The 54,541-nt window shown below is 71.3% G+C and carries 57 protein-coding genes (1 of these 57 running past the window's edge); 29 read left to right on the plus strand and 28 right to left on the minus strand.

Annotated features, from left to right (window positions below):
- Positions 1–26 precede the first annotated feature (26 nt).
- Positions 27–212, plus strand: coding sequence for a DUF6104 family protein (locus tag A6A29_RS00225; protein ID WP_010061466.1), 186 nt, complete (start codon positions 27–29; stop codon positions 210–212).
- 191 nt (positions 213–403) lie between these two features.
- Here A6A29_RS00225 and A6A29_RS00230 read toward each other — a convergent pair whose 3' ends face one another.
- Positions 404–1,264: a hypothetical protein gene (locus tag A6A29_RS00230; RefSeq protein ID WP_073717861.1), complete on the minus strand. Its 861-nt coding sequence runs from the start codon at positions 1,262–1,264 to the stop codon at positions 404–406.
- A gap of 155 nt (positions 1,265–1,419) precedes the next feature.
- On the opposite strand from A6A29_RS00230, the gene A6A29_RS00235 reads away from it, so the two are divergent.
- Together A6A29_RS00235 and A6A29_RS00240 are read left to right on the plus strand one after the other, a co-directional pair.
- Positions 1,420–2,277 carry a DUF4097 family beta strand repeat-containing protein gene (locus tag A6A29_RS00235; RefSeq protein WP_073717862.1) on the plus strand — a complete coding sequence of 286 codons (858 nt, stop codon included), beginning with the start codon at positions 1,420–1,422 and terminating at the stop codon, positions 2,275–2,277.
- 1 nt (position 2,278) lies between these two features.
- On the plus strand, positions 2,279–3,322 hold the full coding sequence (locus A6A29_RS00240) for a PadR family transcriptional regulator (RefSeq protein WP_073717863.1): 1,044 nt from the start codon (positions 2,279–2,281) through the stop codon (positions 3,320–3,322).
- 39 nt (positions 3,323–3,361) lie between these two features.
- On the opposite strand, the gene A6A29_RS00245 is transcribed toward A6A29_RS00240, so the two are convergent.
- From A6A29_RS00245 to A6A29_RS00265, 5 genes are all read right to left on the minus strand, one after another.
- Positions 3,362–3,943: a Clp protease N-terminal domain-containing protein gene (locus A6A29_RS00245; protein ID WP_073717864.1), complete on the minus strand. Its 582-nt coding sequence runs from the start codon at positions 3,941–3,943 to the stop codon at positions 3,362–3,364.
- Positions 3,943–4,152 (minus strand): sigma factor-like helix-turn-helix DNA-binding protein, encoded by a 210-nt coding sequence (locus tag A6A29_RS00250; protein WP_014154112.1) that lies wholly within the window; start codon positions 4,150–4,152, stop codon positions 3,943–3,945. The genes A6A29_RS00245 and A6A29_RS00250 overlap by 1 nt, the downstream gene beginning before the upstream one ends.
- A 116-nt stretch (positions 4,153–4,268) precedes the next feature.
- Positions 4,269–5,675 (minus strand): cellulase family glycosylhydrolase, encoded by a 1,407-nt coding sequence (locus A6A29_RS00255; RefSeq protein ID WP_073717865.1) that lies wholly within the window; start codon positions 5,673–5,675, stop codon positions 4,269–4,271.
- 104 nt (positions 5,676–5,779) lie between these two features.
- Complete coding sequence (locus tag A6A29_RS00260; RefSeq protein WP_073717866.1) at positions 5,780–6,745, minus strand: zinc-binding dehydrogenase; 966 nt, start codon at positions 6,743–6,745, stop codon at positions 5,780–5,782.
- A 282-nt stretch (positions 6,746–7,027) separates the two neighbouring features.
- Positions 7,028–8,260 (minus strand): NAD(P)-dependent malic enzyme, encoded by a 1,233-nt coding sequence (locus A6A29_RS00265; RefSeq protein WP_073717867.1) that lies wholly within the window; start codon positions 8,258–8,260, stop codon positions 7,028–7,030.
- Positions 8,261–8,785: 525 nt separating this feature from the next.
- On the opposite strand from A6A29_RS00265, the gene A6A29_RS00270 reads away from it, so the two are divergent.
- Genes A6A29_RS00270 through A6A29_RS00280 form a run of 3 tightly spaced genes read left to right on the plus strand, consistent with a single transcriptional unit; the run spans position 8,786 to position 11,470 of the window.
- On the plus strand, positions 8,786–9,742 hold the full coding sequence (locus tag A6A29_RS00270; RefSeq protein ID WP_073717868.1) for an ABC transporter substrate-binding protein: 957 nt from the start codon (positions 8,786–8,788) through the stop codon (positions 9,740–9,742).
- A 28-nt stretch (positions 9,743–9,770) separates the two neighbouring features.
- The gene (locus A6A29_RS00275; protein WP_073717869.1) at positions 9,771–10,712 is read left to right on the plus strand and encodes an amino acid ABC transporter permease; all 942 of its coding nucleotides are present in this window, start codon (positions 9,771–9,773) and stop codon (positions 10,710–10,712) included.
- Between the two features lie 5 nt (positions 10,713–10,717).
- Positions 10,718–11,470: an amino acid ABC transporter ATP-binding protein gene (locus A6A29_RS00280; RefSeq protein WP_073718907.1), complete on the plus strand. Its 753-nt coding sequence runs from the start codon at positions 10,718–10,720 to the stop codon at positions 11,468–11,470.
- 164 nt (positions 11,471–11,634) lie between these two features.
- Here the strand turns inward: A6A29_RS00280 and A6A29_RS00285 are convergent, their stop codons facing one another.
- On the minus strand, positions 11,635–12,396 hold the full coding sequence (locus A6A29_RS00285) for a class I SAM-dependent methyltransferase (protein ID WP_073717870.1): 762 nt from the start codon (positions 12,394–12,396) through the stop codon (positions 11,635–11,637).
- Positions 12,397–12,484: 88 nt separating this feature from the next.
- Between A6A29_RS00285 and A6A29_RS00290 the strand changes: the two genes are divergently transcribed.
- A complete protein-coding gene (locus tag A6A29_RS00290; RefSeq protein ID WP_073717871.1) occupies positions 12,485–13,114 on the plus strand; it encodes a CGNR zinc finger domain-containing protein in 630 nt (209 codons plus the stop codon).
- Here A6A29_RS00290 and sodX read toward each other — a convergent pair.
- Positions 13,018–13,455 carry a nickel-type superoxide dismutase maturation protease gene (gene sodX, locus A6A29_RS00295; RefSeq protein WP_073718908.1) on the minus strand — a complete coding sequence of 146 codons (438 nt, stop codon included), beginning with the start codon at positions 13,453–13,455 and terminating at the stop codon, positions 13,018–13,020. The two genes, A6A29_RS00290 and sodX, sit on opposite strands and share 97 nt — an antisense overlap.
- 181 nt (positions 13,456–13,636) lie before the next feature.
- On the opposite strand from sodX, the gene sodN reads away from it, so the two are divergent.
- The gene (gene sodN, locus A6A29_RS00300; RefSeq protein ID WP_014154121.1) at positions 13,637–14,032 is read left to right on the plus strand and encodes a superoxide dismutase, Ni; all 396 of its coding nucleotides are present in this window, start codon (positions 13,637–13,639) and stop codon (positions 14,030–14,032) included.
- A 525-nt stretch (positions 14,033–14,557) separates the two neighbouring features.
- Here sodN and A6A29_RS00305 read toward each other — a convergent pair.
- Positions 14,558–15,886 (minus strand): hypothetical protein, encoded by a 1,329-nt coding sequence (locus A6A29_RS00305; RefSeq protein ID WP_198952961.1) that lies wholly within the window; start codon positions 15,884–15,886, stop codon positions 14,558–14,560.
- Between the two features lie 36 nt (positions 15,887–15,922).
- Positions 15,923–16,396, minus strand: coding sequence for a DNA-processing protein DprA (locus tag A6A29_RS00310; protein WP_079182515.1), 474 nt, complete (start codon positions 16,394–16,396; stop codon positions 15,923–15,925).
- 36 nt (positions 16,397–16,432) lie between these two features.
- Between A6A29_RS00310 and A6A29_RS00315 the strand changes: the two genes are divergently transcribed.
- The 5 genes from A6A29_RS00315 to A6A29_RS00325 are packed head-to-tail and all read left to right on the plus strand — an operon-like array spanning position 16,433 to position 17,562.
- Positions 16,433–16,714 carry a hypothetical protein gene (locus A6A29_RS00315; protein ID WP_073717872.1) on the plus strand — a complete coding sequence of 94 codons (282 nt, stop codon included), beginning with the start codon at positions 16,433–16,435 and terminating at the stop codon, positions 16,712–16,714.
- Positions 16,711–16,929: a hypothetical protein gene (locus A6A29_RS00320; RefSeq protein ID WP_073717873.1), complete on the plus strand. Its 219-nt coding sequence runs from the start codon at positions 16,711–16,713 to the stop codon at positions 16,927–16,929. Before A6A29_RS00315 ends, A6A29_RS00320 begins: the two co-directional genes overlap by 4 nt.
- Complete coding sequence (locus tag A6A29_RS45110; protein WP_158074358.1) at positions 16,929–17,084, plus strand: hypothetical protein; 156 nt, start codon at positions 16,929–16,931, stop codon at positions 17,082–17,084. Before A6A29_RS00320 ends, A6A29_RS45110 begins: the two co-directional genes overlap by 1 nt.
- Positions 17,081–17,260, plus strand: coding sequence for a hypothetical protein (locus A6A29_RS44650; protein ID WP_143196941.1), 180 nt, complete (start codon positions 17,081–17,083; stop codon positions 17,258–17,260). Before A6A29_RS45110 ends, A6A29_RS44650 begins: the two co-directional genes overlap by 4 nt.
- On the plus strand, positions 17,257–17,562 hold the full coding sequence (locus A6A29_RS00325; RefSeq protein ID WP_073717874.1) for a hypothetical protein: 306 nt from the start codon (positions 17,257–17,259) through the stop codon (positions 17,560–17,562). The genes A6A29_RS44650 and A6A29_RS00325 overlap by 4 nt, the downstream gene beginning before the upstream one ends.
- A gap of 277 nt (positions 17,563–17,839) precedes the next feature.
- Here A6A29_RS00325 and A6A29_RS00330 read toward each other — a convergent pair whose 3' ends face one another.
- The 4 genes from A6A29_RS00330 to A6A29_RS00345 form a co-directional block, all read right to left on the minus strand.
- Positions 17,840–18,073, minus strand: a complete 234-nt coding sequence (locus A6A29_RS00330) for a hypothetical protein (protein ID WP_241838273.1) — start codon at positions 18,071–18,073, stop codon at positions 17,840–17,842.
- 237 nt (positions 18,074–18,310) lie between these two features.
- Complete coding sequence (locus tag A6A29_RS00335) at positions 18,311–19,864, minus strand: DUF6056 family protein (RefSeq protein ID WP_073717875.1); 1,554 nt, start codon at positions 19,862–19,864, stop codon at positions 18,311–18,313.
- Between the two features lie 175 nt (positions 19,865–20,039).
- Entirely contained in the window at positions 20,040–21,479 is a 1,440-nt protein-coding gene (locus A6A29_RS00340; protein WP_107468114.1) for a glycosyltransferase, read from the minus strand.
- Between the two features lie 152 nt (positions 21,480–21,631).
- The gene (locus A6A29_RS00345; RefSeq protein ID WP_073717876.1) at positions 21,632–21,853 is read right to left on the minus strand and encodes a hypothetical protein; all 222 of its coding nucleotides are present in this window, start codon (positions 21,851–21,853) and stop codon (positions 21,632–21,634) included.
- A gap of 149 nt (positions 21,854–22,002) precedes the next feature.
- On the opposite strand from A6A29_RS00345, the gene A6A29_RS00350 reads away from it, so the two are divergent.
- Positions 22,003–22,401 carry a DUF4440 domain-containing protein gene (locus A6A29_RS00350; protein WP_073717877.1) on the plus strand — a complete coding sequence of 133 codons (399 nt, stop codon included), beginning with the start codon at positions 22,003–22,005 and terminating at the stop codon, positions 22,399–22,401.
- 151 nt (positions 22,402–22,552) lie between these two features.
- Here A6A29_RS00350 and A6A29_RS00355 read toward each other — a convergent pair whose 3' ends face one another.
- Positions 22,553–22,975 carry a DUF7144 family membrane protein gene (locus A6A29_RS00355; protein WP_073717878.1) on the minus strand — a complete coding sequence of 141 codons (423 nt, stop codon included), beginning with the start codon at positions 22,973–22,975 and terminating at the stop codon, positions 22,553–22,555.
- A gap of 510 nt (positions 22,976–23,485) precedes the next feature.
- Between A6A29_RS00355 and A6A29_RS00360 the strand changes: the two genes are divergently transcribed.
- The 4 genes from A6A29_RS00360 (at position 23,486) to A6A29_RS00375 (ending at position 27,538) form a co-directional block, all read left to right on the plus strand.
- Entirely contained in the window at positions 23,486–23,692 is a 207-nt protein-coding gene (locus A6A29_RS00360) for a hypothetical protein (protein WP_073717879.1), read from the plus strand.
- A 190-nt stretch (positions 23,693–23,882) separates the two neighbouring features.
- Positions 23,883–25,457 (plus strand): AfsR/SARP family transcriptional regulator, encoded by a 1,575-nt coding sequence (locus A6A29_RS00365; protein ID WP_073717880.1) that lies wholly within the window; start codon positions 23,883–23,885, stop codon positions 25,455–25,457.
- A gap of 111 nt (positions 25,458–25,568) precedes the next feature.
- Positions 25,569–26,393 carry an SDR family NAD(P)-dependent oxidoreductase gene (locus A6A29_RS00370; RefSeq protein ID WP_107468115.1) on the plus strand — a complete coding sequence of 275 codons (825 nt, stop codon included), beginning with the start codon at positions 25,569–25,571 and terminating at the stop codon, positions 26,391–26,393.
- 68 nt (positions 26,394–26,461) lie between these two features.
- A complete protein-coding gene (locus A6A29_RS00375; protein WP_338012847.1) occupies positions 26,462–27,538 on the plus strand; it encodes an alpha/beta hydrolase in 1,077 nt (358 codons plus the stop codon).
- Between the two features lie 41 nt (positions 27,539–27,579).
- On the opposite strand, the gene A6A29_RS00380 is transcribed toward A6A29_RS00375, so the two are convergent.
- The gene (locus A6A29_RS00380) at positions 27,580–28,188 is read right to left on the minus strand and encodes a winged helix-turn-helix domain-containing protein (RefSeq protein WP_079182516.1); all 609 of its coding nucleotides are present in this window, start codon (positions 28,186–28,188) and stop codon (positions 27,580–27,582) included.
- 374 nt (positions 28,189–28,562) lie between these two features.
- Here A6A29_RS00380 and A6A29_RS00390 point away from each other — a divergent pair, with 374 nt between their 5' ends.
- The 3 genes from A6A29_RS00390 (at position 28,563) to A6A29_RS00400 (ending at position 31,301) form a co-directional block, all read left to right on the plus strand.
- On the plus strand, positions 28,563–28,811 hold the full coding sequence (locus A6A29_RS00390) for a hypothetical protein (RefSeq protein WP_143196942.1): 249 nt from the start codon (positions 28,563–28,565) through the stop codon (positions 28,809–28,811).
- Positions 28,812–28,902: 91 nt separating this feature from the next.
- Positions 28,903–30,135 (plus strand): DUF1266 domain-containing protein, encoded by a 1,233-nt coding sequence (locus A6A29_RS00395; protein WP_079182517.1) that lies wholly within the window; start codon positions 28,903–28,905, stop codon positions 30,133–30,135.
- Positions 30,132–31,301, plus strand: coding sequence for a DUF1266 domain-containing protein (locus A6A29_RS00400; protein WP_073717885.1), 1,170 nt, complete (start codon positions 30,132–30,134; stop codon positions 31,299–31,301). The genes A6A29_RS00395 and A6A29_RS00400 overlap by 4 nt, the downstream gene beginning before the upstream one ends.
- Before the next feature lie 132 nt (positions 31,302–31,433).
- Here A6A29_RS00400 and A6A29_RS00405 read toward each other — a convergent pair whose 3' ends face one another.
- From A6A29_RS00405 to A6A29_RS00420, 4 genes are all read right to left on the minus strand, one after another.
- The gene (locus tag A6A29_RS00405; RefSeq protein WP_073717886.1) at positions 31,434–32,315 is read right to left on the minus strand and encodes an SDR family oxidoreductase; all 882 of its coding nucleotides are present in this window, start codon (positions 32,313–32,315) and stop codon (positions 31,434–31,436) included.
- Positions 32,312–32,653: a DUF952 domain-containing protein gene (locus tag A6A29_RS00410; protein WP_073717887.1), complete on the minus strand. Its 342-nt coding sequence runs from the start codon at positions 32,651–32,653 to the stop codon at positions 32,312–32,314. Before A6A29_RS00410 ends, A6A29_RS00405 begins: the two co-directional genes overlap by 4 nt.
- Before the next feature lie 233 nt (positions 32,654–32,886).
- On the minus strand, positions 32,887–33,879 hold the full coding sequence (locus A6A29_RS00415; protein WP_241838274.1) for an NAD-dependent epimerase/dehydratase family protein: 993 nt from the start codon (positions 33,877–33,879) through the stop codon (positions 32,887–32,889).
- Positions 33,880–33,976: 97 nt separating this feature from the next.
- Positions 33,977–34,930, minus strand: a complete 954-nt coding sequence (locus A6A29_RS00420; protein WP_073717889.1) for a LysR family transcriptional regulator — start codon at positions 34,928–34,930, stop codon at positions 33,977–33,979.
- 376 nt (positions 34,931–35,306) lie between these two features.
- Here A6A29_RS00420 and snpA point away from each other — a divergent pair, with 376 nt between their 5' ends.
- Positions 35,307–35,981 (plus strand): snapalysin, encoded by a 675-nt coding sequence (gene snpA / locus A6A29_RS00425; RefSeq protein WP_073717890.1) that lies wholly within the window; start codon positions 35,307–35,309, stop codon positions 35,979–35,981.
- Between the two features lie 267 nt (positions 35,982–36,248).
- Here the strand turns inward: snpA and A6A29_RS00430 are convergent, their stop codons facing one another.
- Positions 36,249–36,617: a GntR family transcriptional regulator gene (locus A6A29_RS00430; protein ID WP_073717891.1), complete on the minus strand. Its 369-nt coding sequence runs from the start codon at positions 36,615–36,617 to the stop codon at positions 36,249–36,251.
- Between the two features lie 2 nt (positions 36,618–36,619).
- Positions 36,620–37,591 (minus strand): DUF1648 domain-containing protein, encoded by a 972-nt coding sequence (locus A6A29_RS00435; RefSeq protein WP_073717892.1) that lies wholly within the window; start codon positions 37,589–37,591, stop codon positions 36,620–36,622.
- A 138-nt stretch (positions 37,592–37,729) separates the two neighbouring features.
- On the opposite strand from A6A29_RS00435, the gene A6A29_RS00440 reads away from it, so the two are divergent.
- Complete coding sequence (locus A6A29_RS00440) at positions 37,730–39,043, plus strand: hypothetical protein (RefSeq protein WP_241838275.1); 1,314 nt, start codon at positions 37,730–37,732, stop codon at positions 39,041–39,043.
- On the plus strand, positions 39,040–39,507 hold the full coding sequence (locus A6A29_RS00445) for a hypothetical protein (RefSeq protein WP_073717893.1): 468 nt from the start codon (positions 39,040–39,042) through the stop codon (positions 39,505–39,507). Before A6A29_RS00440 ends, A6A29_RS00445 begins: the two co-directional genes overlap by 4 nt.
- On the opposite strand, the gene A6A29_RS00450 is transcribed toward A6A29_RS00445, so the two are convergent.
- Positions 39,452–41,635 (minus strand): ATP-binding protein, encoded by a 2,184-nt coding sequence (locus tag A6A29_RS00450; RefSeq protein WP_079182518.1) that lies wholly within the window; start codon positions 41,633–41,635, stop codon positions 39,452–39,454. The genes A6A29_RS00445 and A6A29_RS00450 overlap by 56 nt on opposite strands.
- Before the next feature lie 217 nt (positions 41,636–41,852).
- On the opposite strand from A6A29_RS00450, the gene A6A29_RS00455 reads away from it, so the two are divergent.
- Positions 41,853–44,984 (plus strand): AfsR/SARP family transcriptional regulator, encoded by a 3,132-nt coding sequence (locus A6A29_RS00455; RefSeq protein ID WP_241838276.1) that lies wholly within the window; start codon positions 41,853–41,855, stop codon positions 44,982–44,984.
- A 409-nt stretch (positions 44,985–45,393) separates the two neighbouring features.
- Here A6A29_RS00455 and A6A29_RS00460 read toward each other — a convergent pair whose 3' ends face one another.
- From A6A29_RS00460 to A6A29_RS00475, 4 genes are all read right to left on the minus strand, one after another.
- The gene (locus A6A29_RS00460; protein ID WP_073717894.1) at positions 45,394–46,062 is read right to left on the minus strand and encodes a DUF6304 family protein; all 669 of its coding nucleotides are present in this window, start codon (positions 46,060–46,062) and stop codon (positions 45,394–45,396) included.
- Positions 46,063–46,119: 57 nt separating this feature from the next.
- Positions 46,120–46,716 (minus strand): GNAT family N-acetyltransferase, encoded by a 597-nt coding sequence (locus A6A29_RS00465; protein WP_073717895.1) that lies wholly within the window; start codon positions 46,714–46,716, stop codon positions 46,120–46,122.
- A gap of 87 nt (positions 46,717–46,803) precedes the next feature.
- Entirely contained in the window at positions 46,804–47,847 is a 1,044-nt protein-coding gene (locus A6A29_RS00470) for a family 2 encapsulin nanocompartment cargo protein polyprenyl transferase (protein ID WP_073718916.1), read from the minus strand.
- 94 nt (positions 47,848–47,941) lie between these two features.
- Complete coding sequence (locus tag A6A29_RS00475) at positions 47,942–49,348, minus strand: family 2B encapsulin nanocompartment shell protein (protein WP_073717896.1); 1,407 nt, start codon at positions 49,346–49,348, stop codon at positions 47,942–47,944.
- Between the two features lie 177 nt (positions 49,349–49,525).
- Here A6A29_RS00475 and A6A29_RS00480 point away from each other — a divergent pair, with 177 nt between their 5' ends.
- The 4 genes from A6A29_RS00480 to A6A29_RS00495 all read left to right on the plus strand — a co-directional run bounded on the left by A6A29_RS00480 (position 49,526) and on the right by A6A29_RS00495 (position 53,089).
- Positions 49,526–49,972 carry an RrF2 family transcriptional regulator gene (locus tag A6A29_RS00480; protein WP_073717897.1) on the plus strand — a complete coding sequence of 149 codons (447 nt, stop codon included), beginning with the start codon at positions 49,526–49,528 and terminating at the stop codon, positions 49,970–49,972.
- Positions 49,973–50,152: 180 nt separating this feature from the next.
- Complete coding sequence (locus A6A29_RS00485) at positions 50,153–51,349, plus strand: globin domain-containing protein (protein WP_073717898.1); 1,197 nt, start codon at positions 50,153–50,155, stop codon at positions 51,347–51,349.
- A 134-nt stretch (positions 51,350–51,483) separates the two neighbouring features.
- Positions 51,484–52,074, plus strand: a complete 591-nt coding sequence (locus tag A6A29_RS00490) for a peptidoglycan recognition protein family protein (RefSeq protein WP_198952962.1) — start codon at positions 51,484–51,486, stop codon at positions 52,072–52,074.
- Positions 52,075–52,174: 100 nt separating this feature from the next.
- Positions 52,175–53,089: a 1-aminocyclopropane-1-carboxylate deaminase/D-cysteine desulfhydrase gene (locus A6A29_RS00495; protein ID WP_073717900.1), complete on the plus strand. Its 915-nt coding sequence runs from the start codon at positions 52,175–52,177 to the stop codon at positions 53,087–53,089.
- Here the strand turns inward: A6A29_RS00495 and A6A29_RS00500 are convergent.
- Positions 53,065–54,541, minus strand: the 3' portion of a protein-coding gene (locus A6A29_RS00500; protein ID WP_073717901.1) for a Na+/H+ antiporter. Its footprint extends 125 nt past the window's final position; the window shows 1,477 of its 1,602 coding nt (coding positions 126–1,602); the start codon falls outside the window, past its right edge; it ends in the stop codon at positions 53,065–53,067. The genes A6A29_RS00495 and A6A29_RS00500 overlap by 25 nt on opposite strands.

Genomic DNA, 54,541 nt, shown 5'->3' on the forward strand with positions numbered 1-54,541 from the left:
ACACCCGTACGCAACAGGAGCACACCTTGTATTTCACGGACCGTGGCATCGAGGAACTGGAGAAGCGGCGCGGCGAGGAGGAGGTCACCTTCGAGTGGCTGGCCGAGCAGCTGCGTACGTTCGTCGATCTCAACCCCGACTTCGAGGTGCCCGTCGAGCGCCTCGCGACCTGGCTGGCCCGGCTGGACGACGAGGACGACGAGGACGAGTAGCCGACGGCCCGTCCCGTCCCGGCGGCGGCCTCGCACCGGGGACCGGGCCTCGCGCCGGGGGCCTCGCTCCCGGTCCTCGCGCCGGGACCTGGTTCCGCGGGCGTTCCGTGGGCCTCGCGCCCGGACCCGGTCCCGCGGCCCCGCGCCGGTACTTCCGTGGCGGGGCCCCGCGCCGGAGCCGCCCGTCCGGATCAGGTGTTTTCGGCGCCCGCGTCCCGGATGCGGTGGTACGCGATCCCCAGTGCGCCCTGCACCAGCAGCACCGCCCCGGCCGTGGCCCAGCCTCCGCTGCGGCGGCGGGCGCCCCACAGCAGGAGCGGGAGCCCGGCCGCGATCTGTGCCACGGCCACCGCGCGGGCCCTGGGGCCGCGCACCCACGGGCCGAAGCTGCTGTTCTCGACCGCGTCCAGCTCCACCCGTACGGCGTCGCGCCAGCCCGCCCACTCGACGCGTTCCGTTCCGGGCAGCACGGCGGCCACCGAGCGCAGCCGGTCGGCGGGCTCTCCGGGCCCCAGTCCGGGCGGCAGGGTCAGACCGGTGCGGGTGAGCACGGCGAGCAGCCCGCGCAGCCGGGCACCGGCGTCCGCGTCGGGGTCCGGGCGGGTCAGCTCCTCCAGCGCCTGGAGATCCAGGACGGGGTCGAGTCCGAGCCGGGCTGCGAAGGTGCGCATGGCCTCGTCCTCGCCGGCCGGGGTTCCGTCGGCGAGCCAGACGTAGCCGACGGGGCGGCGGAAACCGGCCGCCAGCGTGTATCCGGCCCGGTCGCCGTCCCACCACAGGGCGAGCACCGGCCAGGCCGAGCCGACCGCGAGCGCGGTGGCCCAGCCGCCGAGCACCCGGTCGACGGGTTCGGTGCCCCCGGTCGCGGCGGTACGCACGCCCGCCACCTCGGCCCCCGCGCCCAGCCAGGGCTTTCCGTCCGGGACGAGCGCGCTCCAGCCGTCGCCCGCCGGGGTGAGCAGCATCGGCTCACGCAGGAGGTGGGCCGGCGGCGCTACGGTCTCGGGGGCGGCCCGGCACAGCAGGAGCGCTCCCACGGGTGTCGCGTTCATGCCTCACACGCTAGGGCAATTTGCCCATGTCTGACGCCATTTGAGAGGCCGGATCGACTCCCGATCGCGCTTGACTTCATCCATCCGCGATATATCGTGTTGAACAAGAGACGCGATATGTTGCGTCATGCCACGCTCTCCGGGAGGTCATATCCATGCCTGTGTCGACGTGGGCCATCGCCGAGTCGCAGAAGCTCACCTTCGACGACCCGGTGACGGCGCTCCAGGTACGCATCGTCAACGGCACCGTCAACGTGGTCGGCACCGAGGAGCAGTCCGCACGGCTGGAGATATCCGGGGTCCAGGGCCCGCCGCTGGTGGTGACCCAGCAGGACGGCACACTCACCGTCACCTATGAGGACCTGCACTGGAGGGGCCTGCACAAGTGGTTCGACCGCAAGGGCTGGCACCGCAACGCCGTCGTCTCCGTCGTCGTACCGGCCGACTGCGCGGTGGAGGTCGGCGTGGTCGGTGCCGAGGCCTTCGTCTCCGGCATCCGGGGACGTACCGAGATACGCGGCGTCAGCGGCGACACCAGCGTGGTCGGGCTCACCGGCAGCGTCCGGGGCGAGACCGTCTCCGGCAACCTGGAGGCCCAGGACGTCACCGGCGACCTGCGCTTCCACTCCCTCTCCGGCGATCTCACCGTGGTCGACGGCGCCGGGACCTCCGTACACGCCGAATCCGTCAGCGGCGGCATGATCCTGGACCTGGACCCGTCCGGAAAGCCCACGGACATCCGGCTGACCACGATCTCCGGCGAGATCGCCATCCGGCTGCCGCACCCGGCGGACGCGAAGGTCGAGGCGAACACCGCGAGCGGCAGCCTCTCCAACGCCTTCGAGGACCTGCGGGTCAGCGGCCAGTGGGGGGCGAAGAAGATCACCGGAACCCTCGGCGCGGGCACGGGAACGCTGAAGGCGATGACCGCGTCCGGCTCGATCGCCCTGCTGCGCCGCCCGCCCGCCGAGGACGAACCGCACGAAGCCGAGCCGACCGGAAAGGTTCTCTGACATGCCCCCCGTATTCGCCCACGGCCGTCTGCGCCTCTACCTGCTGAAGCTGCTGGACGAGGCCCCGCGCCACGGCTACGAGGTGATCCGGCTCCTGGAGGAGCGCTTCCACGGTCTGTACGCCCCCTCGGCGGGCACCGTCTATCCCCGCCTGGCCAAGCTGGAGGCCGAGGGCCTGGTCACCCACGCCACCGAGGGCGGCCGCAAGGTCTACTCCATCACCGACGCGGGGCGCGCCGAGTTGGCGGGCCGCAGCGGCGAACTGGCCGATCTGGAGCTGGAGATCCGCGACTCCGTCTCCGAACTGGCCGCCGAGATCCGCGACGATGTCCGTGGCGCGGCGGGCAAGCTGCGCAACGAGATGCGGGCGGCGGCCTCCGAGTCCCGGCACACACCGGGCGGCAAGGAGTCCCGCCGGTCCCCCTTCGGTGACTTCGGCGACTTCTCCGACCTCGGCGACCTCGGTGACAGCGAGGCGTGGCGCACGGCCAAGGAAGAGCTGCGCAAGGCCAAGCAGGAGTGGATGGAGCAGGCCCGCCGGGCGAAGGACGAGTCCAGGCGGGCCCGTGACGACGCCCAGCAGGCCCGCCGCCAGGCCAAGGAGGCGCACGAGAAGGCGCGCGAGCAGATGCAGAGCGCCGCACGCCAGGTCCAGGAGCACTTCGCCCGGGGCGACTGGCCCTCCGGCGTACGGGAGGGGCTGGCCGAGATCACCGGCCAGCTCAGCGGGTTCGCCAGGACGGCCGGATGGACCCCGTCCGCCAAGCCCGAGGCCGCCGGAACCGACCCCGAGTGGGGCCGGGACACGGTGGGCACGGGCGACCCGGCCCGCGACCTGGACCGCCTCCTGGACCGCTTCCGCGACGACATCCGCGACGCGGCCAGGGACCACGGCGTCACCCAGGAACAGGTGACCGAGGCCCGCCGCCACCTGGGAGCGGCGGCGGCGCGCGTCGAGTCGCTGCTGCGGAAGAAGGACGCCAACGGCACCGCCACCGCCACCGACGAGAACGCCGACGGCAGCGGCGGCGGCGGGAAGAGCTGAGGCGGACGGCCGGCCCGCCCCTCCGCACGGAGGGGCGGGTCAGCCCGCCTCGGCCCGCAGTTCCCCGCCTTCCGCCCCGTCCCCGTACAGGGCACGCTCCACGGTCGCGTATGTCGCCCCGTGCTCGGCGAGGACGTCCGCGACCACTCCGGGCGTGGCGGTGAGCGCCAGCAGCAGGTGTTCCTCACCGATGACGCGGTCGCCGCGCCCGAGTGCGATCCGGAGCGACTTCTCCAGGACCGCCTTCGCGCCGGGCGTGAACGCGCGATGCCCGGACCACCACCGGCGGCTCCCGCGATCCCCGGCGAGCGCCCCCTCGCCGTGCGCGCCCTCGATCCGGGACACGATCTCGGCCACGTCGATCCCGATACCGGCGAGTGCGTCCGTATCGGCCCTGGTCAGTCCGCCGCGCCGACGGGCGTCGGCCAGGGAGGCCGCCACCGAGGCGCGGCGGTCGGTGAGGCCGAGCGCCGCGACGGCGAAGGAGGCCCGGCTGCCCTTCCGCTCCAGCAGGGAGAGCAGCAGATGCTCCTCGGTCACCGAGTCGGCGCCGGCCCGCTCGGCTTGGGTGACGGCACCGGTCACGGTGGCGCGGGCACCCTTGGCGAATCGCTCGAACATCAATGCCTCCCGTACTTCTTGTGCACGGCCTGTCGGCTGACGCCCAGTTCGGCCGCGATCTCCTGCCACGACCAGCCCTGGACGCGGGCGCTTCTCACTTGTACGGCTTCCAGCTGTTCCAGCAGCCGCCGCAGCGCGGCGACGGCCCGCAACCCGACACGCGGGTCACGGTCACCGGCGCGTGCGGCCAGATCCGTTGCTTCGGTCATGCTGTCAACTTACGTTGACAAGCGCTCCATGTCAACCAACATTGACACAATCGATGGCGGTGCGGGCCTTCGCGGAGGCGGCCTACCGCGACAACAGCCCCTCAGCCGACCTGAGTTCAGCCGTGGGAGCCCCCCTCCCGCACCGTCACCGCCACCCGTGCCCCGCCCCTCGCGTCGACCCGCAGTACGCCCCCGTGCGGCGGGTTCCCCCGGACCACGGCGCGCCCCTCCACCGAGACCCGCCAGCCCCGCGCCGACGGTGGCAGCGAGATCTCCGTCGCGCCGCGCCGGGCCGCGGTGTAGGTGAGGCGGTAGACGCGGGCGGTCGCGTCGTACGTGTCGGAGTGGACCGTGCCCGCGACCGCCGGGGCGTACGGGGTGGCGGTCAGCTCCTTGTTCGTACGGAAGCCGCCCCGCTCGTCGAGGGCGCAGTAGCCGCCTCCGTAGCACCACACATAGCCCGCCCAGCCGGAGCTGTAGCGGTTCAAGGAGGCCACCGCCTCGCGGTAGAAACGGTTCATCAGCGGCAGCCCGTTGTTCAGCGGACCCCATTCGCCGACGACGACCGGGATGCGCTGCTCCTTCGGGTACGCGGTGACGGCGGCCTCGTACGACTCGATCCAGCCCGCGGCGGGGTCGTAGTCGGCGCCCGCCTCCATCGCCGTGTTGTAGAAGTGCGGCGCGTACACGGCCTTGTGGTCCTTGATCCGCCCCAGCCCTGTGGGGACACCCTCGCCCACGATCGGGGTGGGCTCGACGAAGATCCAGGTGCCGGGGTCGACGGAACGGACCGCGCGGGCCAGCCGGTTGTACATCGGGGTGAGCTGCTCGGCCTCGATCCGGCGGGCGGCCGTCGGCAGGTCCTCGCCCTCCCGCAGCTCCCCCATCGGTTCGTTGATCAGGTCGTAGCCGATGACCGCCGGGTGGTGCTCGAAGCGGTCGGCGAGGACCCGCCACATGTCGGCCTGGGCGCGTCGCAGGTCCGCGTCCTCGTAGAGGTGGGTGAAGGCCCGCTGGACGGCCGGTTCGAAGTACTCGGCGAACCAGTCGTCGGGATGCGGGGTGAACGGCAGCCCATCGGTACGGGTGGCCCAGGCGGGAATGCCCCGGTGGCCGAAGGCCGGGCCGAAGACGTCCTGGTGAGCGTCGAGCAGGACCTGGATGCCGTACGTCCGCGCCCAGTCCAGGATCCGGTCGATCCGGCGCAGATACCGTTCGCTGTACCGGCCCCGCACCGGCTCCAGGTCGTCCCAGAAGATCAGCAGCCGGGCGAAGTCGAAGCCCTTGGCCCGCAGATCGCGGAAGTGCTTCTCGGTCACGGCTGTCAGGGCCGCGTCGCCGCGGTTCGCCTTGTCCTCGACGTTCCAGCCGCGCAGGGTGAGGGCCCTGCCGCGGTCATCGGTCAGCGGCGGGATGCCGGTGGGCCGGTCCCGCCCGGGATGCGCACTGGCGGCAGGGGCGAGGACCCCTGCCGCCAGTGCGGACGAGATGACAACTGCCGCGAGTGCTCTGCCGATGCGCATGGGGCGCATCCCACCAGCCGAACTGACGCTCCATCAAGAGCGCCTACGGCGACGGGAGGCGCCGGCGGTACGGAGAGGGTCTAGGCGGAGGTGACGGAGAAGGTCTAGGCGGAGGTGAGGACGATCTTCCCGAACTGCTCGCCCGACTCCATCCGCTCGAACCCCTCGCGGGCCCGGTCCAGCGGCAGCACCTCGTCGATGACGGGACGCACCCCGGTCGCCGCGCAGAACGAGAGCAGGTCCTCCAGCTCGTCCTTGGATCCCATCGTGGAGCCGACGATCTTCAGTTCCAGGAAGAAGATCCGGGTGAGTTCGGCATGCGAGGGGCGGTCTCCGCTGGTGGCACCGGAGATGACGATCGTGCCGCCGGGGCGCAGCGACTTCACCGAGTGGGACCAGGTGGCGGCACCGACCGTCTCGATGACCGCGTCGACCCGATGTGGCAGCCGCGCGCCGGACTCGTACGCCTCGACGGCACCCAGTTCGACGGCCCGCCTGCGCCGGGCCTCGTCCCTGCTGGTGGCGAACATCCGCAGCCCGGCCGCCTTGCCGAGCACGATCGCGGCGGTGGCGACACCGCCGCCCGCACCCTGCACGAGCACGGAGTCGCCGGGCCGTACCCCGGCGTTGGTGAAGAGCATCCGGTACGCGGTGAGCCAGGCGGTCGGCAGACAGGCGGCCTGTTCGAAGGTCAGCTCCTTCGGCTTGGGCAGCACGTTCCAGGTGGGCACGGTGACCTGCTCGGCGAACGTGCCCTGGTAGCGCTCGGTGAGGATGGACCGGGTCTCGCCGGGGCCGACCCCGTGCCCGGTCTGGCCGATCACCGAGTGCAGGACGACCTCGTTGCCGTCCTGGTCGACGCCCGCGGCGTCGCAGCCGAGGATCATCGGCAGCTTGTCCTCGGCGAGGCCCACCCCGCGCAGGGACCAGAGGTCGTGGTGGTTCAGGGAGGCGGCCCTGACGGTGACGGTGGTCCAGCCGGGCCGCGCCTCGGGGGCCGGGCGTTCGCCCAGCTCAAGGCCGTTGAGGGGCTGATCGGGGTCGATGCGGGCTGCGTAGGCGGCGAACATGGCTCGACGATAGGCCGGGGAGCCCGGCGACGTAACCGGCCGGCGGTGTGACACACGCCAACCCGCCGCGGACCGGCCGGTGGACCCCTGCGGCCTGCCGCATCCCCGGTGCCGGGCCCTTCCGTCCGCCACATCCGCGGTGCCGGGCCCTTCCGTCCGCCGCCTCCCCGGTGCCGGGCCCTTCCGTCCGCCACCTCCCGGCCGGGAAGCGGGAAAGGGGTGGGGCGGTAACAGCCCCGACCGGCGGACCGCCCCACCCCACCCCTCACGCGCGCCGGCGCGTCAGCGCCGCGCCACACCCTCCGCACGGGCGGCCGCGGCCACGGCAGCCGTCACCGCCGGAGCGACCCGCTCGTCGAACGGCGACGGAATCACGTAGTCCGCCGCCAGCTCGTCGCCGACCACGTCGGCCAGCGCGTTGGCCGCCGCGATCTTCATGCCCTCGGTGATCCGGGAGGCCCGGACCTGGAGCGCGCCCGCGAAGATGCCCGGGAAGGCCAGCACGTTGTTGATCTGGTTCGGGAAGTCCGAACGGCCGGTCGCCACCACCGCCGCGTACTTGTGCGCGATGTCGGGGTGGACCTCCGGGTTCGGGTTGGCCATGGCGAAGACGTACGCGCCCGGCGCCATCGAGGCGATCGCCGGCTCCGGGACCGTACCGCCGGAGACACCGATGAACACGTCGGCACCGGCCAGCGCCGAATCCAGCGGACCGGAGATGCCCGCCCGGTTGGTGATCTCAGCGAGCTCGCGCTTGACGTCGGTCAGATCGTCGCGGTCCCGGCTGACGATGCCCTTGCGGTCGGCCACCGCGACATCGCCGATCCCGGCCTCCAGCAGGAACTTGGCGATGGCCACGCCCGCCGCGCCCGCTCCGGAGATGACACCGCGCAGATCGCCCAGCGTCCGCCCGGACAGCTTCGCGGCGTTGCGCAGAGCCGCGAGCGTCACGACGGCGGTGCCGTGCTGGTCGTCGTGGAAGACGGGGATGTCCAGGCGCTCCTGGAGCTTGCGCTCGATCTCGAAGCACCGGGGTGCCGAGATGTCCTCCAGGTTCACGCCGCCGAAGGACGGTGCGAGCCGGACGACGGTTTCGACGATCTCGTCCGCGTCGGTGGTGGCGAGCGCGATGGGCACCGCGTCGACCCCGCCGAACTGCTTGAACAGGATCGCCTTGCCCTCCATCACCGGGAGGGACGCCTCGGGGCCGATGTCACCGAGGCCGAGGACGGCGGTGCCGTCCGTCACGACGGCCACGACCTGCGACTTCCAGGTGTAGTCGTGCACGAGCTCGGGATTCTCGGCGATGGCGCTGCACACTTTGGCGACGCCGGGTGTGTACGCGAGGGACAGGTCGTCCTTGTCCCGGATGGGGACGGTGGACCGCACGGCCATCTTCCCGCCGCGGTGAAGGGCGAACGCCGGATCGAACGGCTCGTCGGCCGTACTGTCCATGTGCTGGATGCCACTGTCAGTAGTGCTGTCGCTGCGAGGATTGACGATCTCCGCTGCCATGGTGTTGACCCCTTAAGTCTTCATCGTTTGAGGGTGGCCACTCCTGGTTGAGGAGGGGTGGGCGGGCACCGCGTATGTGCCCTGCGCCGAACGGTTGGCCCGCTCCGGCAGGGGGAAGTACATACGCGCGGGCGCGCCGCACACGCGCCCTGAGCCCCGGATGAGGGGTGTAAACGTCTTTTTTACCTGACGAACAGTGCCTCGGACGAGTCCGCATCGACGCGGTGACGTGACTCATAGTCGAATATCTGGACAAGTCCGCTCAGTGGCGTAAAAGTCGTCCACCGGTCGAGACGCGCCGAAGATCCTCCGGTCGAAGCACGGAATTCCCACAGATGATCCGGCCTTGATGTACCAGGTTGTTGAGACTCGGGGGTCACCCGTTACCCGATTTTGACATGACTATCGCCCTGAATGGGCTAGTCCGAATGGCAAGATGCCGTAATCACACAAGGTGGCGACACCCAAAGGTGCGTGCGCATTCACCTGCCAGTTCCCCACCCTCACCCGCCGGAGGACTCCGACATGACCGCAAGCACCACCTGTCGCACGACCGCGAAGTACCGGATTGCAGCGGTCGGCGCCATCGCGGTCGCCGGCACGATGCTGCTGACCGCCTGCGGCGACCAGACCGACAGCGCCAAGAAGAGCAGTGACACGAACGTCACCGAGAACGCCCCGCTCGCCGGCCTCCTGCCGAAGGCGATCAAGGACAAGGGCGAAATCAAGGTCGGTTCGGACATTGCGTACCCGCCGGTCGAATTCAAGGACAAGTCCGGCAAGGTCGTCGGCATCGACCCCGATATCGCCGCCGCGCTCGGCAAGCAGCTCGGAGTGAAGTTCACCTTCGAGAACGGCACGTTCGACACGCTGATCACGGGCCTGCGATCGAAGCGCTACGACCTGGCGATGTCGTCGATGACCGACACCAAGGACCGCCAGGAAGGCATCGACTCCGAGACCGGGAAGAAGGTCGGCGAGGGCGTCGACTTCGTCGACTACTTCACCGCGGGTGTCTCGATCTACACCAAGAAGGGCGACGACCGGTCCATCGCAGCCTGGTCGGACCTCTGCGGCAAGAAGATCGTGGTCCAGCGCGGCACCGTCTCGCACGATCTCGCCAAGGCCGAGAGCACCAAGTGCGGCAGCAAGGGCAAGATCGCCATCGAGTCGTTCGACAACGACCTGGAGGCCCAGACCCGCCTGCGCGGCGGTGGCGCCGACGCCGGTTCCTCCGACTTCCCGGTCGCCGCGTACGCGGTGAAGACCTCGGGCGGCGGCAAGGACTTCCAGCTGGTCGGCGAGCAGGTCGAGGCCGCCCCGTACGGCATCGCCGTCGCCAAGGGCAACGACCAGCTCACCAAGGCCGTCCAGGCCGCGCTCGACGCGATCATCAAGAGCGGCGAGTACGAGAAGATCATCGCCAAGTGGGGTGTGGAGGCCGGAGCTGTCACCGAGGCCAAGGTCAACGGCGGTTCGTGACGGCGAGCGACGCTGAGAGGCAACGCCTGTGACTGACATCAAGAAGACGGGACCGGCCGACACACCGCCCGCTCCCGCGGCCCCGCCCATGGCGATCGTGGCCGTCCCGGTCCGGCACTACGGACGCTATGTGTCCGCGGTCGTGGCCATCGGACTGCTCACGGCCCTCGTCTACGCCTTCTCGCAGGGCAAGATCAACTGGGGCGCCATCCCGGACTACTTCTTCGACGACCGCATCCTCCGGGGTGTCGGCCAGACCCTGCTGCTGACCGTCCTCTCGATGATCATCGGCATCGTCGGCGGCGTCCTGCTCGCGGTGATGCGGCTGTCGAAGAACCCGGTGACCGCGTCCATCGCGTGGTCGTACATCTGGTTCTTCCGCGGCACCCCGGTCCTGGTCCAGCTGTTCGTCTGGTTCAACCTGGGCCTGGTCTTCGAGTACATCAACCTCGGGCCGATCTACAAGGACGAGTGGTCGTCCTTCATGACGCCGCTGCTGACCGCGCTGCTCGGTCTGGGGCTCAACGAGGCCGCCTACATGGCGGAGATCTGCCGCGCCGGTCTGCTCTCGGTCGACGAGGGGCAGACGGAGGCGTCGCACGCGCTGGGCATGAGCCACAGCAAGACGCTGCGCCGCGTCGTGATCCCGCAGGCGATGCGGGTGATCGTGCCGCCCACGGGCAACGAAGTCATCAACATGCTCAAGACGACCTCGCTGGTGGCGGCCGTGCAGTTCACGGAGCTGTTCCGGTACGCGCAGGACATCGGGCAGACCTCGGGCGCACCCGTGGAGATGTACTTCCTCGCGGCGGCCTGGTATCTGATCATGACCTCGGTACTGAGCGTCGGCCAGTACTACCTGGAGCGCTACTACGCCCGCGGCTCCAGCCGCACCCAGACCCGTACCCCGCTCCAGAGGATCCGGGCCAACACGCTGTCCCTGGGCCGCCCGAAGGGAGGCATGGCATGACCGCCATGGTGAAGGCCGAGGGCGTCCACAAGTCCTTCGGCTCCGCGCACATCCTCAAGGGCATCGATCTGGAGGTCGCCCCGCGCGAGGTCTTCTGTCTGATCGGCCCGTCCGGTTCCGGCAAGTCGACCTTCCTGCGGTGCATCAACCACCTGGAGAAGATCAGCGCAGGCCGGCTCGCGGTCGACGGCGAACTCGTCGGCTACCGCCAGAAGGGCGGCAAGCTCTACGAGCTCAAGGACAGCGAGGTCGCACTGAAGCGCCGGGACATCGGCATGGTCTTCCAGCGCTTCAACCTGTTCCCGCACATGACGGCCATCGAGAACGTCATGGAGGCTCCGGTACAGGTCAGGGGCGAGACACGGGCCGTGGCCCGCGCGCGTGCCGAACGCCTGCTGGACCGGGTCGGCCTGTCCGACAAGGCGACGAACTACCCGTCCCAGCTCTCCGGCGGACAGCAGCAGCGGGTGGCCATCGCCCGTGCGCTGGCCATGGAGCCGAAGCTGATGCTCTTCGACGAGCCGACCTCGGCGCTCGACCCGGAGCTGGTCGGGGACGTCCTGGACGTCATGCGCGGTCTGGCCGAGGACGGCATGACGATGATCGTCGTCACCCACGAGATGGGCTTCGCCCGTGAGGTCGGCGACGCGCTGGTCTTCATGGACGACGGTGTGGTGGTCGAGTCCGGCCACCCGCGCGAGGTGCTGACGAACCCGCAGCACGACCGGACGAAGTCGTTCCTGTCGAAGGTGCTGTAACGGGCGGTGCGGTAGCGGCACGGCTCGGCACGACTGCGCGAGAGGGGCGGTACGGACACGGATCCGTACCGCCCCTGCGTGCTGTACGGACCCTGATCCACACCGCCCCTGCGTGCTGTACGAACTCTGATCCGCGCCGCCCCCGCGTGCTGCCGGAGTCGTGGTCACTTCACCGCGAGCACCAGGCTGTCCGAGGGCGAGGCCCAGACGGGGCGCGCCTCCGCGAACCCGGCCTCGCGCAGTGTGCGGGCGTGCCACTGGACGGAGGGCATGTCGCCGTCCGCGTGCTCGCCGTAGATCTTGTACCGCTCGGCGGTGGGACCGGCGAGGGCCGGGTCCTGGGCGGCGAGGGCCCACCAGTCGGCCCAGTCGAGCGCACCCGCGGCCTTGGCACGGTCCATGGCGGTGTGCCGGTGGGCGCGTTCGGCGGCGTTGATACGGGGGGTGTCGGCGTCAATCATATGGTCGGCGTTCATGAACACCCCGCCACTGCGCACGAGTTGGCCGATCTGCCCGTACAGTGCGGCGAGCGGCTCACTGTGGAGCCAGTGCAGGGCGGTAGCGGTGAGAACGGCGTCGTACGAGTCGTGGGGCAGCCGCTCGGTCCAGTCGGAGTCCTTGAGGTCGGCGGTGACGAAGGTGACCCGGTCGTCACCGTCGAAGGTGCCGCGGGCGATGGCGAGCAGCGCCGGGTCGAGGTCCACGCCGGTGCTGGTGGCGTTCGGGAACCGACGGAAGAGCCGGTCCGTAATACTTCCCGTACCGCACGCGAGGTCGAGCACCCTCGGCTCCGGCCCCACCACGGCCTCGACCATGTCCAGCATCACCCGGAACCGCTCCTCGCGGTCCGGCATGTACCACTCCTGCTGCCGGTCCCAGCTCTCCTGCCAGGACTGCCAGTCGGTGCCCGTCGCCGTCTCCGTCATACCCGCCTCCACGTAATACCCCATTGCCAATACCGCCCATTACACTGGTCGACACACCGACCTTAGACCGACACTGTAAGGACTACAAGTGGAACTGGCCTATTACTCGGACTATGCCGTGCGCCTGGTCAACACCGAGGAGCCGGCCCGCAACAAGGACGTCCTCACCAGGGTCGAAGCCGTCCGGGACCTGTTCGGCGCCAACGGACAGGCGGCCCGCCGGGCGACCGACGCGGACGTGACCCGCTTCCGGTCCGTACGGGCACGGCTGCGCGCGGTCTTCGAGGCGGCCGACATCGGCGACGAGACGCTCGCGGTCGACCTGCTCAACTCGCTGCTGCTGGAGTTCCCGGTGAGCCCGCAGATCTCCGGCCACGACACCAGGGACGACGACGGCAAGCCGGACTGGCACATGCACCTGGCCGACCACCCGTCGAACGCGACGGCCGGGTACGCCGCCATCGCGGCCATGGGCCTGGCCTTCCACCTCACCTCGCACGGCGTGGACCGGCTCGGCCTGTGCGAGGCCGCGCCGTGCCGCAACGCGTACCTCGACACCTCGACCAACCGGTCCAGGCGCTACTGCTCGGACCGCTGCGCGACCCGGGCGAACGTCGCCGCCTACCGGGCCCGCAAGCGCCTGGAGTCCGAGCGGGCCGCCGAGACCGGCCGCACCGCGGAGACGGCCCAGCCGAGCACGCCCAGCACCGACCGCTGATCCTTCTTCAGCGGCCGGTAGCGGGCCCGCACCCTGGCCAGGACGAGCCCCTCGGGGACGGTCCCGTAATCCGTGCTGTCCCCACCGGCGAACGTGTTGTCGCCCCGCACCCACCAGCCACCCACCCGGCGCTCGACGGCCCGCTTCACCACCAGCAGATCCTGCTGGAACGGATGACGCAGGATCACCACGTCCCCCGGGCGCACCTGCGCCCCGTACCGCACCAGCAGCAGGTCACCGTGGTAGAGCGTGGGCACCATCGACGGCCCCGACACCTCCACCACCTGAAACGGCACCCGCGCCGCACGCCCGTTTCCGGGCCCCTGCGTCAGCTCCTGCATCTCCGGCACCTCCCCGGTCCATCCCTCAAGTACACCCTCCCGCGAACCGCGCCGTACATTCGGCCACCGGTCTGATCCTCACCCTGGACTTTTGACCTAAGCCCATGGGGCAGCCGCTGAATCCGGTCGCTCACGGAGTAATGTCCCACCTGAGAAGACGATCACGAGGAAGGACAGCTCCATGCTTTCCCGCCTGTTTGCCCCCAAGGTGAAGGTCAGCGCCCACTGCGACCTGCCCTGCGGTGTGTACGACCCGGCCCAGGCCCGCATCGAGGCGGAGTCCGTCAAGGCCGTCCAGGAGAAGTACCAGGCCAACGAGGACGCGGACTTCCGCACGCGCGCCGTTCTGATCAAGGAACAGCGCGCGGAGCTCGCGAAGCACCACGTCTCGGTGCTCTGGAGCGACTACTTCAAGCCCCCGCACTTCGAGAAGTACCCGGAGCTGCACCAGCTGGTCAACGACACCCTGAAGGCGCTCTCCGCGGCCAAGGGCTCGAACGACCCGGCGACCGGCCAGAAGGCTCTGGACCTGATCGCCCAGATCGACACGATCTTCTGGGAGACCAAGAAGGCTTGATCGGCTTGCAGCTCAGCCAACGGCTGGATGGCAGGTCAGAGCAGGAATGAGAGAGGCCCGACCGCTTCGAGCGGCCGGGCCTCTCCGTCGTCCGTAGATCGTTCGGGAGACATTGGGGAGACGAGGTCAGGAAGAGCGCCTCTCCCGCCACTCCGCCGTCTGGTCCATCTCATTGGTCAGCGACTTCTCCCACGCCTCTTTTGGTGTGCCGCCGTGATGGTGCACCGCCAGCGCCGAGTACATCGCCGTCAACGGTGGCGCTGGACCCCAGCCGCCGGAAGTACCTGTGAGCCTGCCGAAGTGGGTGCTTCGCCGGTACTATCCGGGGTCAGGAACTGTGGTCCCCGCACTGCGGGGATGGTCCCGGACAGTGCGCGATGGTGATTCCATCACCAGAGTGGTCCCCGCACGCGCGGGAATGGTCCTCGGATGACGTCGCGCTGGACGTCACAGACCGCCTGGTCCCCGCGTTGCGGGGCTGCCCCCTTCGCCTTTGTGCGGAGGGAGCCGTTTCGTGTGTAAGGGTCAGGTGCCCAGTACGTCCATCAGATGGTCGTCCAGATCGGCGACGAAGCCTTCTCGCCGCCAGGGGCGGAGTTCCGTGCGCGCTCTGCGGAGCCGGATGGCTGGCACCCGGCCGCCGGTCGTGGCGGCTGCGAGAACACAGTCGTGCAGCAGATCGGCCGCTGCTCTGGGGTCGCCCATGCGGATCCGGGCGAGTGCCTGGTCTGTTGTCACAATGGCCCGCTGCACCTGCTCGCGCGGAGCCGTAAGGGCATCAGCGGACGCCGCGAACCGGTCGTGCGCCCGCTCGGGGTCGCCCACGTACAGCTCGCACACGCCCTCGAACCCGCGCAGGTGGCCAGCACCGAAACTGCTGCCCGAGGGGTCGACGCCCTGGTCCTCGATGTCGTACCACGCCAGCCCGAGCGCCGCGTGCGCCTGGCGCTCCAGTCCTGCCCGTGCGGCGACTTCGGCTTGCAGCGCGTGTGCGCGTGCCCGGACCCTGGCGCTGTCCCCGTTACGCGCGGCGCGTACGGCCTGGTCGACGAGGAGTCGAGTGTCCGCGAGATCGGGCGACGAGTAGAGGGTGACGAGTGCATGGCTCATGTGCACGGACGCGCGCCGCCATGGGGCGCCCAGCTGTCCGGCCTGGGCGGTGGCAGCGGCGTACAGGGAGCGAGACGCTTCGTCGTCGCGGGTCTCGAACGCGAGCCGCCCGGCGAGGGTACAGGCGGCGACAGCTACCTCCCGCAACTGCCCGGCCACCGGCTCAGGCAGAGGTTCAGCCTGGAGTTGGCGGCACGCATCGACCACGGGCACGAGCAGCAGTTGCAGGCGGACCATCGGAACGGCGCCCACCTGCGCGTTGACGTCGGCGACGACCGCAGCGAGCCCAGCCGCAGTCCCTTCGTCCGCCCGGCCCGGGTCGGCCAGTGCAGCGGACAGACCGGCCTGCACTCCGGGGGCCAGCAGGGCAAGCATTCCGCCGGTGTCCGTAGCGGTCCGGACGAGCACGGTGCGCAGGGCCGCGATGCGGGTTTCGCTCTCGCCGAGGTCGAGCAGAGCACCCAGGAGCTCGACGAGATCTGACCCGGTGCCGACAGCCATCTGTCCGGCCGGGGTCCGGGCGTAGAGGTGGGCAAGCAGCAGCTGGTACCGCTCGTCGGGCAGCGTTGGTGCGGCGGACTCCCACCGGGCAACAGACCGCTGCACGCTGGACACCGCTGGCAGACGCCGGTGGTGCAGGTCCTCGGCAAGCTGGGAGATCGCACGCGCGACGTCGGCGAGGGAATACCCGCGGCTGTGGCGAAGGCGCTTCAGCGCCAACGCCCCCGCAGCCCTGGTACCCATTCGGCCATAGTGCCGTACGTAACGCCTGCGTGGGGGCTAGACCGGGACGACCAGCCGTGGCTTCCTCACCTCTGCGGTGTAGTTGATCGTCTGCCATGTTCCGGTCGACGACTCGGTGGAGTGGGGGAACCCAATGGTCATCGACGCGTGATCGACCATCCACCGATTGCGGGCGTGGTACGCCGCAGTTCGCAGCTCGGCCGCTCCAAGCTCCACAATTGCTGTGATGCGGTCCCTCGTTCGAGCGATGGCCTGCCGCGCTTCCGCCGGCTGTTGGTCGACCGTGCCCGGCGCGACGATCGTGATGTCCGCGCCCGTCCGGCCTGCGAGCCACAGCAAGGTAAGTGAGTCGATGCCCTTCGCGCCGCCAATGTAGAAGTGGGCCTGCGAGAAAGGGCGGAGGTACAACTCGAACAGATCAGCGTAGTCAGTGAGGGGCCGGTGCCCCGTGGCCCGAGTGCCGGTAATCGCCACTGTCCGCATGATCAACTCCCTGTCATAGGTTGTCATATCCCGCAGCGCGGCCCCAGTTGAGACCGTCGATGCATGGACGCCACCAACCCGCAGAAACTAGCGGACCACCTGCGAGAGCTTGGACTGCGGGTCGCCACGCTCGAACCCGAGCCCCGACTCCACGCGACCAACCCTCTGCACGGAATCCTCACTGAGGAGATCGTCGCCGTCGGCACAACGTACGTCACCGGCTTCGGGTACGAGATCGGGGAGCACGGGCACGAGGGCCAGTGCGCGACCCGTATTGCGCACCTGCTCGCCGTACCCCGTACCAGCCCGGCACGCACGCCGTCCGTTCCCGAGGTGCGTCGATGACCGCGAGGACGGGCCACCTGCCCGCGGTCAACGCACTGTCGGAACAGCAGCAGCGCGGTTGGCATTGCGTGTGGTGCCGTTCACCGCTCGGCACCGACCTGGGTGTTGATTTGGGTGAGCAGCGCGTCGCCCCCGCCACCGGTGCCGCGTACGCGTGGTTCCCCCGCGAGTGTGTCGACGCCCTGGCGTGCTCGGGACGGAGGGCGGCCCTGTGATGGCATCGACGCGGCAGCGGACCGCGTTCCCGCCGCCGGAGCGCGCGTATCTGGCATATCTGGGGCACACCCTCGCGTGCGTCGCCTGCCGTACGGGAGCGCAGTGCGCGACCGCCGCCAGGCTCGGCCGCACCTGGAAGAAGGTACGCCGATGAACACGCCCATCGGGTACGGGTACTGCTGGTCCGAGAACCCCGGCACCTTCGCCCGATGCACCCAGCCCCCCGGCCACACAGGGCCCCACTACGACTGGCGCGCCCCCAGCGACCAAAGGGAATGGCCGAACAACCAGGCCACCACCCCGGACCGCGCGGGGAGGGGAACCGAGTGAAGTGCCACCACGCCGACGGCGTCCACGACTTCCCCGTCGAGACCGCGCACATGGCCCGGTGCCCCGAACACGGGATCACCCTCCTGTGGCACGGCGAACCGATCACGAACGCCGAGCTGGCCGAAGCCGCAGCTTCAGGGGCCCGGCTCGATGACATGCTGGCCCTGGCCGAGCAGCTCCGCGGCGACACGCACAGCGCCCGCTGCCGCGCGGCACAGCAACCCCACCTCGCCGACGGACACGACCACTGCCGACGCGCCGACTGCGCGTGCGTCTGCCACACCCGGAACCGCACCACCTGATCTGCGGGGACGCCGACTCCCCGCCCCTGAACCCCCGCCGGTGGCCGACGATCACGACACCGGCCACCGGCGGCCCACCACTTGAACGGAACCACCATGCACAACAGCCCGACCCCGGCCCCGCCCGCGAACGACGAAGGCGGGCAGGGATGCGCCGGATGCGGCACCACGAAGGGCGTCTGCCGCGACCCGAACCGGCACGGACTCAGATGACGGACTCGGCTCCTCCCGCGGGCGTGTGACGCCCGCCCATGGCTTCACCCCGCCTGGTGACGGGTCAGAACACGCTTCCGCCAACAAGGGTTCCGTCATGGACAGCGCCTCGCAGGACGTGGGCCATCTCCTTGGGCTTCAGGTCGATGCCGTCGATCCCCTCCACGGACAGCGGAACCTCCTCCAGTGCGTACTCGCCCCGACCCTGAGCGCTGAACTCGGGTCCGGTGCGGTCCTCGAAAGACCACGTCACGCTGCGGGCCAGGTAGATGAACTGGCGCTCGCCGTCCGATTCCATCGTGTGCAGGAGGCGGATGATGTCGGCCTTCCCTGCGATCGGCGGATGACCAGCATCGTGTCGTCCTCGGTGACGAGGACGGCGCGGACTCGTTCGATCATGCGGTTCTGTCTCCTTCTCCTTGCCTGTTGATGACCTCAGTGCGGCAGCCGGCCGCCGTCGACGTGGACTGATTGCCCCGTGATGAACGACGCGGAGGGCCACCGCAACGCATACACGGCACCATCACAGCCGAGTTCAGGTCCCGGAGGGGAGTTTGGTCGAGTAGGTGACGCGTTCGAGGTGGTAGTAGTCGGCCACGCAACCGGCCGGCCAGGCGTCACGTCCCTGCCGTCCGAACGGCTCCAGCATCTTGCCGACCGTGACCGGCTTGTACGGGAGCACCTCGGCGCCCGCTGCCGCCCGTTCCCGCAGCCATCGGTCCTGGTGGTCCCAGCGCTGGGCCCGTGCCCGCATGTTGGTGCCGAGGTCGGTGAGCGCGAGGGCCGGTCCGATGCAGACCAGGACACAGAGCGCCGCGCAGAGGGCCTTGACCGGGCCGGTGCGCAGGCGGGTACGCAGGTCGATCAGCCGCAGCGCCCGGCCCAGGAGCAGGCCCGCGCCCACGAGCAGTGCGATGTACAGCAACAAGTAGTCGTTCCAGAGCCGGTTGGCGGCGGCGACGCGTTCGCCGAAGGCCGGGTAGGTGATGACCGTACAGAGGTATCCCGAAACGAACAGCGCGAGCATGCCGGTGACGGCGAGCAGGGGCCAGTGCGTGGGCGGGCGGGGCGGGCTGCCGTCGGAGCGGTGGGCGACCAGGCTCACCAGGAGTCCCACCGCGACCGCACCCACGTACTGCCATGTCGTGGCCACCGTGACGATGATCTCGCCGAACCCGCGCAGCGACGCGATGAGCGAATCGGGGGCCAGCAGGGTGGAGTTCTGGGCACCGTACCGCTCGCGCCGGGTCCGGGAGCCCGGTGAGGTGATCAGGATCAGGGCGCCGATGCCCGTCCCGGCGATCCCCGCCGCGCACCACGCGAGCCCGTAGGTCCGGGCATGCGCCGGCAGGGCCCGGCGGCCGGTCAGCAGTCCGGCGAACAGTACGACCACGACGACGACCGCGGTCTCCTCCGACAGGGTGCCGATGACCAGACCCATGACCAGGGCACCGGCCAGGGCGAGGAGCCTGCCCCGGCGGGATCGGGCGCGCAGGAGCGGAATCGTCGCGGCGCAGGCGAGCACGGGCGGCAGGGTGTGCGACACCGACGCGGCGGGCCAGTAGAACGTCTTGTAGGTGTTGTCCGTCACGAACAGGAAGAGCGCGGTGACCATGGCGGCGGTCAGAAGCGCCGTGCCTCGGGGCACCGTCAGTCCCGCCCTGCGCAGCGCGGCGGCGGCCACCGCCCACAGGATGCCGAGCATCAGTACGCCGCTGGCCAGGGCGAACCACTGGTGTCCCGCGACACCGAACTTCGCGTAGGCCCCGACCAGCAGCCCGTTCGCGATCCGCCCGTTGTCGTCGAAGTAGAACTTGCCGACGATGCCGGAGATGCCCTCGTCCCGTACGACCGGCAGAAAGCACCAGTCGTCGGCACCTGGGCGGACCCAGCGCCCGAACCATGACGCGGCGGCGAGCAGGCCGAGCGGTACGAGGGCGAGGGCCGGTACCCAGTAGTCCGCCCACGGTCGCCTCCGCGTCCACCTCCCTCTCCCTCTCCCTCTCCCTCTCCGTCTCCGTCTCCGCGATGACCGGAGCCGCTCGTCCGGCTGTTCCGGAACGGCGGTTCCCGGGACGCTGCCAACCATGTGCGGGTGCCTTTCGTCGCCGTCCGTTCTCGGGTGACCTTCATTGGCGTGGTTCAAGGGCGGGGTGGTTCACGATGCGGTGGTTGAGGGCGTGGTGGTTCGGGGCGCGGTGGTTAAGGGCGAGGTGGTTAGGACGCCCTCGTTCATCGACGCCTTCGGTCATCGGCGCCTTCGGTCAATGGCTGTCGGACTTGATCGCCGATGGCTCGGCCCGGCTGTCGTCCGGCCGGTCGGGCTGTGCGTCCGTGCCCCGGCCCGACGTGATCGCCCATCGGGCCAGCAGGAAGGAGAAGGGGGTGACGAGCACTCCCGCGGCCAGGGCGGCGGCGTTCTTGTCCATGTCCAGGCCGCTGACCGCGAGATGGAGCAGGGCACCCGACGCCACGAGGTTGATGACACTCGACAGGGGGTAGCGCGCGAACCCGCGCCAGGTCGGCTTCGTCCCCACGGTGATGTAGGAGTTGAGCAGGAACGAGCCGATGAAGCTGACCGTGAAACCCACCGCATGGGCGGCCAGATACGGAATCCGCTGGTTCAGCACGTAGTAGACGGCCATGTACACCGCCGTGTTCACGCATCCGATCAGCACGAAGGAGGCGAACTGGCGCATGGTGCGCGACCGGCCGGACGCGAGTTCACTCAGCTCCCCCGTGGCGACCGGTTCAGGTTTTCCCGGCAGCGCCGGGCACGATTCGCTTGTTTCCCTGACGACATAGGGGGGACGGTGTTTCGCCTCGTGGTAAATGCGTCCCACGTATTCGCCGATGACTCCGAGCGTGACCAGCTGAATTCCGCTGAGCGCCACGACGGCGGTGAGCAGGGTGGCGTAGCCGGGTGTGTCCGCACCGTTCAGCAAGACGTTCACGATGGTCCACAGGGCATAGGCGAGTGCCGATACGAAGACCCAGAATCCGGTGTAGATGGCCAGCCGCAAGGGGCGGTTGTTGAAGGACAGCAATCCGTCGATGCCGTAGTTCAGCAGCCTCTTGCTTCCCCATTTCGACTGACCGGCCGCGCGTTCCCGGTTCCGGTACCGGAAGCTGACCGTATCGAAGCCGATCCAGGAGAAGATCCCCTTCGAGAAGCGATTGCTCTCCGGAAGCGAGAGCACACTCTCCACGGCCCGTCGTGACAGCAGCCGGAAATCCCCGGAGCCGTCCAGGACTTCCACGTCCATGCAGCGGCGGACCAGCGCGTAGTAGGTGTGGCTGAGGGCGTTGCGCAGCACTCCGTCGCCGGTCCGGTCCCGTCGCGGAATCACCTGGTCGTAGCCGTGCCGGTGCAGTTCCAGCATGCGGGGAATGAGTTCGGGCGGATGTTGGAGGTCCGCGTCCATCAGTACGACCGCGGCGCCCCGGGACATACGGAGCCCGGCGAGCATGGCGGCTTCCTTGCCGAAGTTCCGGCTGAACGCGGTGTACCGGACGCGCTTGTCCACGGCCGCGAGACCGCCCAGCAGTAAGCGCGTCCCATCGGTGCTGCCGTCGTCCACATAGCAGATTTCCAGCTCGCCGCCCAAGGGCCCCAGGGCGGCGATCAGTGTGGTGTGAAAGGTCTCGATCGCTTCGGCCTCGTTGAAACACGGCACCACGACCGTCAGCTGAAGGGCAGTCATTCCCACGCTCCCCGGAATCGGCTGACCGCCTGTCTCTTCGTGACACGGCCCCGTCCACTGTGCGGCCTTCTGTCATTCCGCACAGCTATCCGGACTCCGAACGCGCGGAACCCCTCTCCTTTTCATACGAACAGCGCACGCGGCGCCCCGCCTCAGTTCGTGTACCGATGCGCTTCGCCGCCGCGCCACTCGACAAGCGCCGGGGTGTCCAGGGCCCGATCCGGGTCCTCCAGCCCGGCCTCTTCGAGGAAGGTGACGAGGTCGTGGTCGCTGTGCGCAATCCCGAGCGTTTCCGACCGACCGTTGATGTGGACGGTCACCAGCCGGCCACCGGCCGACGTCGGGGCGTGGATGACTATCGGGGGAATCGCCATGCCACCAGGCTCGTCCTTGAGGGAGATCTCCGCATCCGGCGTGGTCCGGTCGCGTGACACGGCCCGCCGCCCCAAGCGTCTCGCGTGACCGGTCGGCCGGTTGTGCCCGCGGGGTCGGTGCGCGGCGGGCCGGGTGCTACCGTCCCGCCATGTCCAAGACCGAGATCGACGCGGTGACCGCCGAGTTCTTCGGCGCCTTCGACAACCGGGGCGGCCAGGGCGCCGACGTGGCCCGGATCCGTCGGCTGCTGCTTCCCGGCGGTGTGATCGTCAAGACCGGCCCGGACTTCACCGTCCAGACCGTGGAGGAGTTCATCGAGCCTCGCCAACGGCTGCTGTCCGACGGCCGGCTGGTCGAGTTCTCCGAGTGGGAGACCTCCGAACGGACCGATATCGCGGGCGACATCGCCTCACGGTTCGGTGAGTACCGCAAGTCCGGAATCCTGGACGGGGAACCGTTCGAGGGTGGCGGTACCAAGACCATCCAGTTCGTCCGTACCTCCGCGGGCTGGCGGATCTCCGCGTTCGCCTGGTACGACCGGCCCTGAACCGTCCTACACGCTCTGAACCGCTCTGAACCGTCCTGACACGCCCTGGCCCCCATGACCCGCCCTGAGCGCGAACGCGGGCGCCGGGCGGGTCATGGAGGGCCGACTCCCCCGCCGAGGTGTGACGGCGGGGAAGTCCGGGTCGAACGCCTCAGATCTTGCCGTCGGGCTGGTAGGTGCTCAGCGACCAGATGACGAAGAGCCCGATGGCGACGGTGATCAGGGCCCAGATGGGCTGGTACGGCAGGAACATGAAGTTGGCGATGACGCTCAGTGCGGCGAGGGCGATACCGGCACCGCGCGCCCAGGTGAACGCCTTGAGCAGCCCGTAGCCGGTGATGACCAGGACGATGCCGAGGATCAGGTGGATCCAGCCCCAGCCGGTCAGGTTGAACTTGAAGATGTAGTCGCCGAACCGGGTGTAGATGTCGTCCTTGGCGATGGCGGCGATGCCCTGGAAGATGCCGAGGATGCCCTCGATGAGCATCAGGACACCCGCGAAGACAAGGCCGCCGGTGGCCCAGGAGCGCGCCGTGGACGGCGGTGTCCGGTGCTGCTGCGCCGAGTTACTCATGGGATGACCTCCGTAATCCTGTCGACCAACCCTGATATTCAGGGTGCGGTCTACGCATCCTGAGGCTCCGCCGCCCGGGGGCGTGCGGCCAGCCGGACGCGGCCATACGGGTGAAATCTGCGGGCATGTGCGTACGGGGGAGGACGAGGCGCGGGGCGGCGGGGGCGGCGGGGGCCGCGGCGCTGGGGGCCGTGCCTGCCGAGGGGCAGTTCCGCGTGCCAGACATCGACCGTCCTGATGTGGCCGTCGCGCTGGTCGAGGTGGTGGCTGTCGACGGCCGGGAGAGGCAGCGCGCCGCGACGGACGCGATATCCGCGCACTGGTGGTCGGGCGCGTGGCCCGCGGAGCTGGTGTCCCTCAGCTGCTATGCGAGCACCGACGGCGCCTGGGTGCTGGCCTACGCGCAGTGGTCGTCCGACGAGGCGCCGCACGGTTCCCTGCGGCAGGAGACGAGCGTGTCGCGCGGGGGGGGCGGCGTGGGAAGCGGCCGGCGCGAGGCCGTCCGGGGCCGTGCCGTTCCGGCTGTACCGGGTGGTGCGGGGCGGCAGGGTCACCGACGCGGACCCGGTACCCGAGTGCTTCCCGGCGGCGGTGTTCCCGATGGCCGGCGAGGAGGCCGCCCGCCAGGACTATCCCGGCGCCATTGCCACCAATTTCCCTATCGGTCTGGACGGCGGCAGCGTTCTCGTACTGTCGGAATGGGTGTCGGAGAAATAAGCCGCCGATCATATCGAGGAAGTGATCCAGCCGTTGCTCGACCAGGCGGGCGGCGGTGACCCCGAGGTTCTTTACGCCCATTGTCTGACGCTGGAAGCACCAGAAATACCTGCGACCTGAGCGCTGCGGACATCGGAGAGGACCGGTGGAAGTGCGCGGGGACCGGGGTGCGTGCGAACCCGCCTCGCCCATGAGCCGCCAAGTCCTGTCACTGCTGCTCGCCCACGCCAATCACGTCGTGACGCTGGAGAGCCTGGTGGAGGAGCTCTGGGGGGACGCGCCCCCACGGCTCGCGCGCAAGACGGTGCAGACGTACATCTACCACGTACGCAAGGCGCTGCGGGAGGGCACGCAGGGCACCGACGGCACGGCTCGGGCGGAGGGCACCACCGCAGCGGACGGCGCGGAGGACCGGGAACCGCCGCGGATGGAGACGGAGTCGCGCGGGTACCGGCTCCGGGTGGCGAAGGGGCAGCTCGACCTCTGGCACTTCGAGGAGCTCTGCGCGGCCGGGCAGGCCGCGCAGAGCAGGGGAGATGCCCGCGCCACGTCCGACGCGTACCGCGAAGCGCTCGCCCTGTGGCGGGGGCGGCCGTTCTCCGGGTCGGCGGCCGGTGTGCAGCTCTCGGCGCAGCAGGCCCGGCTGGAGGACCTCCGGATGGGTGCCCTGGAGCGGCGCGTCGAGGCCGACATGGCGCTCGGACACCACCGTGAACTGCTGAGCGAGCTCAAGGGGCTCGCGATCGATCACCCGTTGAGCGAGGTGATCTACGGGCAGCTCATGACCGCGGCGACGCGGTCGGGTCAGCGGCAGGTGGCCCTCGACGCCTACAGCAGGCTGCGGGCGGCGATGCTCGCCGAACTCGGCCTGGAACCCTCGACCGGGCTCAGGAGTCTTCAACAGAGCGTCCTGGAGGACGCCGCGCCTCCCGGCGGCCGAGCCGCGGCGCCGACGGGTACCTGGGCGGCGCCCGCCTCCCCGGCCGAACTCCCGCCCGGGATGGCCGACTGCGTGGCCCGGCAGCGGGACGTGTCGGGCATCGTGGCCGCGGTCGGGCCGGTCGGCGCGGGTGCGGACGGACCGTCTGCGGTACGGGTCGCCCTGGTGACAGGGGCCGTGGGCACCGGGAAGACGGCGACGGCGGTGCAGGCCGCCCACCGGCTCCGCTCGCACTACCCCGGCGGCCAGCTCTTCACCACGCTCCACCGCCCGGACGGCACCCCTGTCCCCGCCCGTGAAGCGCTGGCGTCGCTGCCGCTGTCCTCGGGGTACGCCGCCGAGCGCCTGCCGGACACGGCGGAGGACATGGCCAGGCTCTTTCGCAGCTGGACCTCGGAACGCCAGATGCTGGTGGTGCTCGATGACGCCTCCTCCGGCGAGCAGGTGATTCCGCTGCTGCCGAGCAGTCCGGGCTGGTCGGTGGTCATCACCTCGCGCCGGCGGCTGGAGGGCCTGCCCGGCGCGGTCACCACGGTCCCGCAGCCCATCCTGGAGCGGGACCTCTGGCAGGCGGCGGCGCTGTCGGGGCCGCGTCCGGGCGAGTTCAGCCAGCTGGTGGAATCCCTCGTCGCCTCCCACTTCCTGGAGTTCCGCGACAGCCGCGAGGGCCCGGCGTTCGCCGTGCCGGTCCTGACCCGGCTGGCGCTGCCCGGCCGGACGAGGCCGGCCCGGCGGCATCCCCCGCGCGAGGTCGCCACCGGCACGAGGGGCGGCAGTGGCCACGGCGCCCCGGGCTCGCCCGTGCCGGCCGGGGCGCCGCAGTGAGCCGTCCGCCATGCGCCACCCTTTCCCGCCATACGCCCACGTCTGTTGCATGAGTCACACCAGACCACTAGATTGAACTCACTGGTTCAACCCATGGCAAGGAGACTCCTGGTGAAGAACATCGTGATTCAGGGCGGCACGGACGGGATGGGCCGGGCCCTGGGGCTCGCCCGGCTGCACCGTGGCGACGCCGTCCTCATCATCGGGCGCGATGCCGCGAAGGGGGCGTCCTTCCTCGCCGAGGCGGCTGCCACGGGAGCCGGGGAACGGGCCACGTTCGTCCAGGCGGATCTGAGCCTGATCAGCGAGAACCAGCGGGTCATCGAGAGCATCGCGGCGCGGTTCCCCACGCTGGACGCCCTCGTGCTGTGCGCACGGCACTACCTCTCGGCACGCCGTGAGACGGCGGAAGGCATCGAGGGCACCTTCGCCCTGTTCTATCTGAGCCGGTTCCTGCTCGGCCACGGTCTGCGCCCCCTGCTGGAGAAGGGCGAACAGCCGGTCATCATGAACGTGGCGGGTCCGGGAAGCCCGATGGGCGAGATCCACTGGGCCGACCTGGAGATGAAGCGCGACTACAACGGACTGGTCGCCCAGATGCAGGGCGGCAAGGCGAACGACCTGCTCGGTGTCGCGTTCGCGGAGGAGTACGGGACGGGCGCCATCCGGTACGTGCTGTTCAACCCGGGCAGCGTGTCCACCAGCTTCTCCGGCGAGTACGACCCCGCGACGAAGGCCCACATCGAGGGGATGAAGCGGATGGCGAAGCCGGTGGAGGCGGGCATCGCGCCGATCCTCACCGTCCTCGACGCGCCGCCCGCCGAACCGGTGAGCGCCTTCGTCGAAGGCCGGCGGATGGGGCTGACGGACAAGTCCTTCGACACGCACGACGCGAAGCGACTCGCCACCCTGACCCGGGAACTGCTGGCACGCTGAACGGAGAACCGGGAACCGCCGGCCGCTGACCGGAGACCCGGATCCTCCTCACCGAATCGGAGCTTCCCGTGACCCAGCCCCTCACGTCCCCGCCCCCGGTGACCGGCCCCGGCACCCCGGCCGCTTCCGGCGCATCCGGCGATTCCAGTGCTCCTGGCGCCTCCGTAACTCCCGGCGATTCCGGTGCTCCTGACACCACCGCATCTCCCAGCGCTTGCAGCACTCCTGACACCACCGCATCTTCCGGCGCTCCTGAACCCACCGTCGCCGGGATCGAGCTGGACGCGGACGGCCTCACCCTTTCCGGGCTGCTCGCCCTCCCTCGTACGGCGGACCCCAGGGCGGTGGTGGTGGCCCTGCACGGCGGCGGGATGCGTGCCGGGTACTTCCACGGGCAGGCCGATCCGGCCACCTCGCTGCTCTCCCTCGCCGCCGACTGCGGCTACGCGGCCCTCGCGCTCGACCGGCCCGGCTACGGACGCTCGGCGCGCGAGGCTCCCGACGGGGTGGGACTCGCCGGACAGGCGGACCGGCTGCGGGCGGCGCTGGCGGCGTACGGGCGCGAACACCCCACCGGGGCGGGCTTCTTCCTGGTGGGGCACTCGCTGGGCGGGAAGGTCGCACTGGCCACCGCGGCGGGCTGGAGCGGGGACGGACTCCCGGGCACGGACGGGCTTCTGGGGGTGGACGTCTCCGGCGTCAGCGACCGGTGGGCCGTCGCCCCCACGCGGGTGACCGGTACGGACGGGCGGCAGCGGCACGCTCTGCACTGGGGGCCGCCCTCCCTCTACCCGCCCGACACGTTCCGGCTGGCCCGGCCGCTGATCGCACCGATGCCCCCGATCGAGGCGACGGAGGCGGTGCACTGGCCCGAGACGTACGCCGAACTGGCCCCCTCGGTACGGGTCCCGGTGCGCCTCACGTTCGCGGAGCACGAGCGCTGGTGGCACATCGATCCGCCGACCCTGGAGGCGATGTCCGCACGGCTCGGCTCACCCCTGGTGCGTACCGAACACCTGGCGGACGCCGGACACAACATCAGCCTCGGTCTGACGGCCCGCAGTTACCATCTGCGCGTCCTCGCCTTCCTGGAGGAGTGCCTCGGGCGCTCGCGGCGGCCGGTGTCCGTGCGAGGGGGCCGATGAGGCCGCACCCGCCGGGAGCCCTGCCGCTGTCGCCGGGCGGCTCATCTGCGGACCATCTTGAACCCGACGCCCCGCACCGTGACGACCCGGTCGCTCGAACCGAGCTTGCGGCGCAGGCTGCTGATATGCGTGTCGATCGTGCGGCTGCGCCTGATGTCGGTGTCGTGCCAGATCTGCGAGAGGATCTGCCGCCTCGTGAAGACCGTCCCCGGTCTGGACGACAGCAGGCACAGCAGGTCGAACTCCTTCCGGGTGAGGGGTACGGCCCGTCCGTTCAGCCGTACCTCGCGGGTCTCCTGATGGATGACCAGCGGCCCCGGGTCCATGCCCCGGGCCGCCGCACGCCCGGCCCGGGACCGGCGCATCACGGCGGCCATCCGGGCCAGCGGCTCGCGGACGCCGTACGGCTTGGCCAGATAGTCGTCCGCGCCCGCCTGGAGCCCCAGCACCCGGTCCAGCTCACTGTCACGGGCGGTGACGGCGATGAGCGGGGTGTCGCACAGCGCGGAGATCGACCGGCGGATCTCCAGCCCGTCGACGTCCGGCAGGTCCAGGTCGAGCAGGATGAGGTCGGCGGTGTGGTGCTCCTCGTACGGATGTCGTAGGACTGGCTGCCGTCTGCCGGAACGAGGTCGGCCAGCGCCTCGCAGGGCCGGCCGGGCGCGTCCGACACCGGGGCGGCGGGCGGCAGTTCACGGTTGCGCGCCGCCCCGGTGCTGGCGGCGCCGCCCTACGGCGCGGTCGACCGCGCCGCGCTCCGGGCCGCCGGAGCCCATGCCTGTCTGACGCACGACGCCGGCCGGGACGCGCTGGTCGCCGCCGTACGCGCGCTCGCACCCCGCACCGCCGAACGCGGCCTCGCGCCCGTCTCCGAGGAGGACTCCGCCCTCGGCCGGGAGGCCGCCGCGCTCTCGCCGCGCGAGTTACAGATGGTGCGGAGCGCCGCCGCCACCATGACCAACAGCAGTTCGCTCGCAGCCTCGGGATCACGACCGGCACCGTCAAGCGCCATCTGCACGCGGCCTTGCGGAAGTTGGACGCCGTCTCCCGGCTGGACGCGGCGGCGCAGGCCCTCGCGTCCGGAGTCATCACCGCGCCCGTGCCCACCGGACTGCCCGACTGGGCGGAAGTGCATCCGGACGCCCGTCCGACGGAGAAACACCCGACGGAGAAACACCCCACGGAGAATCACCCGACGCAGAATCACCCGGCGGACGCGCACCTGGCGGCGCACCCGGCCTCGGCCCCCGGCTGGGAGAGCTGTGCCGCCTGACCCGGACGCCGGCAGCGGACCACCGTGCCGCGCCCGCCGGATACCGAGTGCCCCGCGCCGCCGTCCGGCACCCGTTTCGTAGGATCGGCCCGTGACCACGGGGACCGGGGCAAAGACAGGGGCGGGGCCAGGGCCGCACGCGTACAGCGGCGCCGTCGGGCCGGCGGAACCGGGCGCCGGGAGCGGCGGCCCTCCGCCGACGGACATCGAGCGACAGCTGTACGAGGCCACGGCGCACGGCAGCGCGGACGCGGTCCTGGACGTGCTCTCCCGTACCCGGCTCTATGTACTGGTCCCCCGGCTGCACGCCGACACCCCCGGCTTCACCGCCCCGCTCCCCTCGTTCCACGACCCCGCGACCGGCCGCACCTGTGTCCCGGTCCTGACCCCGGGCATGCTGCCGCCCTGGCATCCGGAGTGGGTGTTCCGCCGGACCCGGCTCTCCGAACTCGCCCTCGCCTGGCCGCAGGACCGCCGGTGGCTGGCGGTCAACCACGGCACGCCGTACGCCGCCGTCGTCGAGGCCCGGACCCGGCACCACCGGGCCTGGCTCAAAGCCGACGCACGGTCGGGCGGGCCGCAGGCCGGTCGCCTGCTCACGCACAGCGGCGGGCCGCTGCACGGGCCACTCGCGCACGGGCTGGCCCTCGGTGCCCATCTCGCCGTACACAACGGCCTCGTCTGGAACGGTCTCGGCGCCGTCTACGACGACTACCCGACGGACAAGGCCCGGCTGCGCAGTCCCTGGGGTGTCCACCACCGCGCCGACTACCGGGACACACTCGACTCCCTGATGAGGACCCGGTTGGCCGGGAGGGTCCACGAGGGAGTCCTGCGGGCCCGGTCCGCTCTCGTCACCCGGCTCGGCCGGACTCCCTCGCACGAGGAGTGGTCCGACGCCGTCACCGGTCCACCGGCCGCACACCGCGCGGACCCGGAGGATCTCGCCGAGGCGGCGCGTTCGCTGCGGCTCATCGAGCGGTACGAGGACCTGTTCCGGGCCGAGGGCTTCCTCGCGCCGGACGGGCGGGTCGACACCCTGGCCGCGTTCGACCACGGGCGGGCGGTCAACGTCGTACGCCTCGCACTGGGGGCCCGTTACTGCGAGCCGCACGAGGCCGAACAGGCCGTCCTGCGGATCGGCGAACTGGCCCGTCGGGCGTACGGCTCGTGGGCGGACTTCTCGCTCGGCTACTGCCTGACCCGGCTGATCCACTTCGACGGGGACGAGGGTGCGGGGCTCACGGTCCAGGAATCGCTCGCCCAGCACCGCATCCTCACCCAGGACCCCATGAGCCCCTACCGGAACATCCCTTGGTCATGAACCCGCACCCGCAGGCCCCGCACCCGGCCCCCTGGTCACCGCCGTCCGAGACCGAGCAACTGCTCCACGAGGCCGGGCTGCGCGGTGACGTGGAGGCCCAACTACGGGTCCTGGCCGGGGCGGAGCTGTACATCCCGGCGCCGAAGGCCGCGGTCGACGCCGACCCCAGGACGATCACCTGGCGCCCGCACCGGGACCCCGCGGGGTACGTCTGCATGCCGGTGCTCACCCGCGGGATGCTGCCTCCCTGGCATCCGGACTGGGTGTTCCGCGGGGTTTCGCTGCGATGGATCGCCGAGTTCGACTGGCCGGACCCGCGGGAACTGCTGGGGGTCAACGTCGGTACACCGGCCCAGCTCCTGCTGCCCACCACGCCCCCGCACCGGGCGATGTGGCTGCGCTACTACGCGGAGCACGACCGCCCGGACGGGGGCAGGCTGCTCGCCCTGCGGCACGGCGCGCTGCACGGGCCGCTCGCCTACGGGCTGGCCTGCGGGGTGCATCTGGCGATCGGCAACGGAGTGCCGTGGAACGAGATCGGCACGGTCTTCCGCGCGTACACCCAGGAGCGCGCCCAGCTCCGCGAGTCCTGGGGAATCACCGATCACGCGGGCTGGCAGGAACAGTTGAACGCCCTGCTGGACGCCCGGAACAGCCCGCCGGAACCGGACTTCGCCCTCCGCGCCCGCGAACAGCTGCGGGCCGTGTACGGCGAGCCGCCCTCCGCCGATCTCTGGCGCGAGACCGCCGCCGGGCATGCCCAGGACATCGGTGCGGACCCCGACGACGTCCGGGGCATCGAGGAGCTGGTGCGGCGGATCATCCGGTACGAGGCCCGGTTCCGCGCGGACGGCCTGCTGCCCCCGGACGGCAGGGTCCGCACCACGGTCGCGTACGACTACGGGCGTGCCGTGAACCTCGCCCGCTGGGGGCTGTCGGCCCGGTACTGCACCCAGGCCGAGGCGGAGCAGGCGATCGTGTACGCCGGGGCGCTGAGCAAGTCCGCCTACCGCTCGTGGGAGGAGTTCTCGGCGGCGTACGCGCTGGGCAGGGTGCTGCGCTTCGACGGGGAGGAGTACGGCCCGTTCTACGGGCAGAACGTCCTTGCCCACCGTCTTCTGACGGAGAGCGAGGGCAGTCCCTGGCGCCATATCCCGTGGCGCTGACCCCGTGGCGCCGGACTCCGGCCCCGTCGCGCCCGGCCCCGTCGTGCCCCGATCCTTCGCGCCCGGCCCCTTCGCGCCCCGGTCCGTCACACCCCGGTCCGTCGCGCCCCGGTTCTTCGGGCCCGCGGTCCTTCAGTCACCGGCGAGCAGGTGACGGTAGCTGTCCGGGTGCTCCTCCAGATAGGTGGCGAGGCTCTGGGCGGGGTGCCCGGTGAGGGCGGGCACGGCGTCCGAGACGGCCGCCATCTCGCCCGTCGCGATGGCCTCGTAGGAGGTGACCCAGCCGGCCACCTCCCAGTCCTCCGCCCCGTACCCGGCACGGGAGGCGTAGGCCTCCTCACGGGTCTCGGGGACGTAGCGGACGGGCCGTCCGGCGAAGCGGCCGAGCACCTCCGCCGCTTCGGCCAGCGTGAACGCCTCGGGCCCGGTGAGGTCGTACACCCGGTCGTCGTGGACGGTGCCCTCGTCGAGCAGTACGGCGGTCGCGGCATCCGCGATGTCCTCGTGCGCGACGGCCGCGACCCTGCCGTCGCCGCCGGGCCCGCGCAGGACGCCGTCGGCCCCGGTCATCGCCGGGAGCCCGGCGAGATACCAGCTGTCGCGCAGGAAGGTGTGGCGCAGCCCGCTGGTCCGGATGTGCGCCTCGGTGTGCCAGTGGTCGCGGGCGAAGGTGAACGTGGCGTCCGGCGCGGCGCCGAGGAACGACACGTACACGATCCGTTCGACGCCCACGGCGACGGCCGCGTCCACCGCCGTGGTGTGCTGGCGCACCCGGTCGGGGCTTTCGTGCGCGGAGACCAGGAAGAGGGTGTGTGCCCCGTCCAGGGCGCGGCGCATCGCTTCCGCGTCGCCGTAGGGGGCGGCGGGTGCGTGGACCGCGCCGGGCAGGTCCGGCAGCCGGGACGGGTCGCGGCCGAGCAGCCGGACGGGGACGCCGGTGCGGGCGAGCCGCCGGGCGACCCGTCCGCCGACCGCGCCGCTCGCTCCGGTCACCGCGGTGAGGGGGCCGATCACTGGATTTCGTCTTCCTCTCGTTGCCAGGGACGCACGTCCACGACGGCGTCCACCGGAAGCGGTCCGTACAGATGCGGGAACTCCTCGCCGCCCGGCACCACGGCCTCGTACCGCACGGGGACGGTGAGCCGGCCGGGGTCGATGACCAGGACCACCAGGCTCCGGTCGTCCGCCCCGTAGAGCATCCGTGCCACACCGGCCAACTGGTGGGGCAGCGAGCAGTGGATGAAGCCCTCCTGCTGGAGGGTGCGGTCGCGGGTGGACATCTCGTACGTCCCCTTCCCGCGCGCCGCCTCCCAGAGGGGTTCTTCGGCGAGATGCAACAGCAGTTCGGTCATCGGACCACGTTAAGGGCTGACCCGGGGACCGCTGGTCCCGGTGGCCGCCGCCATCGTCGCCCCGGTTCCCTCACCGCGCCTGTGCGCCTGTTCTCCCATGCCGCGCAATATGCATCTCTACCGACAAATCATCCGGAAGCCACGCCGCAGGTACCGGGTTCATGGGCCCATAGGGGCCATGGCTGCGCCGTACGCCGGTAGGCCGGTACGCGGTACGCCGGTACGCCGGTGGCTCAGCCGGCCAGCAGCTTCGCCTCGGTCGTCGGATCGAGGCCGACCCGGGGCCGGTCCGGGCGCTGTGGAGCGCTGCCACCCCGCTCGCACAGCCAGGCCCAGGTGTCGGCGACCGTCTCCCCGACCGGCCGGCAGCGCAGCCCGGCGTCGTACGCCTTGGTGTGCCCGCCCCGGTACAAGGTGTCGTAGAGCTCACCGGAGGGCAGCCAGACCGGCAGGTCGCTCCAGGGTTCGACGCCTGCCGCGAGCAGCGTTTCGGGGGCGGTCCAGCGCAGCTCGGCCGTGGAGCCCGTGACCCGCACACAGGAGTCCAGCAGCTCCCCCATCGTGGTGTGGCCGGGGCGGCTGACGATGTTGTACGCGCCGTTCAGGCCGCGTTCCGCGGCGTCCAGGACCCAGGTCGCGAGGTCGCGGGCATCGACGTACTGGAGGGCCGTGTCCCGGGGGCCGGGGGCGATGACCGGTCCGCCGCGGGCGATCCGTCCGAGCCACCAGGGCAGGCGGCCGATGTTCTCGCCGGGGCCGATGATCAGGCCCGCCCGGGCCAGCAGGGCGCGGTCGCCGAAGGCGTCGAGGGCGGCCAGTTCACCGCCGCGTTTGGCCAGGGCGTACGGGACGTCGTCACCCGCGTCGGGACTGGCGCCGGACACCAGCGGACCGTCCTCGCCGAGACCTGCCGGGGCCGGGTAGGCGTACACGGAGCGGCTGGAGATGTACGTGTAGTGCCCGGCTCTCCCGGACAGCAGCCGGGCGGCGTCCCGGACGGCCGACGGCGCGCCGCTCCAGGTGTCCACGACCAGGTCCCAGGTGCCCTCGGCCAGGGCGGCCAGGCCATCCGCGCCGCGCGTCCGGTCGCCGGTCAGCGCGGTCACGCCCGCCGGTGGCGCGTGGTGGCCGCGGTGGAAGACGGTGACCGCCCAGCCCCGGTCCCCCGCCGCCTCGGTGACGGCCCGTCCGACGAATTCCGTACCGCCCAGCATCAGAAGCCTCATGGTGGTGACTCTGCCCGCCGGGCGCCCCGCCGGGAACATCACCACGCTGTCAGCGGAACCGGGAACCCGGCGCCCGGCCTGCCCGGCCGCCCACGCCTCAGGGCGTGCGCGCCAGCGGGCTGCGGTGGCGCAGCAGCCACTCGTGGTAACCGGCCGCCTGCCGGGCTGCCTCCATGTAGGCGGCCTCCAACTCCCCGTACACCGCCCCCATGTCGGCCCCGGGCCGCGAGACCAGCAGCAGCCGTACGGCGAGCGGGTCGTCGCGCAACGGGCGGATCGCCATGTCCTCGCGCGGCCCCGAGGTGGGCTGGCAGGGAGCGACCGCCTCGCCGAGCACGACCAGCGAGGCGGCGGTGAGGTAGTCGCCGTGCAGCACGGGCGGGTCGAGTCCGGCGGCGCCGAGCACCCGGCGTACGCCGTCCCACTCGCCGTCCACCGACGGGTCGACCATCCACCGGTCGCCGGCCAGGTCCCCGAGGTCCACCACCGGGCGGCCGGCCGCCGGATGGTCGCGGGAGAGCGAGATGAACTGCGGTTCGCGGTCGAGGAGTACGCGCTGCGCCAGGCCGTCCGGGATCGAGAGCGGACTGCCCTCCACCTCGTGCACGAAGGCCACGTCGAGGCGGCCCGCCTCGACGGTGCGCAGCAGCACGTGGGCCGAGACGTCGACCCGCAGCGTGATGTCGGTGCCGGGCAGCCGGACCCGCAGCCTGCGCAGCCAGGCGCCGAGCACCCGGCTCGCGGTGGATCCGATGCGCAGCCGCGGGCCGCGCGGACGGGCCGCCTCCGCCTCCGCCAGCGCGTCGCTGACCAGGGCACTCATGCCGTCGACGAGGGGGCGGGCCCGGCTCAGGACGGCGCGGCCCAGCAGGGTGGGGCTACAGCCGGTCCGTTCGCGCTGGAACAACTCGGCCCCGAGGGTGTTCTCGATCCGCTTCAGCTGGGTGGTCAGGGAGGGCTGGCTGACGCCGAGGCGCCGGGCCGCTTGATGCAGGCTTCCCGTCTCGGCGATGGCGCAGAGCGCCCTGAGGTGTCTCACCTCAAGCTCCATAGCGCCGAGAGTATGGCGGCCCGCACTCCGGGCACCAGACGACACAACCCCACCAAAGGGCGTCAATTCAGCGGGTGTTGGGGCGAGGTAAACGTGCCGATGCGGTTCTGTTCCGGTGCGCGTGACACAGCGGGTGGGGGCGCGTGACACAGCGGGAGCGTGCGCGTGACACAGCGGGTGGGGGCGCGCGACAGGGCGGGGGCGTGCGCGCGGCAGAACGGCGGCCGGTGGGCGATAGGGCGGCGCTATCGCCGGTTGACATCATCCGCCCGGGACCCGCGCGCCCCCACACTCTCCCCGTACCGCACCCGTACCGAGTCCGCTCACCGGACACCCCCGCGGCACGGGTTCATCGGACAGGCAGGAGAAACCCCCCATGAGACACCCCAGGACAGTCTTCGCGTCGGCCGTCGCCGGCATCGGTTTCGGGATCGTCGCCGCGCTGGGCACCGCCCCCGCGATCGCCGCCGCCCCGGCGCCCGCCGCACCCTCCGCCACCGGCACTCAGTCGAGCATCGCCGCGTACACCGGGTCGAGTGAGAACGCCGCCGCGAACCGGGCGTTCTTCGACGCGGTCGTGAAGTCCGTCGCCGAGAAGCGCGCCGCCAACCCGGGCACCCGGGCGGTCACGGTCATCTACAACGCCGCCAACGCCCCGAGCTTCAGCAGCCAGATAGCCAGCAGTGCGCAGATCTGGAACAGCTCCGTCTCCAACGTCAAGCTCCAGCAGGGTTCCAACGCGGACTTCACGTACTACGAGGGCAATGACTCGCGCGGCTCGTACGCGAGCACCGATGGCCACGGCAACGGGTACATCTTCCTCGACTACGCGCAGAACCAGCAGTACAACTCGACCCGGGTCACGGCACACGAGACCGGGCACGTGCTCGGCCTTCCGGACCACTACTCCGGGCCGTGCAGCGAGCTGATGTCCGGGGGCGGCCCCGGCACGTCCTGCACCAACCCCTACCCGAACGCGAACGAGAAGTCGCGGGTGAACTACCTGTGGCAGAACGGGTTCGCGGCCGCGCTGGCCCGCGCCACCTCCTGACCCCACACCGCACCAACCGCCGGCCGGACCTCATCCCGGGGTCCGGCCGCCGGTTCCCCCATGCCACAAGGGGCCGCTCCTTCGTAGGAGCGGCCCCTTGTGGGGTGGTACGGGCACGACCGGGTGGGCCTCCAGGACGTACCCGGACCGGGATACACCGATCGGGACGTACCGGACCGGGATACACCGATCGGGTCGCGCCGGAGCCGAAGGCCCCGGAGCAGGGCTTTCGCGCATCGGGTGTTCCCCGGATCAGGACTTCGCGGATCAGGGCTTCGCCGGCCCGCCCAGTTCGCCACGGACGAGTGTCAGCAGTTCCTCCTCCGTCATCCCCAGCTCGCGTGCGTCCGCGACCACTTCGCGTACGCGCTCCAGCAGCCGGGCCCGGTGCGGCGAGGCTCCCCCGGTGACCACGGCGCCACGGCCCCGGCGCAGTTCGATCAGCCCTTCCTCCCGCAGCCGCTGGTAGCCGCGGAGCACCGTATGGACGTTGACGCCGAGCGATTCGGCGAGCACCCGGGCGGCGGGCAGGCGCTCGCCCGGGGTCACCGCGCCGTCGGCGACCGCGCGCCTGACCGATGCGGCGATCTGGTCGCCGAGCGGCACGGTGGAGGTGGGGTCGACCCGGAAGAGCATGGTCAGCGCCCCGCCCGGTGCCGGTCGGCGAGGGTGTTCAGGAGTGCCGCCCCGGTCGCCGAGTCCTCGACGGTGACGGCGAAGTCGCGGCCGCTCGCCAGCCTGGCCACGATGGCCTCGCCCGAGCGGATGATGACCCCGCTCCGGCCGGGACGGATGCGGTAGCCCCATCCGCCGTACTCGGCAACGGCGTTGATCTCCTGACTGCCGGCCGACTCGATCCGCTCCAGCGGCACCCGGACGCGTGGCCAGGGCAGCAGCCCGGAGACGGTGAGGCCGCGCCGGTCCACGGTGACGCAGGGCCGGGAGAAGGTCAGCACCAGCAGGCCGAGGACCAGCAGCGGGAGCGCGGCGAGCCATCCGGCGGCGAACAGGAGGACGACCGCCGCGGCGAACAGCGCGAGGGTGGACAGCGGCAGCCACCAGGAGCCGGTGCTGCGCGCCCAGCCCGCGACCTCCCCGTCGGCGAGCGCGATCCGCTCACCGGTCAGCGGGTCCCGGCCCGTTCGCGGGTCCCGCGGCGCGGGGGCCAGCCGGGCGATCAGCAGCCCGAGCCCACCGCCGAGGGCCCCGGCCCCGAGGGCCGCGGCCAGCTGCCACCACGGAAACCCGTCGGTCGGGGCTCCGTCGGCGACATCCACGTTGACGAACAGCACTGCGGCCAGCAGATAGCCGAGGAACGCGGCGATGGCGTACCCGCCGGCGACGGCCCAGTCATGGGCCCGGTCGTAGAACGTGCCCTTGGCCACCGTCCAGGTCCACAGGACGCCGAGCACGCCGAGCACCAGCACGGCGTTGACGACGAACCAGGTTTGGCCGACATGGCCGTCGGCATCGCCGGTGGCGTCGAAGTGGGCCGCCAGTCGGTCGGGCAGCCGGTCGGCGAGGACGGCGAACAGGATCAGGTCGACGATCAGCGCGAGCAGAAAGGGAAGGGCGGCAAGGGTGATGCGGCCAAGGTTCTTGCGTGTCATGAAAACCTCCGTTGTTCGCATGTTAGTAGAACAATGCGCGCGCAGCAAGGTTTCGTCAAGCGCCGGGCAAGCCTTCGGCGCACCGGGCGGGGCACCCACCGGTCACGGCTACGTTCGACTCCAAGACGGGGGAAATCGATGTCTGCTGTGGAGAGGCCCGTCGGCCTCGTACCCGCCCGTTCCTGCCCGCCCGTGCAACCGCTGCGGCCTACGCCGCGCGAACACCGCGATCCCGGCCAGTGGGTGACGCTCACCGGCTGCCGGAAGGTGCTGATGGTCGTCCACACCGAGGTGTACGGGCAGCGGCTGCGGGATCTGCTGCCGCTCGTGGAATCCGACCTGCGGATCCAGGTGGCTTTCACCATCGCGCCGCACGCGTTCAACGGGGGCGCCGTCCGTTCGCTGCCGGCCGAGGGGACCACCGTGATCCCCTGGGAGGAGGCGGTCCGGACCGAGTTCGATCTCGCGCTCGCCGCAGGCTCACAGGGCATGGAGCAGGTGCGCGCCCCGCTGATCCGGATGCCCCACGGCATCGGCCACATGAAGCTGTCGCGGGCGGCCGACGGCCCGGAAGGGGCGCCCCGGACCGTCGGCGGCCTGGGCAGGAAGTACCTGATGCGGGACGGCAGGGTGGTCCCGAGGTCCATCGTCCTGGCGCACCGCGAGGATCTCGCGGAGCTGGGGAGGTGGTGCCCGGAGGCGCTGCCGGCGGCGGAGGTGGTCGGGGACGCCAGCCACGACCGCTTGGCGGCCAGTCTGCCGCTGCGGGAGCACTACCGCAGGGCGATGGGGCTGAAGCCGGGACAGCGGCTCCTGCTGGTCTCCTCCACCTGGGGGACCGGCTCCTCGTTCAACCGGCTGGACGCCCTGCTGCCCCGGCTGCTGGCCGAACTGCCGCGCGACGCGTACCGGATCGCGCTGCTCGTCCACCCCAACGTCTGGTCCGGGCACGGCCGTTGGCAGGTGCACGCGTGGCTGGAGGCGTTCCGGCGGCGCGGGATCGCGATCGTGCCGCCGGAAGCGGACTGGCGTGCCGCGCTGATCGCCTCCGACTGGCTCATCGGCGACCACGGCTCCGTGACGCTGTACGCCACCATGACCCGGGCGCGCATCCTGCTGGCCCGGTTCCCCGAGGCGGACGTCAACCCGCTGTCGCCGGGGGCGGAACTGGCCAGGACCGCCCCGGCGCTCTCCCCCGCGCATCCGATCACCGAGCAACTCGCCTACGCGGACGCCGAGTACCCGGCCGCGGAGTACGCACGGATCGCCGCCCGGATCTCGTCCGAGCCCGGACAGTTCAATCAGCGGATGCGCGGGGTGCTGTACCGCATGCTCGGCCTCGGCCAGCCCGCCTTCGCCCCGGCCACCCGGCCGCTGCCGCTCCCCGCACCGCTGGATCCCGCCCCTTCGGCGGACCCCTGGGGAGCCGACGGAACGGAGATCTCCGCATGAACGGCGACACCACCGCGAACGGCGGCGAGGACGGCAGGCCCCTGTGCGTCGACCTCGACGGTCCGGCCGGCGAGAGCTGGCGGCAGTGCGCCGACGTCCTGCACGGCGGCCGGCCCCGTCCGGCCCGTGAGGCCGCACGGGTCGCCCGGCAGGCGCTGGTGCGCTACCCCGGCTGTCTGCTGACCGTCGTGAGCCGCACCGACGGCGGCTGCACGACGGCCTCCTGGCTCGACGGCCGGCCGAGCGTGCGGGTGTACGCGCCCGGCCGCGTACGTCCGGGACGGGGCACCACCCGGCTCGTCGCCGAGCTGTACGCGAAGCTGATCGACGAGGCCGCGCCGCGCCCGGACCCGGCGGTCGCTCCGGGGCAGGGCTTCCGTACGGCCCCGGCGTGTTCCGGTGACCGTGTCAGCGGGCCGCTCCTCCCAGGCGGTCCTGAAGACGCCGGACATCATCCGCGCTGACGGATGCGTAACGGGCCAGGGACTGCTCGTACCAGCCCCTGGCCTCCGCGCCCTCCCCGCGCTCGGCCGCCGTCTCCCCGAGCATCTCCAGCACCCGGCCCTGCCAGTGCACGGAGCCCGTCGCCTCGAACTCGCCCAGCGCCATGGCCAGTTCCCCGGCGGCGAGCGCGAAGTCGCCCACCCCCGCGTGGGCGCGGGCCAGGTGGGCGAGTGCGCGGGCGGCGTCGTACGCGTCCCGCACATCGAGGAGTACGGCGCGGGCGCGCGACAGGTGGCCGAGCGCCCGCTCGGGGCGGCCCTCCGCCAACTCCACGTCACCGAGGCACAGTTCGGTCAGGGCGACGCCCCGCCGGTAGCCGGCCGCCTCGCGCAGTGCGAGGGCCCGGACGAAGAAGGACCGGGCTTCGGTGAGCCGCCCGGCGAGCCGGTGGGACTGGCCCGCACCGTGCAGGGCCTGGGCCTCGGCGACGGAGTCCTGATCACGCAGGGCGGCCTCGGCGGCCCGCGTGAACCAGGCGACGGCTTCGTCGTGACGGCCCACGTTGCGCAGCCCGGTCCCGCCGGAGGTGAGCATCCGGCTCTCCCCCTGCGGATCACCGGCCCGTCGGGCGGCCGCCAGACCCGCTTCGTGCGCCTCGATCCAGAGGTCGTACGGGCGCAGCCGGAGGAAGAGCGGCCACATGGCGTCGGCGAGCTGCCACACCGCGGCGTCCCATCCGAGGTCGGCAGCTCTCCGTAACACCGCCATCAGATGGGTCCGTTCCGCGTCCAGCCACTCCAGCGCACCGGTCGCGTCGTCGAAGGGCGTCGGCTGCTCCCGGTCACAGGCGTAGTCCCTGCGCAGGGTGCGGTGGCTGGGCGACAGCAGGGCCTCGGCGGCCGTGGCGGTGCGCAGATACAGGTCCACGACGCGGCGTACCGTCCGCCGCCGGTCCTCGGGGCTCTCGTCCGCCTCGGCGAGTGCCCCGGCGTGCGCGCGGACGAGGTCGTGGAACCGGAAGCGGTCCAATCCCGTGACGGGGTCCGGGCCGAGGTCCTCCAGCAGATTCACCTCGGCCAGCGCGTCGACGATCCGGTCCGCCTCCAGCGGGTCGGCCCCGCACGCCGCGGCGGCGACCCGGACGCTGAACACGGACACCGGCAGGATTCCCAACCGCCGGTACCCCAGGGCGAGATCGGGCTTCAGAAGCCGGTACGAGGCGTCCAGCGCGGCCCGCACCGCGGGCTCCCCCTCGACCTTGAGGGTGTCCAGGCCGCCGTCCCCGCCCAGGGCGAGCGCCATCGCGGCGAGCGGCTGCCGGGGGCGTACGGCCATCCGGGCCGCCGCGATGCACACCGCCAGCGGAAGACCCGCGCACAGTGCCGCCACCTCACGGGCCGCCTCGGGTTCACGGCCGACCCGGTCGGAACCGATTCTGCGGCTCAACAGTTCCACGGTGTCCTCGGTGTCCAGCACCCCCAGCTGCTGGAAGACCGCGCCGTCCACCGCCAGTCCGGCGAGCCGGAACCTGCTGGTGACGGCGACGAGGCTGCCCTCGGTGCCCGGCAGCAGGGGACGCACCTGGCCCGCGCTCACCGCGTTGTCCAGCATCACGGCGATCCGGCGGCCCGCGGTACGGGTACGCCACAGGGCGGCCAGTTCGCCGAGCCCCTGCGGTACCTGCGTGAGGCCCAGGGCCCGCAGGAACTGCGCGAGTATCTCCGCGGGCGGGGCGGGGCTGCCCGTCGCGGAGTGGCCGCGCAGGTCCGCGTAGAACTGCCCGTCGGGGAACTGTTCGCCCATGCCGCGCAGCCAGCTGGACGCGAGCGCGGTCTTCCCCACCCCGGCGGGTCCGCTGATCACCGCGAGCACGGGCGCGGACGGTAATCGGCCCGCCATCTCGCGCAGCGAACCGAGTTCGCTCTCGCGGCCGAGGAAGTACGGCGGCGCGGGCAGCAGTTGACGTGCCGTCGCGACGGCCGGCTCGGGCGCGGAGTGGAAGTGGACTCCGCCGTGGATGCCGTGGGCCTGGACGACGGGACCGCTGAGGGTGGCGTCGCCGCTGACGGTGTTGTCCTGAATATTCGGACCGCGAACACCGCCCCGGCCTCCATCCGCCGTGTGGCCGGACCCCGGTACTGGTTCCATATCTGCCGCCTTCCCCCGTATGCGCCACCATGTACGTGCCCGCGGTCTCTCCGGTCGGCCCGTGGTTTACCCCTTTCTTCGTCCGCACAGACCAAAAGCCCTTACACGTTGAACATTTGAGCCAAGATAATCGATCATTCGATGCCATCTTTTGATCAAAGTTGGCATCGTGTCATCCTTTCTTGCTTGGGTATGCGCCTCGACACGGACGTCAGCGGTGGGTCGTGGCGACGACGGACTGCCGTGGCCGCAGACCGGCGCACGGCGGCACGAGCGGAACAGCCGGGCCGAGCGCGGACCGGCGATGGGGGCGCTGGTGGAATTCGAGATCCGCATCCTGGGGTCGATCGAGCTACGCGTGGACGGGCGGAGGGATCCACTCGGCACGGCCAAGGAGAGAGCGATGATCGCCGCGCTCGCCGTCGACGCCGGCCGCCCGGTCGCTCTGGACTCCCTGGTCCACCGGTTGTGGGACGACGCCCCGCCCGCGAAACCCCGGGCGAGCCTGCATGTGTACGCGGCGAGAATCCGCCGCAGGCTGGGCGAACGGGCGGGCGGGCCGACCCGTATCGTCCAGCAGGCCCACACGTACTCCCTCGTCGTCGATCCCGACAGCGTGGACAGTCATCGCTTCCAGCGCCTGACCGCCGAGGCGCTCGCCCGGTCCGACGACGGTGACGGGCCCAGGGCCCTGGCCCTCCTGCGCGAGGCCGACAGCCTGTGGCGGGGCGATCCGCTCACGGGGATGCCCGGCCTCTGGGCCGAGAGCGTCAGGACGAACCTGCTCGAAAAGCGCCTCGCCGCGACGCTGGCCCGCGTCGGCATCGAACTGCGCACCGGACGGTACGCGGAGCTCGTGCCCGACCTCTCCACCCTCTTCGAGCTGCACCCCACGGACGAGACCCTGGCCGGCCACCTCATGGTCGCGAACTACGGCTGCGGCCGGCAGGCCGACGCGCTGCGCACGTTCGACACCGTCCGGCGCCGGCTCGGTGAGGAGTTCGGATCGGATCCGGGCGAGGCGCTGACCAGGCTCTACCAGCTCATCCTGAACCGGGTACCGGTCTCCGGGCTCCTGAGCGGCCCCGAACCGGTGACCACGGCCCCGCACACCCTGCCCAGCCACGGCGACCTCGTGGGCAGGGACCGGGAGATGCTCACCCTCCTCGCCCGTCCGCCGGCGGGCTCGGTGATCGCACTCCAGACCATCAGCGGCATGGGAGGCGTGGGCAAGACGCTCCTGGCGCTCCACGCCGCCCGCGCACTCGCCCCGCACTACCCGGACGGACAGCTCCATCTCGATCTGAGCGCACACACCGCGGACGGACACCCGCTGAGCCCCGAGTCCGCGCTCACCCGGCTGCTGAGGGACTTCGGGGTGCCCGTCACGGATCTGCCGGACGACCTGGAGGGGCTGGTGTCCCTCTGGCGCACCCTGCTCAGCACCCGTCGCTCGGTGATCGTCCTCGACGACGCGGCGGACGCCGAGCAGGTGGCCCCGCTCCTTCCGGGCACCTCCGAGTCCCTGCTCATCATCACCAGCCGTCGACGGCTCACGGGGCTGCCGGGCATCCGCTCGCTCTTCCTGGACGTCCTGCCGGCCGACGACGCGAGCACGCTGTTCCGCAGGCTGGTGGGCCCGGAGCGGACCTCCGACCTCGACGAGGTGGCGGACATCGTGCGGCTGTGCGGCCACCTTCCGCTCGCCGTGGAGATCGCCGCGGGCAGGCTGGGCTCACGCCCCTCCTGGACCACTTCCCACTTGATCGAAAAACTGTCGCGCGAACACGGACGCCTCAATGAAATCCGGGACGGCTATCGAAAGATCGCCGGAGTGTTCGAGATGTCCTACCACACACTCGGGACCGAAGAGCGAACGATCTTTCGACAGTTGAGCCTGCATTTTGGGCCGGATTTCACCCCCCACTCCGCCGCCGCGCTCACCGGGCTTCCGCTGGAGGAGACGGAACGCGTCCTGGATTCCCTGCTGGACGCCCATCTCCTCCAGGAACCGGCCCCGGAACGCTTTCGCTTCCATGATCTTGTGGGTGAGTGCGCACGGAGCCTGAGCGCGACGGAGGACCGATACGAAGGTCAACTTCCCGCCGTACGAAGGATGATCGATTTCTATGTCCACGGCGCCGAGAAGGCCGACCGGCTGATCTATCCGCGGCGCCTGAAAGTAGATATCGAGGAGGCCGCGACGGAGTTCGCCCTGCCCGAATGGCAGGACGCCTCGGCCGCCCGGCACTGGCTCGTGCAGGAGCACGGCGCCCTCGTCGCGGCGGAGCACCGTGCCCGCGGCAACGGACTCACCCGCCAGGCCGCCCGCCTGGCCCACGCGCTCGCGGCCCATCTGGACGAGGAGGGCTACTGGGGCGAGGCACGGCCGATGCACACGGCCGCCGCCGAGTTCTGGCACGAGAGCGGCGAACGCCGCCCGGAGGCCCTCGCGCTGATCGATCTGGGGACGACGCTGGCACGGGCCGGCCGCTACGAGGCCGCTCTCGCCGCCGGTCATGCGGCCATGCGGGCGGCGGGCACGCTGGACGATCCGGCGACGGACGCCGAAGCGCGTCATCTGCTCGGCGTCATTCACTGGCATATGGGACAGCTCGACGAAGCCCTTTCCTTCCAGAATCAGACCCTGGAACGTCGGCTCAGGTCGGGTGACATATGGCAGCTCGCACGGACAAGAAATAACCTCGGTATCACCCACCTCTTTCTCGGAAACCACACGACATCAATGGAATTCTTTGTCTCCGCCCTGGGCGGATTCCGTCGGTCGGGTGATGCGCGGGAAGAATTCAATGTGCTGAATAATCTCTCGGACCTTCACTTCCAGACCGGCGACCGTGAATCCGCGCGACGACTCCTCAAGAAATCCCTGTCGAATCCCCGGCTGGCCGGAACGCCTTTGGCCCGCGCCACGGGGCAGGTAAATCTGGCGAACACCATGGAAATGCCGGAGGAAGTGGAAGCGGCGCTGGATCTCTATCGCGAGGCGCTGCTGTCGTTCCGGCAGCTCGGCGACCGGCGCAACGCGTCCATCACCCTGCACCGGATGGGCGTCGCGTTCGAGGAGTCCGGCAACGACGACCAGGCGGTCGCCCACCATGAGCGCGCCCTTGACCTGGCCACCGGCATCGGCGCGGGCCATGAGCGCATGCTCGCGCTCCGGGGCATGGCCGCGGCGGAACGGCGGCTGGGCCGCACGCAATCGGCCGCGCGACATCTCGCGGAGGCGCTCACCCTGGCCCAGCACATCGGCGCCATGGACGAAGCGGCGCGGACGCAGGCGGAATTCGCCGCTCTCCAAGAAGAATCCGAGGGCGCCGGAACAGAGTGACAGGACCCCGGCGGGAAAACAACGAAATTACCGCCCGACTTGTTCACCCGAAGGCAGACGGAGAGTATGAGCCCTCGGCACGAACGCTGCCGAAGAAACTCCCTGAACGCCTGGAGAAAAGCGCACCATGTTCAAGAAGTCAGCAATTATCCCCGTGGCATATGCCATTGCGGGTGCCACCCTCGTCGCCCTGATCTGCCTGCCGTCGATGTCCGCACCGAGGAACGTCACGCATATGACGACCGTCAGCTGATCCCCTGACGACGGCGACCGTCACGCCGGTGCGCCGATAAAGGCGCCCGGCGGCGAAACACACCGAAGCGGACCTGAGCCGCAAAAGGCGCGCCCCGTACCGGAATATGCAATTCCAGTACGGGGCGTGACGGCGGGCGGGCACGGGGCGAGACGGTCAGGCGAGTTCCAGCGGGAACGCGCCCCGGTGGCCGGTCCCGGCGCCTTCGGCCGGGCGCGCCTCGAACTCGCGGCAGCTCCAGATCTCCTGCACGAACCCGCTCCGCCGGTCCCACAGGTCCAGGACGTCGTCCTCGCCCGCCGCTCCCCGGTACGCGTCTTTCGCACCGCGGAAGCAGGCGAGAGCGCCGGAGAGGCCCCGGCCCGGGGCCGGGAAGTAGTCGGAGAAGGCGCAGGCGATACACGTCTGCACCTGTGTGCCGGACGGCAGGATGCGCTGGATCGTGGCCATCGCGGCGGCGAAGTCGCGTTCGGCGCGGGCGGATTCATAGACCGCGCCGTCCAGGTGCAGGGCGAGGTAGAGGTCCGGATCGCTGCGCCGCAGCGACAGCAGGCAACTGAGCGTGGCCTGGCGGACCGTGCCCGCGGAGCGGACCGGAAGCGGGAGGTCCCACTCCAGTACGCAGTCGGTGAGCGCGCCGTCCGCCAGGGCGAACATGCCGCTTTCGGGCGGTATCCCGCCCACCGGAACGAGGTCGTCGAAGCTCTCGCCCTCGAAGTCGACTCCCCTGATCCGGATCCGGAGTTGCTGTCCGTCCGTGGTGAGAACGACGGCATCGGAACCCTCGCGGTCCCGGTACCAGCCTGCCCACGACTCATCTGTCATGAGCAGGGACTGTAGCCCGTGCCCGGCGCGGTCCCCGTGGCGCCCTCCACCTGCGCATCAGCCCTTTGCCGGTTCGCGCCACATGGGCCACAGGGACGGTCCGTCGGGGAGCTCGACGGCGCGGCCCAGGAAGGTGAAGCCGAGCCGCTCGTAGAGGCCGCGGCTGCGGGCACTGCTCGCCTCCAGATAGGCCGGGACGCCCTCGCGGTCGCATCGCTCCAGGACCTTTTCGATCAGCGCCGCCCCGATGCCCTCCCCCTGGCGTCCGGGGGAGACACCGACCATGAGCAGATACTCGTGGGCCCGGTCGTGCGGATGGACGGCACCGGTCAGCCGGCCCACCAGTTCGCACCGTTCGTTGCCGGGGTCCGCGGTCCGCCGCATCAGCGCGGGGGTGGGGTCCTCCTCCTCGGGCACCCCGGCCGGCACCGTGAGCCACAGGGCCACGGCGGTGCCGTCCGCCAGCAGGTCGATACGGCCTTCGGCGAGGGCGACATCGACGAAGACGCCGAGGAACTTCCCGTGCACCGCGCGCCGGTGCTCCTCCTCGGGGAAGACCCAGCTGCTGACCGGGTCGTGGTGGAACGCCTCCTCCAGGACCGATACGACCAGGTCCCTGTCCCGCGCGTCCGCCTGCCGTGTCCGTACACCCATGACCGGCTCCCGCCCCTTCTTCCTCCCGACCTCAACCGACGGGTGGAATCCTAGAGTTGGGGCCGGGAGCGGGTCACAGGAGGTCGGTCAGCGGGTACGGCGCGTGACGAATTCGGCCAGCGCCAGCAGGTCCCCCGCCGCGGCCGGCTCGGGCACCGCGCGGGACAGATGGTGCACCGCGCGGGCCATCCGGTCCGCCGCGCAGACCTGTGCCCAGTCCCGGCCACCGGCCCGTTCGACGGCGTCGGCGGCCCGCCTCACCTCCCCGGGCGTGTTCATGGCGCCCCGGTAGAGCACCGCCAGGTCGGCGGCGGCAGGGGTGCCCGAGGTGAGCGCGGCCACCACCGGCAGGGACTTCTTGTGGGCGGCCAGATCCGCCCCGGCCGGCTTGCCCGTGTGTGCCGGGTCCCCCCAGATGCCGATCAGATCGTCGATGAGCTGGAACGAGAGTCCCGCCTCACGTCCGAAGCCGTCCATCGCGCCGACGGCCCGGCCTCCGGCCCCGGCGTACAGGGCGCCGAGCGCGCACGCGCAGCCGAGCAGGGCACCGGTCTTGGCGGTCGCCATCGCGAGGCACTCGTCCAGCGAGACCTCTTCGGGGCCGCGCTCCTCGAAGGCGCAGTCGGCCTGCTGCCCCGCGCACAGCTCGATCACGCAGGCCGAGAGCCGCGCGGAGGCGCGGGCGGAGGCCGGGTGCGGGTCCTCGGCCAGCAGCCGCTGGGCGAGGGCGAGCAGGGCGTCGCCCGCGATCACGGCGTCCGGGATGCCGAAGACCGCCCAGGCCGTCGGCCGGTGCCGGCGGGTGGTGTCCTCGTCGATGACGTCGTCGTGGAGCAGCGTGAAGTTGTGCGCCAGCTCCACGGCGACGGCGGCGCGGACGGCCCGCTCCGGGTCACCGCCCAGGGCTCGCGCGGCGGCCAGCACCAGCGCGGGCCTGATGGCCTTGCCCGCCTGGCCCGCGGCCGGACTGCCGTCCGCGTTCGCCCAGCCGAAGTGGTACATCGCGACGCGGCGGATTCCGCCGGGCAGCGACTCCACGGCCGCGCGCAGTTGCGGATCGACGATGCCGCGCGTGCGCTCCAGCAGCGCGGCGGCCTCGTGCCCCTCCGTCGCTGCGTCCGTACTCGTCATGGTCACGGGTCTCTCCCCTGGGTGGTGCGGTGGGTACGGGCGGGGCGGTGGGCCCGGACGGCGCTGGCCGGCCGGGCCCACCGGGGGAAAGGGGTCAGTGCCAGCGGCTCACCTCGACGTTCTCCAGTACACCGAGGGCGTCCGGGACCAGAACGGCGGCGGAGTAGTAGGCGGTCACGAGGTAGGAGATGATCGCCTGCTCGTCGATGCCCATGAAGCGGACCGACAGGCTCGGCTCGATCTCGTCCGGGATGCCGCTCTGCTGGAGCCCGATGACGCCCTGGTCGGCCTCGCCGGTCCTCATGCAGATGATCGACGTGGTGCGGGCGTCGGTGACCGGGATCTTGTTGGACGGGAAGATCGGCACCCCGCGCCAGGCCGGCACCTGGTGGCCGCCGATGTCCACGCTCTCCGGCAGCAGACCGCGCCTGTTGCACTCGCGGCCGAAGGCGGCGATGGCCTTCGGGTGGGCGAGGAAGAGCTTCGATCCCCGCCTGCGCGACAGCAGTTCGTCCATGTCGTCGGGGCTGGGCACCCCGTCGTGCGGCTGGATCCGCTGCCCGTAGTCGCAGTTGTTGAGCAGTCCGAACTCGCGGTTGTTGATCAGCTCGTGCTCCTGGCGCTCGCGCAGCGCCTCGACCGTGAGCCGCAACTGCTGCTCGGTCTGGTTCATCGGCTGGCTGTAGAGATCGGCGACCCGGCTGTGCACCTTCAGCACGGTCTGGGCCACGCTCAGTTCGTACTCGCGCGGCGCCGCGTCGTAGTCGACGAAGGTGTGCGGGACGACCGGTTCGCCCACATGGCCGGCGGAGAGGTCGATCGCCGCCTCGCCGTGGGCGTTGGTCCGCTGTTGCGGGACGGAGAGCCGGCCGGCGAGATGGGCCCGGAGCGAGTCGGACCGGGCCGCGAGGTTGTGCACGTCCGAACGGAGCAGCGTCAGGAGCGTGCAGGGGGTGACGGCGCGGGCGGTGTACTCCCAGGTGGCTTCACCGTCGACCAGGCTCCGGTCGCCGAAGTACGCGCCGTCGGCGAGGACACCGAGCACCGTCTCGTCCCCGTACGGCCCGGAGCCGACTTTCTCCACCTTGCCGTGCGCCAGCAGGAAGACCCGGTCCGCCGCCTCCCCCGAGGCGGCGAGCACCTCCCCGGCGGCCACGTCCCGCTGTTCGCACCTGCGGGAGAGTTCGGCGAGGACCTCCTCGTCGCCGAACTCCCGCAAGGGCGGCAGCTCCCCGAGCTCGGCGGGGATGACGGAGACCTGGTCGCCGGTCTGCACGAAGGTCACCCGGCCGTCGCCGACCGCATAGCTGAGCCGACGGTTCACCCGGTACGTACCGCCCTGTACCTGCACCCACGGCAGCATGCGCAGCAGCCACCGGGAGGTGATCTCCTGCATCTGCGGCGCGGACTTGGTGGTCGTCGCGAGGTTCCGCGCAGCCGCCGTGCCCAGACTCTGCTGCGGCGGAGCCTGCGTGTCGCGAACCTCTTCACCAACGGACATCTGACGTCCTTTCGATCATGGGCTGACCTGCGTGCAGAAGCCTTTCAGCACGGTGAGTTGCTTCGCCATTACACAAACGAGTGTGATTAACCGGGCTCCGGACGGGGCACGTTGCTCACGTCGCCCGGCGCACTCCTTAATTTGCATCATCCATGCCACTTATCTAGCCTGAGCGTCATGCGGCTGACGAGATTCACCGATGTGGCACTGCGCGTGCTCATGCGACTGGCGGTCGCGCGGGACGGGGATCCGCCGACCACCCGGGAGGTGGCGGCCACCATGCGCGTGCCGTACACCCACACCGCCAAGGTCGTCGCCCGCCTCCAGCATCTCGGCCTGGTCGACGCGCGCCGCGGGCGCGGCGGCGGACTCACCCTCACCTCGGCCGGTCACCGCGCCTCGGTCGGCGCGCTCGTACGGGAACTGGAGGGTGCGGACGAGGTGGTCGAGTGCGAGGGCGACACCCCGTGCCCACTGCGCTCCGGCTGTCGGCTGCGCGGTGCGCTGCGCCGGGCGCAGGAAGCGTTCTACGCCACGCTCGACCCGATCACCGTCACCGAACTCGTCTCCTCCCCCACCGGACCGCTGCTGATCGGCATCAGCACGGGCCCCGCACCGGACTGACCCACCGGGGCGACCGGTACCGCGAGCACCGGCACCCCGAGCCGCGCCGCGCCGCGACCAGTGCTCCACCCCGCGTTCCGCCCCGCCGACCGCCCCACCCCGGCTCACCCCGGCCGAAAATGCGCATTCTCGATACCAATTAATTACGCCGTCCTCCACCTCACCCCGAGGAGTCCACCCATGCTCTCCGAGACCTCGACAGCCACCGTCCGCGCCACCCTCCCCGCCGTCGGCGCCGCCATCGGGGACATCGCGGACCTCTTCTACCGCAAGCTCTTCGCGGCCCACCCCGAACTGCTCCGCGATCTCTTCAACCGCGGCAACCAGGCGTCCGGCGCCCAGCGCCAGGCCCTCGCCGGTTCCCTCGCCGCCTTCGCGACCGGGCTCGTCGAGCACCCGGACACCCGCCCCGACGTGATGCTGAGCCGCATCGCCCACAAGCACGCCTCGCTCGGGGTGACCGCCGAGCAGTACGAGGTGGTGCACACCCACCTGTTCGCCGCCATCGCCGACGTACTGGGCGACGCCGTCACCCCGGAGGTCGCCGCCGCCTGGGACGAGGTCTACTGGCTGATGGCGGGCGCGCTGATCGCCGTCGAGGAACGCCTGTACGCGCAGCGGGGCGTCGTCGCCGGAGATGTCTGGAGCGAGTGGGAGGTGGCCGGCCGCATCGAGGAGACCGCGGACGTCGCGACCTTCCGGCTGCGCCCGGCGGACGGGGCACCCGCCCCCGCCTTCCGGCCCGGCCAGTACGTCTCCGTACAGGTGGAACTGCCCGACGGGGCCCGGCAGATACGCCAGTACAGCCTTTCCCGCGCGCCGGGGTCGGCGCTGCGCTCGATCACCGTCAAGCGGGTGCGGGGCGAGGGGTCCCCGGACGGCGAGGTCTCCCGTCACCTGCACGCCCGCACCCGGACCGGCGACCGGCTGCGCGTCTCCGTCCCCTACGGGGACCTGGTGCTCGACCACACGGACGCCCCGCTGCTGCTCGCCTCCGCGGGCATCGGCTGCACCCCGATGCTGTCGATGCTGGAGCACCTGGTGGACACCGGCCACCGCTCCCCGGTCACCGTCGTGCACGCCGACCGCTCGCCCGCCGCGCACGCCCTGCGCACCGACCACGCGCTGTTCACCGGCAAACTCCCGGACGCCGAAGCGCACTTCTGGTACGAGGACCCGGAGCCCGGCCACCGGGCCGACCGCACCGGCCGGGTCGATCTGACCGGCCTCGTCGTCCCGTCCGGAACGCACGCCTACCTCTGCGGACCGCTCCCCTTCATGCGCGCCGTCCGCGGCCAGTTGCTGGCCAAGGGGGTCCGGGCGGCAGACATCCACTACGAGGTCTTCGGGCCGGACCTCTGGCTCGCCGCCGGCTGACACGGCGCCCCCTGAAGCTGCTCACGGGCGTGTCCGGATCGGCTCGCACACCGTACGAACAAATAGCCCAGAAGGCTGCGTTCCGGTACAAGCGGTGTACGGACACACTCCCCCACGCACCAAAGGAGTCGGCCATGTCCTCACCCATGTCCGCGAGCAGCTTCCTCAAGGCCCTCAAGGACGAAGGTCTCACCGTCGTCCAGGTCGGCGACTGGCGTACGCACAACCGCGACGACAAGGGGCCCTGGGGGCCGGTGCACGGCGTGATGATCCACCACACCGCGACCAGGGGCACCGACCACACCGTCCAGATCTGCCGTGACGGCCACGCGGGCCTTCCCGGCCCCCTGTGCCACGGCGTCACCGCCAAGGACGGCCGCGTCCATCTCGTCGGCCACGGCCGCGCCAACCACGCCGGGCTCGGCGACGACGACGTCCTGCGCGCCGTCATCGCCGAGAAGCGGCTCCCCTCGGACAACGAGGCCAACACCGACGGAAACCGGCACTTCTACGGCTTCGAGTGCGAGAACCGCGGCGACGGGGAAGACCCCTGGCCCGCCGTGCAGCTCGAAGCGATCGAGAAGGCTGCCGCGGCGATCTGCCGCCACCACCGCTGGGGAGCGCCCTCGGTCATCGGTCACCGGGAGTGGCAGCCGGGCAAGGTCGACCCGGCGGGCTTCACCATGGACTCCCTGCGCGAGCGGATCCACGACTGTCTGAAGTGACGGCCCCCGCCCGCCCGCCGGAAACGCCCACCCGCCGGGGACGCACGCACGCCCGGGGTCACGGGGCAGCCCTCGTCGGCCGCCCCGTGACAATGGACGTATGCACCACGAAGCGCACGGCGCCGCCGGGCCGCGGCCCGCCCTCCCCTCGCCGCTGCGCCCCGCCGAGGACGAGCGCTTCCGGCGGCACGGCGTGAGCCTGCTGCTCAAGCGCGACGACCTGATCCACCCGGACCTGCCGGGCAACAAATGGCGCAAGCTCTCCCTCAACCTGGCGGCCGCCGCCGGCCGGACCGTGCTGACCTTCGGCGGCGCCTACTCCAACCATCTGCGGGCCACCGCCGCCGCCGGGCGGCTCCTCGGTTTCCCCACGGTCGGTGTCGTCCGCGGCGACGAGCTGGCGCACCGCCCGCTCAACCCGTCGCTCGCCCGGTGCGCGGCCGACGGCATGCGTCTGCACTTCGTGGACCGCTCGACGTACCGCGCGAAGACCGATCCTGACGTCCTGGACGGGCTGCTGAGGCTCTTCGGGGACGTGGACGTCCTCCCGGAGGGCGGCAGCAACGCGCTGGCCGCACAGGGCTGCACAGAGCTCGGGCGCGAGTTGCGCGGGCACACCGATGTGGCGGCCGTGGCCTGCGGTACCGGCGGCACCCTGGCCGGCCTCGCCGCGGGCCTGGCCCCCGGCCAGCGCGCCCTGGGCATCCCGGTCCTGCGCGGCGGCTTCCTGGGCGAGGCGGTGGCCCGGCTGCAGCGCGAGGCGTTCGGCGGCCCGGCCGGACAGTGGTCCCTGGACGAGCGCTTCCACTTCGGCGGCTACGCCCGTACGCCCCCGGAGCTGCACGCCTTCGCCGAGGACTTCGAGGACCGGCACGGGCTGCCCGTCGAGCGGATGTACGTCGCCAAGCTGCTGTACGCGCTGACGGCGCTGACCGGGGCGGGCGCCTTCGCTCCGGGAACGACGGTGACCGCCGTGGTGACGGGCACCCCCTACGAGTCGTCCGTCTCCCGGTAGGCCGCCGCCTCCTCCAGGTCGAGGCGCCGCAGCAGGGTCCGCAGCATCTCGTCGTCGATCCGCCGCTCGTCCCGCAGCCGCACGAAGACCTCCCGCTCGGCCTCGATCATTTCCCGGGCGAGGCGCCGATAGGTGTCGTCCGCCGATTCCCCGGTGACCGGGTTGGCCGCGCCGAGCCGCTCCCACACGGCGTTGCGGCGCCGTTCCAGAACGGTGCGCAGCCGCTCGGCGAGGGGCGGCGGCAGGCTGTTGCGCCCGTCGTCCAGCAGTTCCTCCAGGCGCTGTTCCGCGGCCGTGGACGCCTCGCTCTGCGCCTGCGCCTCGGCCAGCGTCTCCGCCTGGAGATCACGCCCCGGGAGCTTCAGCACCCGTACCAGGAGCGGCAGGGTGAGGCCCTGGATCACCAGCGTGCCGATGACCGTGGTGAAGGTCAGGAACAGCACCAGGTTCCGGGCCGGGAAGTCCTCCCCGTCATGCATGACCATCGGGATGGAGAACGCGATGGCGAGCGAGACGACCCCGCGCATCCCGGCCCATCCGACGATCAGCGGCGCGGTCCAGTCGGTCCCGGGTTCACGTTCCCGGATGCGCCGGGAGAGCCACCGGGGCAGATAGGTGGCCGGATAGACCCAGACGAAGCGCACCACGACGACCGCGAGGAACACCGCCACCGCGTAGCCGAGCGCCTCCCCGACCCCGTACGCGCCGAGCCCCTTCAGTACGAAGGGCAGCTGGAGCCCGATGAGGGCGAACACGGCGGACTCCAGGACGAAGGCGACCATCTTCCAGACCGCCGCCTCCTGGAGCCGGGTCGCGAAGTCGACCTGCCACGAGCGGTGCCCCAGGTAGAGCGCGACGACGACCACCGCGAGGACGCCGGAGGCATGCACCCGTTCGGCCGCCGCGTACGCCACGAAGGGGATCAGGAGGGACAGCGTGTTCTGGAGGAGTGCCTCCTTGAGGTGGGTGCGCAGCCAGTGCAGCGGCACCATCAGCACCAGACCCACGCCCACCCCGCCGAACGCCGCCAGCAGGAACTCACCGATCCCGGCGCCCCAGCTCATCCCCTCACCGACCGCCGCGGCCAGCGCCACCTTGTAGGCGGTGATGGCGGTGGCGTCGTTCACCAGGGACTCGCCCTGGAGGATCGTGGTGACCCGGGCGGGCAGCCCCACCCGGCGGGCGATGGCGGCGGCCGTCACGGCGTCCGGCGGGGCGATCACCGCCCCGAGGACCAGCGCCGCCGTCAGCGGCAGGTCGGGCACCATCAGATAGGCCAGCCAGCCCACCGCGAACGTCGCGAAGAGCACGTACCCCACGGAGAGCAGGGCGACCGGCCTCGCGTTGGCCCGCAGATCGAGGTACGAGCTGTCGACCGCCGCCGTGTAGAGCAGCGGCGGCAGCAGCAGCGGGAGCACGATGTGCGCGTCCAGGGTGTACGACGGCACCCCC

It is taken from the genome of Streptomyces sp. TSRI0281 (assembly GCF_001905125.1).
In the GTDB taxonomy this organism is placed as follows: Bacteria; Actinomycetota; Actinomycetes; order Streptomycetales; family Streptomycetaceae; genus Streptomyces.

Bases quoted from the DNA above. Each gene is read 5' to 3' on its own strand.
- A6A29_RS00330 (WP_241838273.1), bottom strand. From the start codon at position 18,073: ATGGAATCGGACGGCGAGCGCCAGTTCATCTACCTGGCCCGCAGCGTG.
- A6A29_RS00410 (WP_073717887.1), bottom strand. From the start codon at position 32,653: ATGACCGAACTGCTGTTGCATCTCGCCGAAGAACCCCTCTGGGAGGCG.
- A6A29_RS00440 (WP_241838275.1), top strand. From the start codon at position 37,730: ATGTCTGCTGTGGAGAGGCCCGTCGGCCTCGTACCCGCCCGTTCCTGC.
- A6A29_RS00250 (WP_014154112.1), bottom strand. From the start codon at position 4,152: ATGACCGAAGCAACGGATCTGGCCGCACGCGCCGGTGACCGTGACCCG.
- A6A29_RS00365 (WP_073717880.1), top strand. From the start codon at position 23,883: ATGAGCCGCCAAGTCCTGTCACTGCTGCTCGCCCACGCCAATCACGTC.
- sodN (WP_014154121.1), top strand. From the start codon at position 13,637: ATGCTTTCCCGCCTGTTTGCCCCCAAGGTGAAGGTCAGCGCCCACTGC.
- A6A29_RS00415 (WP_241838274.1), bottom strand. From the start codon at position 33,879: ATGAGGCTTCTGATGCTGGGCGGTACGGAATTCGTCGGACGGGCCGTC.
- A6A29_RS00480 (WP_073717897.1), top strand. From the start codon at position 49,526: ATGCGGCTGACGAGATTCACCGATGTGGCACTGCGCGTGCTCATGCGA.
- A6A29_RS00310 (WP_079182515.1), bottom strand. From the start codon at position 16,396: ATGACAACCTATGACAGGGAGTTGATCATGCGGACAGTGGCGATTACC.
- A6A29_RS00280 (WP_073718907.1), top strand. From the start codon at position 10,718: ATGGTGAAGGCCGAGGGCGTCCACAAGTCCTTCGGCTCCGCGCACATC.
- A6A29_RS00355 (WP_073717878.1), bottom strand. From the start codon at position 22,975: ATGAGTAACTCGGCGCAGCAGCACCGGACACCGCCGTCCACGGCGCGC.
- A6A29_RS00340 (WP_107468114.1), bottom strand. From the start codon at position 21,479: ATGACTGCCCTTCAGCTGACGGTCGTGGTGCCGTGTTTCAACGAGGCC.
- A6A29_RS00420 (WP_073717889.1), bottom strand. From the start codon at position 34,930: ATGGAGCTTGAGGTGAGACACCTCAGGGCGCTCTGCGCCATCGCCGAG.
- A6A29_RS00345 (WP_073717876.1), bottom strand. From the start codon at position 21,853: ATGGCGATTCCCCCGATAGTCATCCACGCCCCGACGTCGGCCGGTGGC.
- A6A29_RS00265 (WP_073717867.1), bottom strand. From the start codon at position 8,260: ATGGCAGCGGAGATCGTCAATCCTCGCAGCGACAGCACTACTGACAGT.
- snpA (WP_073717890.1), top strand. From the start codon at position 35,307: ATGAGACACCCCAGGACAGTCTTCGCGTCGGCCGTCGCCGGCATCGGT.
- A6A29_RS00335 (WP_073717875.1), bottom strand. From the start codon at position 19,864: ATGGTTGGCAGCGTCCCGGGAACCGCCGTTCCGGAACAGCCGGACGAG.
- sodX (WP_073718908.1), bottom strand. From the start codon at position 13,455: ATGCAGGAGCTGACGCAGGGGCCCGGAAACGGGCGTGCGGCGCGGGTG.
- A6A29_RS00445 (WP_073717893.1), top strand. From the start codon at position 39,040: ATGAACGGCGACACCACCGCGAACGGCGGCGAGGACGGCAGGCCCCTG.
- A6A29_RS00435 (WP_073717892.1), bottom strand. From the start codon at position 37,591: ATGACACGCAAGAACCTTGGCCGCATCACCCTTGCCGCCCTTCCCTTT.
- A6A29_RS00255 (WP_073717865.1), bottom strand. From the start codon at position 5,675: ATGCGCATCGGCAGAGCACTCGCGGCAGTTGTCATCTCGTCCGCACTG.
- A6A29_RS00495 (WP_073717900.1), top strand. From the start codon at position 52,175: ATGCACCACGAAGCGCACGGCGCCGCCGGGCCGCGGCCCGCCCTCCCC.
- A6A29_RS00260 (WP_073717866.1), bottom strand. From the start codon at position 6,745: ATGTTCGCCGCCTACGCAGCCCGCATCGACCCCGATCAGCCCCTCAAC.
- A6A29_RS44650 (WP_143196941.1), top strand. From the start codon at position 17,081: ATGAACACGCCCATCGGGTACGGGTACTGCTGGTCCGAGAACCCCGGC.
- A6A29_RS00285 (WP_073717870.1), bottom strand. From the start codon at position 12,396: ATGACGGAGACGGCGACGGGCACCGACTGGCAGTCCTGGCAGGAGAGC.
- A6A29_RS00485 (WP_073717898.1), top strand. From the start codon at position 50,153: ATGCTCTCCGAGACCTCGACAGCCACCGTCCGCGCCACCCTCCCCGCC.
- A6A29_RS00450 (WP_079182518.1), bottom strand. From the start codon at position 41,635: ATGGAACCAGTACCGGGGTCCGGCCACACGGCGGATGGAGGCCGGGGC.
- A6A29_RS00315 (WP_073717872.1), top strand. From the start codon at position 16,433: ATGGACGCCACCAACCCGCAGAAACTAGCGGACCACCTGCGAGAGCTT.
- A6A29_RS00460 (WP_073717894.1), bottom strand. From the start codon at position 46,062: ATGACAGATGAGTCGTGGGCAGGCTGGTACCGGGACCGCGAGGGTTCC.
- A6A29_RS00270 (WP_073717868.1), top strand. From the start codon at position 8,786: ATGACCGCAAGCACCACCTGTCGCACGACCGCGAAGTACCGGATTGCA.
- A6A29_RS45110 (WP_158074358.1), top strand. From the start codon at position 16,929: ATGGCATCGACGCGGCAGCGGACCGCGTTCCCGCCGCCGGAGCGCGCG.
- A6A29_RS00470 (WP_073718916.1), bottom strand. From the start codon at position 47,847: ATGACGAGTACGGACGCAGCGACGGAGGGGCACGAGGCCGCCGCGCTG.
- A6A29_RS00305 (WP_198952961.1), bottom strand. From the start codon at position 15,886: ATGGGTACCAGGGCTGCGGGGGCGTTGGCGCTGAAGCGCCTTCGCCAC.
- A6A29_RS00475 (WP_073717896.1), bottom strand. From the start codon at position 49,348: ATGTCCGTTGGTGAAGAGGTTCGCGACACGCAGGCTCCGCCGCAGCAG.
- A6A29_RS00235 (WP_073717862.1), top strand. From the start codon at position 1,420: ATGCCTGTGTCGACGTGGGCCATCGCCGAGTCGCAGAAGCTCACCTTC.
- A6A29_RS00430 (WP_073717891.1), bottom strand. From the start codon at position 36,617: ATGCTCTTCCGGGTCGACCCCACCTCCACCGTGCCGCTCGGCGACCAG.
- A6A29_RS00240 (WP_073717863.1), top strand. From the start codon at position 2,279: ATGCCCCCCGTATTCGCCCACGGCCGTCTGCGCCTCTACCTGCTGAAG.
- A6A29_RS00490 (WP_198952962.1), top strand. From the start codon at position 51,484: ATGTCCTCACCCATGTCCGCGAGCAGCTTCCTCAAGGCCCTCAAGGAC.
- A6A29_RS00400 (WP_073717885.1), top strand. From the start codon at position 30,132: ATGAACCCGCACCCGCAGGCCCCGCACCCGGCCCCCTGGTCACCGCCG.
- A6A29_RS00245 (WP_073717864.1), bottom strand. From the start codon at position 3,943: ATGTTCGAGCGATTCGCCAAGGGTGCCCGCGCCACCGTGACCGGTGCC.
- A6A29_RS00465 (WP_073717895.1), bottom strand. From the start codon at position 46,716: ATGGGTGTACGGACACGGCAGGCGGACGCGCGGGACAGGGACCTGGTC.
- A6A29_RS00230 (WP_073717861.1), bottom strand. From the start codon at position 1,264: ATGAACGCGACACCCGTGGGAGCGCTCCTGCTGTGCCGGGCCGCCCCC.
- A6A29_RS00350 (WP_073717877.1), top strand. From the start codon at position 22,003: ATGTCCAAGACCGAGATCGACGCGGTGACCGCCGAGTTCTTCGGCGCC.
- A6A29_RS00320 (WP_073717873.1), top strand. From the start codon at position 16,711: ATGACCGCGAGGACGGGCCACCTGCCCGCGGTCAACGCACTGTCGGAA.